At 63.2% G+C, this 52,806-nt stretch carries 60 protein-coding genes, 2 tRNA genes and 6 pseudogenes (1 of these 68 cut by a window edge); 26 read left to right on the forward strand and 42 right to left on the reverse strand.

Going from position 1 to position 52,806, the window contains the following annotated elements; all coding sequences use genetic code 11:
• Positions 1-128: 128 nt before the first annotated feature.
• Both B4I46_RS25690 and B4I46_RS25695 read left to right on the forward strand, forming a co-directional pair.
• Positions 129-1,154, forward strand: a pseudogene (locus B4I46_RS25690) (HAMP domain-containing protein); the annotation flags it as partial.
• Positions 1,155-1,184: 30 nt separating this feature from the next.
• Positions 1,185-2,012 carry a methyl-accepting chemotaxis protein gene (locus B4I46_RS25695; RefSeq protein WP_373874884.1) on the forward strand — a complete coding sequence of 276 codons (828 nt, stop codon included), beginning with the start codon at positions 1,185-1,187 and terminating at the stop codon, positions 2,010-2,012.
• Positions 2,013-2,021: 9 nt separating this feature from the next.
• Here the strand turns inward: B4I46_RS25695 and B4I46_RS17550 are convergent, their stop codons facing one another.
• Positions 2,022-3,074, reverse strand: coding sequence for an NAD(P)-dependent alcohol dehydrogenase (locus B4I46_RS17550; protein WP_043861692.1), 1,053 nt, complete (start codon positions 3,072-3,074; stop codon positions 2,022-2,024).
• A gap of 183 nt (positions 3,075-3,257) precedes the next feature.
• The gene (locus B4I46_RS17555; RefSeq protein WP_043861693.1) at positions 3,258-4,658 is read right to left on the reverse strand and encodes a PLP-dependent aminotransferase family protein; all 1,401 of its coding nucleotides are present in this window, start codon (positions 4,656-4,658) and stop codon (positions 3,258-3,260) included.
• Positions 4,659-4,829: 171 nt separating this feature from the next.
• On the opposite strand from B4I46_RS17555, the gene B4I46_RS17560 reads away from it, so the two are divergent.
• Both B4I46_RS17560 and B4I46_RS17565 read left to right on the forward strand, forming a co-directional pair.
• On the forward strand, positions 4,830-5,603 hold the full coding sequence (locus B4I46_RS17560; protein WP_043861694.1) for a class II aldolase/adducin family protein: 774 nt from the start codon (positions 4,830-4,832) through the stop codon (positions 5,601-5,603).
• Positions 5,604-5,673: 70 nt separating this feature from the next.
• Positions 5,674-6,708 carry an ABC transporter substrate-binding protein gene (locus B4I46_RS17565; protein WP_286901174.1) on the forward strand — a complete coding sequence of 345 codons (1,035 nt, stop codon included), beginning with the start codon at positions 5,674-5,676 and terminating at the stop codon, positions 6,706-6,708.
• Positions 6,709-6,804: 96 nt separating this feature from the next.
• Here B4I46_RS17565 and B4I46_RS17570 read toward each other — a convergent pair whose 3' ends face one another.
• Both B4I46_RS17570 and B4I46_RS17575 read right to left on the reverse strand, forming a co-directional pair.
• Complete coding sequence (locus B4I46_RS17570; RefSeq protein WP_043861696.1) at positions 6,805-8,124, reverse strand: aspartate aminotransferase family protein; 1,320 nt, start codon at positions 8,122-8,124, stop codon at positions 6,805-6,807.
• The gene (locus B4I46_RS17575) at positions 8,125-9,189 is read right to left on the reverse strand and encodes a phosphotransferase (protein ID WP_123753215.1); all 1,065 of its coding nucleotides are present in this window, start codon (positions 9,187-9,189) and stop codon (positions 8,125-8,127) included.
• Positions 9,190-9,350: 161 nt separating this feature from the next.
• On the opposite strand from B4I46_RS17575, the gene B4I46_RS17580 reads away from it, so the two are divergent.
• Positions 9,351-10,835: a PLP-dependent aminotransferase family protein gene (locus B4I46_RS17580; RefSeq protein WP_088514784.1), complete on the forward strand. Its 1,485-nt coding sequence runs from the start codon at positions 9,351-9,353 to the stop codon at positions 10,833-10,835.
• Between the two features lie 41 nt (positions 10,836-10,876).
• On the opposite strand, the gene B4I46_RS17585 is transcribed toward B4I46_RS17580, so the two are convergent.
• The 4 genes and pseudogenes from B4I46_RS17585 to B4I46_RS25705 all read right to left on the reverse strand — a co-directional run.
• Complete coding sequence (locus B4I46_RS17585; RefSeq protein WP_286901176.1) at positions 10,877-13,342, reverse strand: sensor domain-containing protein; 2,466 nt, start codon at positions 13,340-13,342, stop codon at positions 10,877-10,879.
• Between the two features lie 241 nt (positions 13,343-13,583).
• Positions 13,584-15,674: pseudogene (locus tag B4I46_RS17590) on the reverse strand (TonB-dependent receptor); the annotation flags it as partial.
• 208 nt (positions 15,675-15,882) lie between these two features.
• On the reverse strand, positions 15,883-16,710 hold the full coding sequence (locus B4I46_RS25700) for a methyl-accepting chemotaxis protein (RefSeq protein ID WP_370409200.1): 828 nt from the start codon (positions 16,708-16,710) through the stop codon (positions 15,883-15,885).
• 30 nt (positions 16,711-16,740) lie between these two features.
• A pseudogene (locus B4I46_RS25705) lies at positions 16,741-17,829 on the reverse strand (cache domain-containing sensor histidine kinase); the annotation flags it as partial.
• 1,817 nt (positions 17,830-19,646) lie between these two features.
• Here B4I46_RS25705 and B4I46_RS25710 point away from each other — a divergent pair.
• Positions 19,647-20,297, forward strand: a complete 651-nt coding sequence (locus B4I46_RS25710) for a methyl-accepting chemotaxis protein (protein WP_370409201.1) — start codon at positions 19,647-19,649, stop codon at positions 20,295-20,297.
• Between the two features lie 182 nt (positions 20,298-20,479).
• Positions 20,480-20,553: transfer RNA gene (locus B4I46_RS17605), tRNA-Cys, on the forward strand.
• Positions 20,554-20,652: 99 nt separating this feature from the next.
• Here B4I46_RS17605 and B4I46_RS17610 read toward each other — a convergent pair.
• The 9 genes from B4I46_RS17610 to B4I46_RS17650 form a co-directional block, all read right to left on the reverse strand.
• Positions 20,653-21,702, reverse strand: coding sequence for a tyrosine-type recombinase/integrase (locus tag B4I46_RS17610; RefSeq protein WP_286901180.1), 1,050 nt, complete (start codon positions 21,700-21,702; stop codon positions 20,653-20,655).
• A gap of 1 nt (position 21,703) precedes the next feature.
• Complete coding sequence (locus tag B4I46_RS17615; RefSeq protein WP_088514779.1) at positions 21,704-21,946, reverse strand: DUF4224 domain-containing protein; 243 nt, start codon at positions 21,944-21,946, stop codon at positions 21,704-21,706.
• Between the two features lie 82 nt (positions 21,947-22,028).
• Positions 22,029-22,226, reverse strand: coding sequence for a hypothetical protein (locus B4I46_RS17620; RefSeq protein ID WP_176515927.1), 198 nt, complete (start codon positions 22,224-22,226; stop codon positions 22,029-22,031).
• A gap of 43 nt (positions 22,227-22,269) precedes the next feature.
• Positions 22,270-22,605, reverse strand: a complete 336-nt coding sequence (locus B4I46_RS17625; protein ID WP_286901182.1) for a hypothetical protein — start codon at positions 22,603-22,605, stop codon at positions 22,270-22,272.
• Positions 22,602-22,988, reverse strand: a complete 387-nt coding sequence (locus tag B4I46_RS17630) for a phage protein NinX family protein (RefSeq protein ID WP_286901183.1) — start codon at positions 22,986-22,988, stop codon at positions 22,602-22,604. The genes B4I46_RS17625 and B4I46_RS17630 overlap by 4 nt, the downstream gene beginning before the upstream one ends.
• On the reverse strand, positions 22,985-23,233 hold the full coding sequence (locus B4I46_RS17635) for a hypothetical protein (protein WP_286901184.1): 249 nt from the start codon (positions 23,231-23,233) through the stop codon (positions 22,985-22,987). The genes B4I46_RS17630 and B4I46_RS17635 overlap by 4 nt, the downstream gene beginning before the upstream one ends.
• Positions 23,230-23,559 (reverse strand): hypothetical protein, encoded by a 330-nt coding sequence (locus B4I46_RS17640; protein ID WP_286901185.1) that lies wholly within the window; start codon positions 23,557-23,559, stop codon positions 23,230-23,232. The genes B4I46_RS17635 and B4I46_RS17640 overlap by 4 nt, the downstream gene beginning before the upstream one ends.
• Complete coding sequence (locus tag B4I46_RS17645; protein ID WP_275731657.1) at positions 23,556-23,849, reverse strand: hypothetical protein; 294 nt, start codon at positions 23,847-23,849, stop codon at positions 23,556-23,558. Before B4I46_RS17645 ends, B4I46_RS17640 begins: the two co-directional genes overlap by 4 nt.
• Positions 23,846-24,073: a hypothetical protein gene (locus tag B4I46_RS17650; protein WP_286901187.1), complete on the reverse strand. Its 228-nt coding sequence runs from the start codon at positions 24,071-24,073 to the stop codon at positions 23,846-23,848. Before B4I46_RS17650 ends, B4I46_RS17645 begins: the two co-directional genes overlap by 4 nt.
• A 263-nt stretch (positions 24,074-24,336) precedes the next feature.
• On the opposite strand from B4I46_RS17650, the gene B4I46_RS17655 reads away from it, so the two are divergent.
• A complete protein-coding gene (locus B4I46_RS17655) occupies positions 24,337-24,999 on the forward strand; it encodes a hypothetical protein (protein WP_286901189.1) in 663 nt (220 codons plus the stop codon).
• Here B4I46_RS17655 and B4I46_RS17660 read toward each other — a convergent pair.
• A complete protein-coding gene (locus B4I46_RS17660) occupies positions 24,989-26,941 on the reverse strand; it encodes a DNA cytosine methyltransferase (protein WP_286901191.1) in 1,953 nt (650 codons plus the stop codon). The two genes, B4I46_RS17655 and B4I46_RS17660, sit on opposite strands and share 11 nt — an antisense overlap.
• Before the next feature lie 82 nt (positions 26,942-27,023).
• Here B4I46_RS17660 and B4I46_RS17665 point away from each other — a divergent pair, with 82 nt between their 5' ends.
• Entirely contained in the window at positions 27,024-27,506 is a 483-nt protein-coding gene (locus B4I46_RS17665; RefSeq protein ID WP_286901193.1) for a hypothetical protein, read from the forward strand.
• Positions 27,507-27,566: 60 nt separating this feature from the next.
• Here the strand turns inward: B4I46_RS17665 and B4I46_RS17670 are convergent, their stop codons facing one another.
• Positions 27,567-28,328: a GIY-YIG nuclease family protein gene (locus tag B4I46_RS17670; RefSeq protein ID WP_286901194.1), complete on the reverse strand. Its 762-nt coding sequence runs from the start codon at positions 28,326-28,328 to the stop codon at positions 27,567-27,569.
• Positions 28,329-28,441: 113 nt separating this feature from the next.
• Here B4I46_RS17670 and B4I46_RS17675 point away from each other — a divergent pair, with 113 nt between their 5' ends.
• Entirely contained in the window at positions 28,442-28,816 is a 375-nt protein-coding gene (locus B4I46_RS17675) for a DUF6173 family protein (protein WP_286901195.1), read from the forward strand.
• Positions 28,817-28,820: 4 nt separating this feature from the next.
• Here B4I46_RS17675 and B4I46_RS17680 read toward each other — a convergent pair whose 3' ends face one another.
• The 3 genes from B4I46_RS17680 to B4I46_RS17690 all read right to left on the reverse strand — a co-directional run bounded on the left by B4I46_RS17680 (position 28,821) and on the right by B4I46_RS17690 (position 30,381).
• Positions 28,821-29,168 carry a hypothetical protein gene (locus B4I46_RS17680; RefSeq protein ID WP_286901197.1) on the reverse strand — a complete coding sequence of 116 codons (348 nt, stop codon included), beginning with the start codon at positions 29,166-29,168 and terminating at the stop codon, positions 28,821-28,823.
• An 84-nt stretch (positions 29,169-29,252) separates the two neighbouring features.
• On the reverse strand, positions 29,253-29,567 hold the full coding sequence (locus B4I46_RS17685; RefSeq protein ID WP_286901198.1) for a hypothetical protein: 315 nt from the start codon (positions 29,565-29,567) through the stop codon (positions 29,253-29,255).
• Positions 29,568-29,991: 424 nt separating this feature from the next.
• Positions 29,992-30,381: a response regulator transcription factor gene (locus tag B4I46_RS17690; protein WP_254999952.1), complete on the reverse strand. Its 390-nt coding sequence runs from the start codon at positions 30,379-30,381 to the stop codon at positions 29,992-29,994.
• A gap of 464 nt (positions 30,382-30,845) precedes the next feature.
• On the opposite strand from B4I46_RS17690, the gene trbK reads away from it, so the two are divergent.
• Positions 30,846-31,094 carry an entry exclusion lipoprotein TrbK gene (trbK, locus tag B4I46_RS17695; RefSeq protein ID WP_286901199.1) on the forward strand — a complete coding sequence of 83 codons (249 nt, stop codon included), beginning with the start codon at positions 30,846-30,848 and terminating at the stop codon, positions 31,092-31,094.
• A 272-nt stretch (positions 31,095-31,366) separates the two neighbouring features.
• Here trbK and B4I46_RS17700 read toward each other — a convergent pair.
• Positions 31,367-31,693: pseudogene (locus B4I46_RS17700) on the reverse strand (nucleoid-associated protein); the annotation flags it as partial.
• Between the two features lie 175 nt (positions 31,694-31,868).
• Here B4I46_RS17700 and B4I46_RS17705 point away from each other — a divergent pair.
• Entirely contained in the window at positions 31,869-32,069 is a 201-nt protein-coding gene (locus tag B4I46_RS17705) for a hypothetical protein (RefSeq protein ID WP_043861703.1), read from the forward strand.
• Between the two features lie 103 nt (positions 32,070-32,172).
• Complete coding sequence (locus B4I46_RS17710; RefSeq protein WP_282361328.1) at positions 32,173-32,640, forward strand: anti-virulence regulator CigR family protein; 468 nt, start codon at positions 32,173-32,175, stop codon at positions 32,638-32,640.
• A gap of 72 nt (positions 32,641-32,712) precedes the next feature.
• Here B4I46_RS17710 and B4I46_RS17715 read toward each other — a convergent pair whose 3' ends face one another.
• Positions 32,713-33,198 (reverse strand): GNAT family N-acetyltransferase, encoded by a 486-nt coding sequence (locus B4I46_RS17715; protein WP_286901201.1) that lies wholly within the window; start codon positions 33,196-33,198, stop codon positions 32,713-32,715.
• 314 nt (positions 33,199-33,512) lie between these two features.
• Here B4I46_RS17715 and B4I46_RS17720 point away from each other — a divergent pair, with 314 nt between their 5' ends.
• Entirely contained in the window at positions 33,513-33,932 is a 420-nt protein-coding gene (locus B4I46_RS17720) for a hypothetical protein (RefSeq protein ID WP_286901203.1), read from the forward strand.
• Positions 33,933-34,167: 235 nt separating this feature from the next.
• Positions 34,168-34,464 (forward strand): hypothetical protein, encoded by a 297-nt coding sequence (locus B4I46_RS17725; RefSeq protein WP_043861706.1) that lies wholly within the window; start codon positions 34,168-34,170, stop codon positions 34,462-34,464.
• A gap of 34 nt (positions 34,465-34,498) precedes the next feature.
• Here B4I46_RS17725 and B4I46_RS17730 read toward each other — a convergent pair whose 3' ends face one another.
• Positions 34,499-35,647 carry a serine hydrolase domain-containing protein gene (locus B4I46_RS17730; protein WP_286901359.1) on the reverse strand — a complete coding sequence of 383 codons (1,149 nt, stop codon included), beginning with the start codon at positions 35,645-35,647 and terminating at the stop codon, positions 34,499-34,501.
• A gap of 170 nt (positions 35,648-35,817) precedes the next feature.
• Between B4I46_RS17730 and B4I46_RS25480 the strand changes: the two are divergent.
• A pseudogene (locus tag B4I46_RS25480) lies at positions 35,818-36,009 on the forward strand (hypothetical protein); the annotation flags it as partial.
• A 129-nt stretch (positions 36,010-36,138) separates the two neighbouring features.
• Here B4I46_RS25480 and B4I46_RS17740 read toward each other — a convergent pair.
• The 4 genes from B4I46_RS17740 to B4I46_RS17755 all read right to left on the reverse strand — a co-directional run bounded on the left by B4I46_RS17740 (position 36,139) and on the right by B4I46_RS17755 (position 37,713).
• Positions 36,139-36,465, reverse strand: a complete 327-nt coding sequence (locus B4I46_RS17740) for a DUF2388 domain-containing protein (RefSeq protein ID WP_043861709.1) — start codon at positions 36,463-36,465, stop codon at positions 36,139-36,141.
• A gap of 25 nt (positions 36,466-36,490) precedes the next feature.
• On the reverse strand, positions 36,491-36,823 hold the full coding sequence (locus tag B4I46_RS17745) for a hypothetical protein (RefSeq protein WP_286901205.1): 333 nt from the start codon (positions 36,821-36,823) through the stop codon (positions 36,491-36,493).
• A 154-nt stretch (positions 36,824-36,977) separates the two neighbouring features.
• The gene (locus tag B4I46_RS17750; RefSeq protein WP_286901206.1) at positions 36,978-37,232 is read right to left on the reverse strand and encodes a helix-hairpin-helix domain-containing protein; all 255 of its coding nucleotides are present in this window, start codon (positions 37,230-37,232) and stop codon (positions 36,978-36,980) included.
• Positions 37,233-37,278: 46 nt separating this feature from the next.
• Positions 37,279-37,713, reverse strand: coding sequence for a GNAT family N-acetyltransferase (locus tag B4I46_RS17755; protein WP_286901207.1), 435 nt, complete (start codon positions 37,711-37,713; stop codon positions 37,279-37,281).
• 130 nt (positions 37,714-37,843) lie between these two features.
• Here B4I46_RS17755 and B4I46_RS17760 point away from each other — a divergent pair, with 130 nt between their 5' ends.
• Positions 37,844-38,266 (forward strand): hypothetical protein, encoded by a 423-nt coding sequence (locus B4I46_RS17760; RefSeq protein ID WP_058540370.1) that lies wholly within the window; start codon positions 37,844-37,846, stop codon positions 38,264-38,266.
• A gap of 31 nt (positions 38,267-38,297) precedes the next feature.
• Here B4I46_RS17760 and B4I46_RS17765 read toward each other — a convergent pair whose 3' ends face one another.
• Positions 38,298-38,705, reverse strand: coding sequence for a hypothetical protein (locus tag B4I46_RS17765; protein ID WP_043861714.1), 408 nt, complete (start codon positions 38,703-38,705; stop codon positions 38,298-38,300).
• A 638-nt stretch (positions 38,706-39,343) separates the two neighbouring features.
• Between B4I46_RS17765 and B4I46_RS25715 the strand changes: the two are divergent.
• The 3 genes and pseudogenes from B4I46_RS25715 to B4I46_RS17780 form a co-directional block, all read left to right on the forward strand.
• Positions 39,344-39,619 (forward strand): annotated as a pseudogene (locus B4I46_RS25715) (methyl-accepting chemotaxis protein); the annotation flags it as partial.
• A gap of 45 nt (positions 39,620-39,664) precedes the next feature.
• The gene (locus tag B4I46_RS17775; protein ID WP_256213296.1) at positions 39,665-40,015 is read left to right on the forward strand and encodes a CZB domain-containing protein; all 351 of its coding nucleotides are present in this window, start codon (positions 39,665-39,667) and stop codon (positions 40,013-40,015) included.
• 78 nt (positions 40,016-40,093) lie between these two features.
• Entirely contained in the window at positions 40,094-40,390 is a 297-nt protein-coding gene (locus tag B4I46_RS17780) for a hypothetical protein (protein WP_286901208.1), read from the forward strand.
• 71 nt (positions 40,391-40,461) lie between these two features.
• Here the strand turns inward: B4I46_RS17780 and B4I46_RS17785 are convergent, their stop codons facing one another.
• Positions 40,462-40,863 carry a glycine zipper domain-containing protein gene (locus tag B4I46_RS17785; protein ID WP_286901209.1) on the reverse strand — a complete coding sequence of 134 codons (402 nt, stop codon included), beginning with the start codon at positions 40,861-40,863 and terminating at the stop codon, positions 40,462-40,464.
• A gap of 168 nt (positions 40,864-41,031) precedes the next feature.
• Between B4I46_RS17785 and B4I46_RS17790 the strand changes: the two genes are divergently transcribed.
• The 3 genes from B4I46_RS17790 to B4I46_RS17800 all read left to right on the forward strand — a co-directional run bounded on the left by B4I46_RS17790 (position 41,032) and on the right by B4I46_RS17800 (position 42,391).
• The gene (locus B4I46_RS17790) at positions 41,032-41,223 is read left to right on the forward strand and encodes a hypothetical protein (protein ID WP_043861717.1); all 192 of its coding nucleotides are present in this window, start codon (positions 41,032-41,034) and stop codon (positions 41,221-41,223) included.
• Positions 41,224-41,336: 113 nt separating this feature from the next.
• A complete protein-coding gene (locus tag B4I46_RS17795) occupies positions 41,337-41,870 on the forward strand; it encodes a chalcone isomerase family protein (protein WP_286901210.1) in 534 nt (177 codons plus the stop codon).
• Positions 41,867-42,391, forward strand: a complete 525-nt coding sequence (locus B4I46_RS17800) for a DUF3833 domain-containing protein (protein WP_213607342.1) — start codon at positions 41,867-41,869, stop codon at positions 42,389-42,391. Before B4I46_RS17795 ends, B4I46_RS17800 begins: the two co-directional genes overlap by 4 nt.
• On the opposite strand, the gene B4I46_RS17805 is transcribed toward B4I46_RS17800, so the two are convergent.
• The 9 genes from B4I46_RS17805 to B4I46_RS17845 all read right to left on the reverse strand — a co-directional run bounded on the left by B4I46_RS17805 (position 42,360) and on the right by B4I46_RS17845 (position 48,712).
• Positions 42,360-42,860 carry a DUF2878 domain-containing protein gene (locus B4I46_RS17805; RefSeq protein ID WP_058540367.1) on the reverse strand — a complete coding sequence of 167 codons (501 nt, stop codon included), beginning with the start codon at positions 42,858-42,860 and terminating at the stop codon, positions 42,360-42,362. The two genes, B4I46_RS17800 and B4I46_RS17805, sit on opposite strands and share 32 nt — an antisense overlap.
• A 26-nt stretch (positions 42,861-42,886) precedes the next feature.
• The gene (locus tag B4I46_RS17810; RefSeq protein ID WP_104572582.1) at positions 42,887-44,158 is read right to left on the reverse strand and encodes an SAM-dependent methyltransferase; all 1,272 of its coding nucleotides are present in this window, start codon (positions 44,156-44,158) and stop codon (positions 42,887-42,889) included.
• On the reverse strand, positions 44,145-44,960 hold the full coding sequence (locus B4I46_RS17815) for a DUF1365 domain-containing protein (protein WP_210014103.1): 816 nt from the start codon (positions 44,958-44,960) through the stop codon (positions 44,145-44,147). Before B4I46_RS17815 ends, B4I46_RS17810 begins: the two co-directional genes overlap by 14 nt.
• Entirely contained in the window at positions 44,957-46,204 is a 1,248-nt protein-coding gene (locus B4I46_RS17820) for an NAD(P)/FAD-dependent oxidoreductase (protein WP_286901212.1), read from the reverse strand. The genes B4I46_RS17815 and B4I46_RS17820 overlap by 4 nt, the downstream gene beginning before the upstream one ends.
• The gene (locus B4I46_RS17825; RefSeq protein ID WP_043861724.1) at positions 46,201-46,965 is read right to left on the reverse strand and encodes an SDR family NAD(P)-dependent oxidoreductase; all 765 of its coding nucleotides are present in this window, start codon (positions 46,963-46,965) and stop codon (positions 46,201-46,203) included. Before B4I46_RS17825 ends, B4I46_RS17820 begins: the two co-directional genes overlap by 4 nt.
• A complete protein-coding gene (locus tag B4I46_RS17830; RefSeq protein WP_286901214.1) occupies positions 46,962-47,384 on the reverse strand; it encodes a nuclear transport factor 2 family protein in 423 nt (140 codons plus the stop codon). The genes B4I46_RS17825 and B4I46_RS17830 overlap by 4 nt, the downstream gene beginning before the upstream one ends.
• Before the next feature lie 220 nt (positions 47,385-47,604).
• Positions 47,605-47,689 (reverse strand) — tRNA-Leu (locus B4I46_RS17835).
• Between the two features lie 109 nt (positions 47,690-47,798).
• Positions 47,799-48,503 carry a YoaK family protein gene (locus B4I46_RS17840; RefSeq protein WP_043861726.1) on the reverse strand — a complete coding sequence of 235 codons (705 nt, stop codon included), beginning with the start codon at positions 48,501-48,503 and terminating at the stop codon, positions 47,799-47,801.
• Positions 48,504-48,517: 14 nt separating this feature from the next.
• Positions 48,518-48,712 carry a hypothetical protein gene (locus B4I46_RS17845; protein WP_043861727.1) on the reverse strand — a complete coding sequence of 65 codons (195 nt, stop codon included), beginning with the start codon at positions 48,710-48,712 and terminating at the stop codon, positions 48,518-48,520.
• A 269-nt stretch (positions 48,713-48,981) separates the two neighbouring features.
• Here B4I46_RS17845 and B4I46_RS17850 point away from each other — a divergent pair, with 269 nt between their 5' ends.
• The 3 genes from B4I46_RS17850 to B4I46_RS17860 are packed head-to-tail and all read left to right on the forward strand — an operon-like array spanning position 48,982 to position 52,007.
• Entirely contained in the window at positions 48,982-50,145 is a 1,164-nt protein-coding gene (locus tag B4I46_RS17850) for a two-component system sensor histidine kinase NtrB (RefSeq protein WP_286901217.1), read from the forward strand.
• 4 nt (positions 50,146-50,149) lie between these two features.
• Positions 50,150-51,595 carry an ATPase domain-containing protein gene (locus B4I46_RS17855; protein WP_043861729.1) on the forward strand — a complete coding sequence of 482 codons (1,446 nt, stop codon included), beginning with the start codon at positions 50,150-50,152 and terminating at the stop codon, positions 51,593-51,595.
• Between the two features lie 19 nt (positions 51,596-51,614).
• The gene (locus B4I46_RS17860) at positions 51,615-52,007 is read left to right on the forward strand and encodes a response regulator (RefSeq protein ID WP_054914301.1); all 393 of its coding nucleotides are present in this window, start codon (positions 51,615-51,617) and stop codon (positions 52,005-52,007) included.
• A gap of 48 nt (positions 52,008-52,055) precedes the next feature.
• On the opposite strand, the gene csrA is transcribed toward B4I46_RS17860, so the two are convergent.
• Complete coding sequence (gene csrA / locus B4I46_RS17865) at positions 52,056-52,253, reverse strand: carbon storage regulator CsrA (RefSeq protein ID WP_043861731.1); 198 nt, start codon at positions 52,251-52,253, stop codon at positions 52,056-52,058.
• Between the two features lie 315 nt (positions 52,254-52,568).
• Positions 52,569-52,806: the 3' end of a DNA topoisomerase IB gene (locus B4I46_RS17870; protein WP_286901219.1), read on the reverse strand. The gene runs 800 nt beyond the window's last position; 238 of the gene's 1,038 nt are visible here — the last part of the coding sequence; the start codon falls outside the window, past its right edge — the gene reads right to left on this strand; its stop codon occupies positions 52,569-52,571.

Here is a 52,806-nt window from a genome sequence, read left to right on the forward strand (position 1 = left end):
AAGCAGTGGCCGTGATGCCGGTAAACAATCCCCATTACGGCACCGGGCAATCATCGCAACGTTGATTGCAGTGTGCCAGTACGCCTGCCTAGCATGCCCGTTTGCTCGATTCGGCACGGAGTGCAGGCATGAAGATCGTTCACAAGGCTGGCCTGGCGGCCGCCACATTGCTGTTCATTACCACCGGATTGCTGTCGGTCGCGCAGGTCAGCCAGGTGCGCGACGCCCTGCACAAGCAAGTGTCTGCCGGCATCGCCGAGTCCAGCGGTGCCCTGGCCCGGCAGATCGAGAACTGGCTGAACGCCAAGCTCAAGCTCATGGGCCTGGTGGCGCAGGCCATCGACAGCCGCTACAGCCCTGAAAACACCCAGCGCATCATCGACAGCCCGATGCTCAAGGACGAGTTCATCCTGATATTCGGCGCCTTGCAACGTGACGGCAAACCCCTCACCAACACGCCCAGCTGGCGCCCCGATGCGAGCTGGGACGGGCGCACACGGCCCTGGTATGCCGTCGCCAAGGGCGCCGACAAGGCGGTGCTCACCGAGCCCTACATCGACTCGGCCACTGGCGAAACGCTGATTTCGGCGGTCACGCGCCTCTACGATGGCGCTACCTTCGCCGGCGTGCTGGGCGGCGATATCCGCCTCAAGAGCGTGGCCGATGCCATCAATACCCTGGACTTCAACGGCGCCGGCCATGCCTTTCTGCTCAGCCGCAACGGCACGATCATTTCCCACCCCGACAGCCAGTACAACGGCAAGCCCTACAGCAGCCTGTTCGATGGCCAGCACCCGGCGCTGGACAGCCAGCTGCAGACGGTTAGAACCGGCGATCACGATTCACTGGTGTCCTTCACCCCGCTGACCTACCTGGAGGGCATGGACTGGCTGATCGGCGTGGTGCTCGACCAGCGCATCGTGATGGCCGAGGCCGACAGCCTGACCTGGCGTGCAGTGCTGGCCACGCTGCTCGGCGTGCTGGTGAGCCTCGTGGTGCTGGGCCTGCTGCTCGGGCGCCTGCTCAAGCCGCTGGACCTGCTGCACCGCTCGTTCCATGAGGTCAACCAGGGCGACGGCGACTTGACGCGGCGCCTGCCCGACGGCGGCAATGACGAGGTGGCGCTGGTGTCGCGCGAGTTCAACGGCTTTCTGGGCAACCTGCAGAACCTGATCCATCAGGTGATGAGCACCTCCAACCAGGTGCGCGAGAGCACCCACCTGACGTCGGCCGAAGCCACCCGGACCGATGAACGCCTGCAGCGCCAGTTGCAGGAGCTGGACCAACTGGCCACGGCCATGCAGGAGATGGCCTCCACCGCCGAAGACGTCGCGCGCAACGCCCAGGCAGCGGCGCAGGCCGCAGTGATTGCCGACGAGGAAGCACACGGCGGCGAGGACGTGGTGCGACGCTCGACCGCGGCGATCCGGCAACTGGCCAGCGAAATGGACGACACCGGCCATGCAATCAATGACCTGTCGCGCCTCAGCGACAACATCGAGTCGATCCTGGCGGTGATTACCAGCATTGCCGAGCAGACCAACCTGCTGGCGCTCAATGCCGCCATCGAGGCTGCACGTGCCGGCGAGACGGGGCGAGGTTTCGCGGTGGTGGCCGACGAGGTGCGCACGCTGGCCTCGCGCACCCAGCAGTCGACCCAGGAGATCCGCCAGATGATCGACCAGCTGCAGGCCGGGGTGCGCCACGCCGAGTCGCGCATGCAGCACAACCGCGACAGCGCCGGCAAGACCGCCGAGGAGGCGGGCGCGGCCAACGACATGCTCGTGCGCATTCGCCAGGCGATCACCCGCATCAACGACATGAACACCCAGATCGCCACCGCGGCCGAGCAGCAGAGCGCCACCAGCGAAGAGATCAACCGCAACACCACGACCATTCGCGACATCAGTCATGAAGTGGCCGCAGGCACCCAGGTGCAGGTGCGCCAGTGTGCGGTGATGGTGGAGCAGGTGGGGCAACAGCACCACCTGCTGGGGCGTTTCAACCTGTGAGGCGGGGGCTCAGGCCTTGAGCGAGGCCATGTCGATCACGAAGCGGTACTTCACGTCGCCGGCGATCATGCGGCTGTAGGCCTCGTTGATGTGCTGGATGTCGAGCATCTCGATGTCGCAGCAAATGCCGTGCTCGGCGCAGAAGTCCAGCACCTCCTGGGTTTCGGCGATGCCGCCGATCAGCGAGCCGGCCAGTACGCGGCGCTTGAGCACCAGGTTGGCGGCGTGCAGGGGCGGCTCCACCGGTTCGATCAGGCCCACCAGGATGTGCACGCCGTCGAACTTCAGGGTTTCCAGGTAGGGGTTGAGGTCGTGCTGCACCGGGATGGTGTCGAGCAGAAAGTCGAAGTGCCCGGCCACGGCGGCCATCTGCGCGGCATCGGTGGACACCACCACATGGTCGGCGCCCTGGCGGCGGGCTTCCTCGGCCTTGCTGGCCGAACGGGTGAACAGGGTGACTTCGGCGCCCATGGCCTTGGCCAGCTTGATGCCCATGTGACCCAGGCCGCCCATGCCGAGGATGCCGACCTTGTGCCCGGCCTTGACCCCGTGGTGCTTGAGCGGCGAATAGGTGGTGATGCCGGCGCAGAGGATCGGCGCGGCGCTGGCCAGGTCCATGCCGGCCGGGATGCGCACCACGAAATGCTGGTCGACCACGATACTGCTGGAATAGCCGCCCATGGTGTTGCTGCCGTCGACCCGGTCGGGGGTGGCGTAGGTCATGGTCGGGCCTTCGAGGCAGTACTGTTCCAGGTTGGCGGCGCAGGCCTGGCAGTGGCGGCAGGAGTCGACCATGCAGCCCACACCCACCAGGTCACCCACCTGATAGCGGCTGACGCTGGCGCCCACGGCAGTGACCTTGCCCACGATTTCGTGGCCGGGCATCAGCGGGTAAACGGCGATGCCCCATTCGTTGCGGGCCTGGTGGATATCGGAGTGGCACACGCCGCAGTAGAGAATCTCGATGGCCACGTCGTCGGGGCGTGGGCTGCGGCGCTGGAAGGTCATGGGGGCGAGGGGCGTGGTGGCCGACTGGGCGGCGTAGCCGATGGCGGTGTACATGGGGGAACCTCGCAAAAGCAATGACGGTAGAGGCGGCGCATTGTCCGCGCGGGCACCGGGCGTGCCCACCGGCATTCCTCTGCGTGTCATGCCTGATTCTCCGGACCTGCGGGGGTGTCGCCCGGGCGGGCCGCTTCGCCGGCAAGGCCGGCGCCTACTGGCGAAGAGGCGAGTCGAATCCGGTCAGTGCGCGGCCTGCTCCAACAGCCGGTAGATCCGCTCATCCTGCGCGTGCGCCACATTGAAGCGCAGCCACGGCACCACCCGTGCATCGGGCATGAACAGTTGCCCGGGCGCGAGCAGAATCTTGTGTTCGCGCGCGTCCATGGCCAGTGCCGTGGCGTCTTCGACCTGGGGGTGACGGGCCCACAGGAACAACCCCGCATGGGGCTTGACGAAGATCTCCATGCCCACCGCCTCGAGCTTGCGCGCCACCTGTTCATGGGCCAGGGCCAGGTTGGCCTGCAACTGCTTGACGTGCTTGCGGTGGCGCCCCTGCAGCAGCACCTCCAGTGCCAGTTCCTCGGCAATTGCCGAGGTGGTCAGGCCGCTGGCCATCTTCAGTGGCACCAGTTCGTCGATCAGGTCGCGGTGCGCGGCAACGAACCCCACCCGCAGCGACGGCGCGATGCTCTTGGAGAAGCTGGCCACGTAGATCACCCGCGCCAGCTGGTCCATGCCTGCCAGCGCCTGCTGGTCGGACGGGTCGAGGTCGGCGTAGATGTCGTTTTCCACGATCAGGAAGTCGTACTTTTCCGCCAGTTGCAGCAGACGGTGGGCCACCGCCAGTGTCAGGCTGGTGCCGGTGGGGCATTGCAGGCGCGTGTTGGTGAAGAACACCTTGGGCCGGTGTTCGCGGATCTGCGCCTCGAGCACGTCCAGGTCGATGCCGTCGCGGGTGCGTGGCACCCCCAGCAGGCGGGCCCCCTGCAGGCGCAGGTTGAGGAACAGGTTGTGGTAGCCCGGTTCGTCCACCAGCACGCTGTCGCCGCGGTGCACCAGGTAGCGCACCAGCAGGTCCAGCGCATGGCTGGCGCCGCTGGTCAGCAGAATCTGCTCGGGGTGGGCGTTGACCCGGGTATCGAGCAGTTTCTCCACCAGCCGGGCGCGCAGGTTGGCGCACCCCTTGGCATGGCCGTAGCCGGTGAACTCGCTCGGGTCGCGACGGCTCAGGGCGCGCAGGCTGCGTTGCACCCCGTCATCGTCGCTCCAGGGCTCGGGCAGCAGGCCGATGCCCGGGCGCAGGTCCATGCCCAGTGGCTGGAACACCTTCTGCAGCAGCAGGTAGGCGTCGAAGTCGAAGGCATCGTCGCTGGCACTGGGCATCGGCGGCGGGGCGGGGGTGTCGGGGGCGCTGCGTACATAGAAGCCGGCATTGCGCACCGCCGTCAGGTAACCCAGGGCCACCAGCCGGTCATAGGCCTCGACGGCGGTGAAATGGCTGACCTTGTGGGTTTGCGCGAACTTGCGGATGGAGGGCAGCTTGGTGCCCGGGCGCAAGCGCTGTTCGTTGATCGCGAGGGTGATGCCCGCAACGATCTGGTTGACCAGCGACTGCGACGAGCTGGCATCCAACAACATCATAGAAAACATCCGTCAGGCGAGGGTGTGGCGGTGGGTGTACTGGTGAAAACACCATAACAGGGCCGGCACAACCAGCGCGTTCTGTGCATGGTGGGCCGCCGGGGGCTGCTGCAACATCCCTGCATGCCGGCGGGCCAAGTGCCCGAAACATACCATGAACAAGGAGGCGCGATGCACCCCAACACCCCGCGGATCGACGCGCAGCAGGTTTCGCCCGAAGAGTGGCAGACCCGTTGCGACCTGGCAGCGCTGTACCGGCTGCTGGCCCACTTTCGCATGACCGACCTGATCGACACGCACATCTCGGCCCGTGTCCCCGGCGAGCCGGGGCATTTCCTGATCAACCGCTACGGCGTGCTGTTTCACGAAATGCGCGCCTCGGACCTGATCAAGATCGACCACCACGGCAACACCATCGACCCTGGCTATGACGCCGGCAGCGTCAACCGTGCCGGCTTCAACATCCATTCGGCGATCCACGCCGCACGTCCGGACCTGGCCTGTGTGGTGCACACCCATACCGCTGCCGGCATGGCCGTGTCGGCCCAGGAGCAGGGGCTGTTGCCGATCACCCAGCATGCGCTGAAGTTCTATCGCCGCCTGGGTTACCACGACTACGAGGGCATTGCGCTGAACCCGGCCGAAGGCGAGCGCCTGGTCAGGGACCTGGGCCCGCACATGGCGATGATCCTGCGCAACCATGGCCTGCTGGCCGCCGGGCGCTGCATTGCCGAAGCCTTCAACCAGATCTACTTCCTGGAGCGCGCCTGCCAGGCGCAGGTACAGGCACTGGCGGGCAACCCGCCGCTGCGCCTACCGGACGAAGCGGTCTGCGAACTGACCGCGCAGCAGTCCGACGCCGAATTCGATCAGCAACTTCACCTGTTGGCCTGGACCGCCGCCTTGCGCCTGATCAGTGGTGATCAGGTGGATTACCGAAGCTGAAGTGCGACCACCCGAAAGGACGCCCAGCGTGTATCAACTCTGCCAAAACCAATAAATTACAGAGGTAGACATGAAAAAAACCACCATTGCCGCCGTGTTGCTCAGTGCTTTTGCCGCCAACGCCCTTGCTGCCGAAATCACCGTGATTTCGTTTGGCGGTGCCAGCAAGGATGTACAGACCGAGGCCTTCTACGCCCCCTTTGCCGCCGCCAGCCACAGCAAGGTGGTAGCGGGTGAATACAACGGCGAAATGGGACGGATCAAGGTCATGGTCGACACCAACAGCGTCAACTGGGACGTGGTGCAGGTCGAGAGCGCCGAACTGATCCGTGGCTGCGAGGAGGGCCTGTTCGAACACCTGGACCTCAACCGTATCGGCAAGGAAGCGGATTTCGTGCCCGGCACCCTGTCGGACTGCGGCGGCGGCCTGCTGGTATGGTCGATGGCGCTGGCCTACAACGGCGACAAGCTCAAGCAGACGCCTACCGGCTGGAGCGATTTCTGGGACACCAAGAAGTTTCCGGGCAAGCGCAGCCTGCGCAAGGGCGCCAAGTACACCCTGGAAGCGGCACTGATGGCCGATGGCGTGCCGTATGCCGACGTGTACAAGGTGTTGTCGACGCCGGAAGGGGTGGAGCGTGCATTCCGCAAGCTGGACCAGATCAAGCCCGACATCCAGTGGTGGGAGGCCGGTGCGCAGCCGATGCAGTTCCTGGCCAGCGGCGACGTGGTGATGAGCACCGCGTTCAACGGCCGGGTGTTCGCCGCACAGGCGGCCGGCGCCAATGTGCACACGGTATGGAATGGCAGCATCTACGCCATCGACTCGTGGGCGATCCCCAAGGGCAGCAAGAACAAGGCCCTGGCCGAGGACTTCATCGCGTTTTCGCTGCGCCCGGAAAACCAGAAGATCCACACCACCAAGCTGGGCTATGGGTCGACCAACCTGCATACCGCCGGGCTGCTTGACCCTGCACTGGCGGCGCAGTTGAACACCGCGCCGGACAACCTGGCACAGGCCATCCCGATGGACAGCGAGTTCTGGGTCAACAACGGCGAAGACCTCGAGCAGCGCTTCAATGCCTGGGTTGCCAAGACCAAGTGAGTGAACCCCTTCGCCAGCAAGGCTGGCTCCTGCACCAATCGTTGTAGGAGCCAGCCTTGCTGGCGAAAGGGCCACAACCGTCAATGCCTCTTGCTGTCAGTTCAGCGACTTCAGCACCGCCTCCAGCGTCTGTACGAACAGATCGGCATGCTCGCGCTGGAAGATCAACTGCGGCCTGATCTTGAGGATGTTGGCCGCCGGCCCCGCCGAACTGATCAGTACGCCACGTTCACGCATGCCGTTCACCACCCGTGCCGTTGCCTCGGTGGCCGGCGCCTTGCTGGCACGATCGGTTACCAGCTCGACCCCCACGAACAGCCCGGCCCCGCGCACGTCGCCAATCAGCGGGTAGCGCTCGGCAAGCCCTTGCAGACCCGCCTTGAAATATTCGCCCACCGCCGCGCAGTTGGCCATCAGGCCTTCGCCCTGGATCACGTCGAGCACCGCGTTGGCTGCTGCACATGACACCGGGTTGCCGCCGAAGGTGTTGAAGTAGCGGGCGGTGCGACCGAACGCATCGAGCACCTCGCCGCGGAACACCGCACCGGCAATCGGCTGGCCGTTGCCCATGGGTTTGCCCATGGTGACGATGTCGGGCTGCACGCCATGGCGCTGGTAGCCCCACATGTGCGAGCCGGTACGGCCAAAGCCCGATTGCACCTCGTCGGCGATGTACAGCAGGCCCTCTTCGCGGGCCACGGCCACCGCCTGCTGCAGGAAGCCGGCCGGGTCGGACAGCACGCCATCGCTGGCGAAGATGCCGTCGAGCAGCAGTGCTGCCGGCTTGATCCCGCAGCGGCGCAGGTCGGCGATGGCGGCGCGCACGTCGTCAGCGAAGATCTGTGCCACGTTCTCGGCGCCCAGGCGGTAGGCGTCGGGAGCCCGCACGGTACGCACGAAGTCACCCACCGGCACGCCCGCACCCAGCGAAGGCGAGGCGGCGGCGATCTGGTCGGTCACGCCGTGGTAGGCCAGCTGGGTCACGATCAGGCCGGTACCGCCGGTGTACTGACGGGCGATGCGCAGGGCCAGGTCGTTGGCCTCGCTGCCGGTGCAGGTGAACATCACCTGGTCCAGCTCGGGCGGGAAGGTGGCCAGCAGTTTCTCGGCATAGTCGAGGATGCCTTCATGCAGGTAGCGGGTGTGGGTGTTGAGCACCTTGGCCTGCTCGTACAGCGCCTCGACCACCTTGGGGTGGCAGTGGCCGATGGAGGCCACGTTGTTGTAGGCATCCAGGTAACGCTTGCCGTCGGCGTCGTACAGCCACACGCCTTCACCCTTGACCAGGTGCAGCGGGTGTTCGTAGAACAGGCGGTAGGCCGGGCCCAGCACGCGCGCACGGCGCTCGATCAGGGCACGTTCGGTTTCGCTAAGGCGTGCGGCATCTTCGGCGGTGAAGCCATTGATCATGGTCATTTACAGCGTCTCCTCGGAGCAGATACGACGAATCTGTTGCTGCGCGACCTCGCGCGGCACGTCAGCCAGGGCCTTCAGGCCACGCCAGGCAGACGGCGCGTTGCGCAGGATGTAGGTGCGGTTTTCCGGGTACAGCGCAGCGCGCCAGTTGGTGATGGTCACGGTCAGCACCAGGCGGGTGGCGATCAGGTCCACCAGCAGTTCCTGTTCCAGCGGCTCCAGCGGCGCGATGCGGTGGTAGGCGCGGATGAACGGTGCAGCGTGTTCCAGCGGGTCGCCCTGGCTGCCCAGTTGATAGGCGGCGCCCACGGCCAGGTCGTTGACCAGCGGGGCATGCACCATGTCGCCGAAATCGAGGATGTTGCGCACCGGGTGCGGCTGGCTGGCATCGACGATCACGTTGTGCGGGTTCAGGTCGTTGTGGATCACCTGGGCGCGCAGGCCCTTGAGGTGCGGTTGTGCGTGGCGCTCGAAGTTGTCCAGAAAGTGCTGGGCCAGTTGGCGCTCTTCACGGTCCTGGATCAGGCCGATCTTGTCGTTCAGCCGCGAGGCGTGCTTGAGGTCCCACAGCAGCTCGTGCCCGGCGCCGGGGTGGAAGAAGCCGCGCAGGGCGAGTCCCAGGCGGGCCAGGTGCTCGCCCAGGCTGCTGCGCAGAGCCACGTCGGGGTGTTCGACGCGGTGCAGGCAGATCCCGTCGACGAACGAGAACAGCCGCACCAGCAGCGGCTGGCCATCGAACATCAGCGGGATCTGGTAGCTGCCGCTGGTGTTGGGGTAGATGCGCTGCACCGCCAGGGTCGGGTCGCAGTGCTGGATGTGCAGCAGCGCCTGGTTCTGGAAGTCGGCCACCTGCGGGTCTTCGGCCGCGTTGGAGACCTTGAGCAGGTACTGGGCGCCGTCGGCGCAGGTGATCTGGAAGTTGAGGTCACGCTCGCCGGTGAGCAGGCGGCATGCGCCGTGCAGGCCGAAGTACTGCGCTGCCACGGCCTGCGCCTGTTCGGCCGAAACCTTGGGCGGAGCTGCGACCAGCAATGCGTCGAAGGCAGGGGGTGTGTGAAGGGTCACTGAACATCACTCTGTCGATTGCCGGGAAAGCTGGGGTGTCAGGCCAGCACTGGTTCGAACATAGGCCTGTTTGGCTATATCGGTTATATCCAGAGTTGATCAGTTGTTAAGGCCACTTGTATGCTTGCGGTTCCGATCCCGCCCCTGCAGTGAGGCACCCGATGGCATCGCTTCTCCACGACCTGCTGGTCGGCACGCTGGACCGCGACGGCGGCGTGACCCTGCAGCGCCAGTTGTACCAGGCGATCCAGGCGGCGATCCTGCAGCGGCGCCTGCCGGTCAACCACAAGTTGCCCTCCACCCGGGCGCTGGCCGAGCAGTTGCTGGTCTCGCGCCTGACCGTGTCGCTGGCCTACGACCGTCTGCTCGATGAGGGCTACCTGTACGCCCGGCCCGGCAGCGGCACCTTCGTGGCCGACACCTTGCCCCAGGTGAAAACCGGCGTGCCGGCCCCCGATACGCCCGATCAGGCGCCGCTGTCGGCCCGGGGCAAGGCGATCAACGCGCGCTTCGGCGCGGTGGCGCGGGCCGAGGGCGCCTTCGTGGGCGGCGTATCGGACGCCGACCTGTTTCCGTTTCATATCTGGAAGCGCCTGCACAACCGCTACCTGAGCAAGCGCCAGGCGCACCTGGCCGGCTACGTGGATCAGGGCGGCTACCGCCCGCTGTGCGAGGCGCTCAGTGCCTACCTGTATGCGGCCCGCGCAGTCCGTTGCAGCCCGGCGCAGGTGATCGTGACCCAGGGCACCCACCAGTCGCTGGACCTGGTGGCCAAGCTGCTGGGCGACCCGGGGGACACCGTGTGGGTCGAGAGCCCCTGCCATTGGGGTGCGCCGGTGGTGTTTTCGGCGGCGGGGCTGCACTGCGCGCCGCTGGCGATCGATGCGCAGGGCGCCTGCCTGCCTTCTGCAGTGCCGGCTGCTGCGCCGCGGCTGGCGTTCGTCACGCCGTCGCACCAGTACCCCACCGGCAACATCATGTCGCTGCAGCGCCGGCGTGACTGGCTGGCGTATGCCCAGGCCAACAACCTGTGGGTGGTGGAGGATGACTACGACAGCGAGTTCCGGTACGACATCGAGCCGATGCCGTCGCTGCAGGGGCTCGGTGGCGAAGACCGGGTGATCTACCTGGGCACCTTCAGCAAGGTGATGTTCCCGGGGCTGCGCCTGAGTTACCTGGTGGTGCCCGAGGGGCTGGCCGAGGCCTTCGGCAAGGGCCTGATCCAGCTGTACCGGCCAGGGTACCTGTCGATTCAGGCGGCGATGGCCGACTTCATCCAGGAAGGGCATTTTGCCCGGCACATCCGCAAGATGCGCGCCGAGTACGCCCAGCGCCGCAGTTGCCTGCAGCAGTGCCTGGACGAGGCGTTCGGGGATCTGATCGGGTACTCGGCGGGGCAGGCGGGGTTGCACCTGGCGGTACGCATCGGTGCACCGGGCACGGCGCGCAAGATGCTGGCGCAGGCCCCGGCACATGGGCTGGTGCTGCGCGGCGGCTACAGCGTGGAGCCCGACGCCGATGACGACAACCTGCTGGTGCTGGGGTACGGCGGGGTCAAGGTGGGCGAGATCGAGGCGGCGGTGCAGCGGCTGCGGCGGCTGTACGATCAGGTGGCGGCAGGGCCGGCTCCCGCACCTGTCGTGTAGGAGCCGGCCTTGCCGGCGAAACGGCCTGCGCGCTCGCTGATCTACCGGCCTCCCTTCTGGCGCTTGTCAGCCGGCTGCGGATGCCCGAACAGATACCCCTGAAAATGCGAGCAACCCTCGGCCTGCAACTGCTTGAACTGCGCCTCGGTCTCCACCCCCTCGGCGGTGGTGTTGATCAGCAGGCTGCTGCTCATGCCGGTAATGGCGCGGATGATCGACATCGCCTCGCGGCTTTCGCCCATGTCGTGCACGAACGACTTGTCGATCTTGATCCGGTCGAACGGGAACGAACGCAGGTAGCCCAGCGAGGAGTAGCCGGTACCGAAGTCGTCCAGGGCAATACGCACGCCCATGTCCTTGAGCGCCTGCAGGGTACGCAGGTTGCCGTCGCTGTTCTCCAGCAGCACCGATTCGGTGATCTCCAGTTCCAGGCGCGACGGGTCGAGCCTGGCGTCGGTCAGCGCAAGCTGCACCACTTCCACCAGGTCGCTGTTCTTGAACTGTACCGGCGACAGGTTGACCGCCACCGATTGCTCGGTGGCCCAGCTGGCGGCCTCCTGGCAGGCCAGGTTCAGCGCCCGCGTACCCACCTCGTGGATCAGCCCGGTCTCTTCGGCAATCGGGATGAAGTCCATCGGCATGACCTGCCCCTTGACCGGGTGCTGCCAGCGCATCAGCGCCTCGTAGCCGGTGATCTGCCCGTCGTTGCCGATGATCGGCTGGTAGTGCATGTGCAGCTGGCCCAGGTGCAGCGCGGTGCGCAGGTCGGTTTCCATGATGCGACGGCGCCGCGCGGCTTCGTCGAGCTCGGGGTGGAACAGCTCGTAGCGGTTGCGCCCGTTGCGCTTGGCCTCGTACAGCGCCATGTCGGCGTAGCGCAGCAACTGGTCGGCCTTGTGGTGGTCGACCGGCGCGATGGCGATACCCACGCTCAGGCCCACCGAGAAACTGTGGCCGTCGATCAGGAACGCCGGCGCCACTGCCTCGATCAGGCGCGTGGCGGTGCGCTGGGCATCCTCGAGGCGCGCCAGGTGTGGCAGCACCACGGCGAACTCGTCACCGCCCAGGCGCGCTAGGGTGTCCTGGTCGCGCAGCACGCTGCGCAGGCGCTGGCCCAGGGCGCGCAGCAGGCGGTCGCCGAAGGCATGCCCCAGGGCATCGTTGATGTTCTTGAAGTTGTCCAGGTCCAGACACAGCGCCGCAGTCATGTGCTGGCGCGCCTGCCCGTCGGCCAGGGCCTCTTCCAGGCAGTTGTGGAACAGCGTGCGGTTGGGCAGGCCGGTGAGTTCGTCGTGGTGCGCCATGTGGTGAATCTGCGCGTGTGCGGCGATCTCGTCGGTGACGTCGTCGGCGATCTGCAGCACATAGTGGCCCGCACCCACCTGCGGGTTGCGGCTGAGCAGGGTGCGTGAGCGCAGGGTGCGTCGGCCCAGCGGGGTGTCGAGGTGGTCTTCGGTCAGGTGCAGGCCGTTGTGGTTCAGGCAATGTTCGGTGAGGTGTTCGAGGTAGCCGGCCATCACTGGCACCAGGCTCTGCTGCGGGGTACTGCCGACCAGGGCGCACTGCTGGCTGGAGAACAGCTTCTCGGCCTGCGGGTTGGCCAGCAGGATCTGGCGTGAGGCCACGTCCAGCACCATCACGCTGGACGGGATGTTGCTGATCACCGAGTCGAGAAACTGCGACAGCGCGGCCATTTTCTCGCTCTGCGCCTCGGCCAGCTCCTTGGCTGCCAGCAGGTCGAGTTCGTATTGGCGGCGCTCGGTGATGTCGCGGGTGATCTTGGCAAACCCCAGCAGTTGGCCATCGTCGTCGTGGATGGCTTCGATCACCACGTTGGTCCAGAAGTGCGAGCCGTCCTTGCGCTGGCGCAGGCCCTGGGCCTCGAAGCGGCCGGTCTGGCGTGCGGCGTCCAGGCACTGGGCGGGCAGGCCGGCGGCGCGGTCCGCCGGGGTGTAGAACACCGAGAAATGCTGGCCGACGATCTCGTCGTGGGTGTAGCCCTTGGCCCGCTCGGCGCCGGCGTTCCAGTTGATCACATGGCCCAGCGGGTCGAGCATGTAGATGGCGTAGTCGTTCACGCCTTGTACCAGCAGGCGGAAGTGACGCTCCTGTTCACGTTGTTCGAGCAGGGCGCGGCGCTGTTCGGTGCAGTCGCGGGTAACCTTGGCAAAGCCGACCAGGTGGCCGTCGTCGTCATGCACCGCGTCGATCACCACGTGCGCCCAGAACGCACTGCCGTCCTTGCGCAGGCGCCAGCCCTCGGCCTCGAAGCGGCCCTGGTCGCGGGCGGTCTGCAGGTTTTTCTGCGGCAACTGCGTGGCGCGCTCCTCGGCGCTGTAGAACACTGAGAAATGCTCGCCGATGATCTCTTCGTCGGTATACCCCTTGGCCCGCTGCGCCCCGGCGTTCCAGTTGCTGACCACACCCTCCGGGGTCAGCATGTAGATCGCGTAATCGATCACGCTCTGTACCAGCAGGCGATACATTACATCGGAGTTTTCAATCATGTCGGCATCTCGGATCGCGTGGGGATGAAGCCAGCGGGGTGGGCAAGAGGAAACGAAAGGCGCGGGTGCGCAAAGCGGCACACTCAATATCAGGGCTGGATGCGAACGGCAATGGTTCTTTGGTACTGATTTTGGCGGCGCTCAGGGATTTGCGCGGCGCGAGGTGGGCATTTGGCCAGCAACGCCGGCTCCTGCAGGCTGCGTGCGCCCGTGCAGGAGCCGGCAATGCCGGCGAAGGGGCTCAGAACTCCAGCTGTGCCGAGAACGTCAGGGTGCGCGGCGCGCCCAGGAAGTGGTCGCTCAGCCAGTACGCCTTGTTGGTCAGGTTGCTGACGTTGGCGCGCAGGGTCAGGGCGTTGTCCGCCAGCGGCAGGCGATAACGCGCACCGGCATCGAAGGTGGTGAACGACGGCAGGCTGTAGTGGTTGGCCTCATCCACGTACTGCTTGCCGGTGTAATAGGCGCCGCCGGTCACGGCGAATCCGGGCACGCCGTTCAGGTCGTATTCGGCGTACACCTTGGCCAGCTGGCTGGCCACGCCCACCGGCTTGTTGCCCTCGATGCTGGCATTGGCCGCCTTCTTCACCTGGGGGTCGAGCAGGGTCAGGCCGCTGACCAGGGTCAGCTGCGGGGTGACCTTGCCGGTGATGCCGAACTCCAGGCCGTTGTTCTCCTGGCGTCCGTCCTGCACGTAGATCTGCTGCTGGTTGGTGTAGCCATTGGGCTTGTCGATGTTGAACAGTGCCAGGGTCAGCAGGGCTTCGCCCACTTCGGCCTTGACCCCCACCTCATACTGCTCGCTGATGGCCGGGGCCATGGCCTGGCCGGCGTTGAGTGCGGTGTTGGGCGCGATGCCGCCGGCCTGCAGGCCTTCGATGTAGGTAGCGTAGGTGGTCAGCCAGGGCAGCGGCTTGTAGATCAGCGAGATGTTGGGCGAGGTCTTGCTCTGGTTGTAGTTGTCGATCTGGCTCGGGGTGCCGAACGATTCGGCCCACACGAAGTTGTCGCTGAAGGTCTTGATGCGGGTGCGGGTGACCCCGAGGATGGTCGACCATTGTTCGTTGAAGGTGATCACATCGCCCAGCAGCAGGTTGTCGGCCTGGGTGCGCGAGGACAGGCGCTGGTCGCCGTGGCCGATGGAGTAGTCGGGCTTGGCGTACTGCGGGGTTTCATCCAGCGGGATCGAGCCGTTGCCGCCCACCGGCTGGTACTGCGGCCCCGGGAAGGGAATGTAGTCGGTGTAGTCGCGTACCCGCGCCACGTTGCCCTGGTAGCCGAAGGTGACCTTGTGGCCGATGCTGGCGGTGTCGAAGGCCGCGTCGGCGAACAGGTAGGCCGAGGTTTCCTCGCGCTCGACCGGGGCGAAGGCGTACAGCGGTTGGCTGTAGACCCCGGGCGAGGTCACGGTGGGGCCGGTGTAGGCGTACTGGGTGCGGTTGCGGTCGTGGGCCACCGCGCCGCGCAGGCTGAACACCTCGTTCAGGCGCCAGTTGAAGCGGCTGCCGACGCGCTCGTGCTCGCTGTCGGAGAACGCCCAGCGCTGGCTGTAGAGCTTGTCGTTGTCCAACTGATCGGCGTCGGGGCGCAGGCGCTGGTCGGCGAAGTACCAGTAGCTGGTCAGGCCGTGGGTCTGGTTTTTCTTGTACGAGGCGTCGAACTGCACCAGCAGGTCGTCGCTGACGTTCCAGTCCAGCGCCAGGCTGACCATCTTGCGACGGCGGTTCTGCAGGTCGATGGCGGTCTCGCCGTCCTGGGCCAGCACGTTGACGCGGTAGGCCAGCACGCCCTGATCGTCGATCGGGCCGCCGAAGTCGCCGTGCACATAGGCGTTCTCGCCGCCGGCGTTGCCCAGGGTCACGCTGTTGTAGCGCTCGTAGGTGGGGCGCTTGAGCACGTAGTTGACCAGCCCGCCCGGGCTGCCGGGGCCATACAGGAAGCCGCTGAGGCCGGTGACAATCTCCAGGCGCTCCATCTCCTCGACGAAGTTGCCGCTGTCGGAGCCATTGCTGAAACGCAGGCCGTCGTTGGCGATGTTGAGATTGCCCAGGTCGTTGAAACCGCGGATCGCCACCGAACTGGCATAGCCGGCGCCCGAGGGCGAGGTGAACTGGGTGAAGGGGCTGAGCTTGAAGATGTCGTCGGTGGAGGTGGCCTGGGTGTTGCGGATCAGCTCGCTGGACACCACGCTGATCGAATAGGGCGTGTCCTTGAGGGCCATGCCGCCCAGGGCGCCGACGTTCTTCAGCGAGTCGGTGAGGTAGCCGGCTTCGGCGCTGCCGTCGGCGATGCGGGTGGCGTTGACGTCGGTTTGCGGCAGGTTCAGCCGGGCTTGGGGCACAGCCTGTTCATCGGCGGCCAGCAGCGGCGTGGCGATACCGGCGCAGGCAATCGCAAGCGCCAGCAGGTGAGGGCGGGGCGTAGGGGCGGCAACGGACATGGGGTCAGGTTCCTGATGTGAATGGTTCTCAGTAACCCTGTTGCCGCACGAGAAACAAAAAGTGACAGAGGCGCTGCAAAATAAATCGTGCAGCGCCTTTTTTTCAGGTTTTGAAGCGCCGTACCAGCGTGTTCATTTCGTTGGACAGCTGGGTCAGGTTGAACGCATCGCTCTTGGCTTCACTGGCCAGTTGCGCCACCCGCTGCGCATCGCCGTGGATCTGGCTGATGTGCTGGTTGATGCTTTCGGCCACCTGGTGCTGCTCTTCGGCGGCGGTGGCGATCTGGGTGTTCATGTCGCGGATCATGTCCACCGACTCGCGGATCTGGCCGAAGCGGGTGCGTGCCTCGCCGATGCGGCTGACCGAGTCCTGCGACAGGCTCAGGCTGGTGTTCATCTGTGCGGCGACCTGGCTGGTGCCGCGGGCCAGGTTGGCGAGCATGCCGTCGATCTCGGCGGTGGAGTCGGCCGTGCGCTTGGCCAGCGCACGCACTTCGTCGGCCACCACGGCAAAGCCGCGACCCTGCTCGCCGGCCCGCGCCGCCTCGATGGCCGCGTTCAGGGCCAGCAGGTTGGTCTGCTCGGCAATCGAGCGGATGGTGCTGAGGATCGACTGGATGGCGTTGCTGTCGCGCTCCAGCTGCTGCATGGATTGCGCCGACTGGGCGATTTCCTGGCTGAGCTGATCGACGCTGCCCACGGCGGCGTCGATCTGCTGCTGGCCCTCGGAAGCCTGGCGCTGGCCGTTGTCGGCCGACTCGGCGGCCTGGCTGCACGAACGCGCGACCTCGTTGGCGGTGGCGACCATTTCATGGAAGGCGGTCGACACCATGTCCACGGCCTCGCGCTGGCGACTGGCGGCGTCGGCCATTTCGTTGGACACGCTGGTGGCGCTGTGGGAGTTGGTCAGGATGCCATCGGCGGCGTGCATGATGTGCTGGATCAGGCTGCGGATCGCGCCCAGGAACTGGTTGAACCAGCCCGAGAGCTGGGCCGTTTCGTCGTTGCCGCGCACATGCAGGTTGCGGGTCAGGTCGCCTTCGCCCTGGGCGATGCCTTCCAGGCCGTGGGACACGTCGTTGATCGGGCGCACGATGACCTTGGCAAAGCTGGCACCGACGAAGGCGAACAGCAGCCCAAGCGCGGCGGCAATGCCGACGATCAGCCAGGTGAGGCGGGTGGCCGAGGCCATCACTTCACTCTGCTTGACCAGGCCGATGAAGCGCCAGCCCAGTTGCTCGGAAGGCCACACGTTGGCCATGTAGCGCTCACCGTCAAGCTCGATCTCCACCAGCCCCTGGGTAGTCTTGGCCAGTTGCGCATAGCCCTGGCCGAGGCTGTCGAGCTGCTTGAAGTTGTGCGCCGGCTGCTTGGGGTCGACCAGGATGTTGCCGCTCTGCTCCAGCAGCATCACGTAGCCGGTTTCACCCAGCTTGAGCTGCTTGATGATCTCGGTCAGTTGCTTGAGCGACACGTCCACGCTCACCACGCCGCCGTTGGCGCCCAGCGCGTTGGGCAGGCTGCGCACGGTGCTGACCAGCACCGCGTCGTCGTTGGCCCAGTAGTAGGCGGCGGTACGCAGGGTCTTGCCCGGGTTGGCCTGGGCCATCTTGAACCAGGGGCGCTGGCGCGGATCGTAGTTGGCCAGGCTGGGGTCTTCGGGCCATGAGATGTAGCCGCCCTCGGTGGTGCCGATGGAGATGTAGCCATAGGCCGGGTGGCTGGCGCCGAGGCGGGCAAAATAGTCGAATACCGGTTTGTCCTGCGGCCCCATCGGCAGCGTGGGGGCGTCGGGCGAAATGTACTTCTTCAGGCTGGCGTCGGTGTTCTGCAGCATGGGCAGCTTGCTGAGAAATTCGATGTTCTGGCTGATGCCGTCGAAGAACAACTGCATGGCATTGGCCACCTGTCGAATCTCGCGGTCGCTGCCGTCGACGAAGTTGTCCCGCGCCTCCAGGCGGATGTTCAGTATCACCAGCGTAGCGACGACCAGTATCGGTACGCAGGCGATGGTCGCGAAGCCCCACGTGAGTTTCTGTTTGATGTTCATATCCGCTCCGCTGACGCCGTTTAATTGTTGTTTCGTCTGGTCGGGTTATCGGCGTGGCGAGCGGCCGCTTGAGCAGCAAAGGCAAGGATTGTAGGACATTTCACCTGCGCACTCCTGCGGTGCACACAAGCGCGTTCATGCGCCGTTTCGGGGCGCAGAAAAGGTGGGTTCGCAGGGGGCATGGAAGGGGCTGGCAGAGTGCTATCTGGCTGGCTTGCGCGTCGGTTTTCAAGGTGGTTTTTTGCGTTGGCCTGGTAGTTGCCTGCCGAATGGACAAAGGAATGTCGTATCGGGAGATGTAAATGTCGCTATCGAACAATTGCATGCAACTGTCCGCCGCAGAAAAGCGCTGGCTGCCATGGTTTGGCAAGACCGGCAAACTGGCCATGGGCTGGGCCTGCCGCCTCAACCGATCGGCGTACCCGGTGATCGGGCAGACCTTCGAAGCCATTGCGCAAACCCGCGTCAAGTTGCTGCAGGGCTGGGCCCAGGAGCAGTGGGAGCACCTGGCGGAGCTGGCCGCCAGTGCCGGCAGCGACATCCGCAGCCTCGATGGGCAGGTATTGCAGCAGAAGCTGGCCCAGGCCGAAGACTTTTCCGAGTTGTTCGTGGTGGATGCGGCGGGCGAGGTGCTTGCCTCGACCTGGCGCGGCCAGGGCACGCGCCCGCGCATCGACCCACGGCCGCTGGCCGAGGGGCTGAAGGCGCCGTTTCTGCATGGGCCCTACAGCGACCCGCTGACCCTGGCGATCGGCCCGTCGACCTCCAGCTTTCATGATGAAGTGACGCTGATGTTCTACCAGCCGATCAAGGTCGACCGCCAGGTGGTGGGCTGCCTGTGCGCACGGGTGCCCAACGACGTACTGGGCGACCTGATCCAGCGCGAGGCCGGGCATATCTTTGCCGAGTCCGGGGACAACTACCTGTTCATGGTGCAGTCGCGTTTCGACCCCGGCCTGCAGCCGGGGGTGGCCTTGTCGCGCTCGCGCTTCGAGGACGGCACCTTCAGCCACGGCGAGAACCTCAAGAGCGGCGTGCACACTCCGTGGAAGACCGTGCAGGTGCAGCGCCACACCGAGCTTGAGCTGCGCTTCACCGACCCGGCCACCGGGCAATTGCACCCCGGCGTGCGCGAAACCATCCGCACCGGCGCCAACCTGTTCGTGAGCTACCCCGGCTATTCGGACTACCGCCACATTCCCGTGGTGGGCAAGGGTGTGACCTTTCAGTTGCCCGGTTCGCCGGACCGCTGGGGCATGATGTGCGAAGCCGACCTGGAGGAGGTGTACCGGCGGCGCTCGCTGAGCTACGGCCTGATGAAGCCGTACCTGGCGACCATGCTCGGCCTGTTCGTCAGCAACTACCTGGTGCAGCACTACAGCGGCCTCGACCAGGGCCTGATCGATGCGTGCGAGGGCGTGAGCCTACTGCTGGCCGCGCTGGTGTTCAGCGTGCTGGGGCCGCGGCGCCTCGCCGCGCGCCTGAGCGAGATGACCGGCGTGATCAGGGCCATCGCCGAAGGCGAGGGCAACCTGCGCCAGCGCCTGGACACCACGCGCATGGCCAATGACGAGACCGGCGACATGGGGCGCTGGATCAACAGCTTCATCGACCATCTGGACGCGGTGGTGGGGCAGGTGATCAAGGCCAGCCACAGCGTGGGCACCACCAACCAGATGATGCTGGGGCGCAGCCAGGCCGCCAGCCTCACCTCCGAGGAGGTGGCCGATGCCGTGCACCGCATGATGGTGATCGTGGAGGAGCAACTGGGCGAGATCCAGCAGGCCTCGGCCGGCGCCGAGCAGATGAAGCAGGCCATGGACGAGGTGGTCAGCCGGGCGCGGGAGCAGTTCCTGACCGTGCAGGCGGGCACCCAGTCGATACGCGATGTGGTGCAGCGTTCATCGTCCAGTGTCAGGTTGCTGGACAGCCGCATGGCCGAGATCGGCAACATCACCGGGCTGATCAGCGACATCACCAGCCAGACCAACCTGCTGGCGCTCAATGCCGCCATCGAGGCGGCGCGTGCCGGCGAGCATGGTCGCGGCTTTGCGGTGGTGGCCGACGAGGTGCGCAGCCTGGCGGCGCGCACGGCACGGGCGGCCGACGATATCCGTACGATGGTCGACGGTTTGCACAGCGAGACGCAGCAGGCCGTGGGCTTCATGCAGAGCGGCGTGCAGGACGTGGATGACAGCCTGCGCCTGGCCGAGCAGGCCTCGTCCGAGAACGTGCAATTGCACCGGGCCGTGGAGAACATGTTCGGCATCATCCAGCAGCTCAACCAGCGCAGCCTCGAGTACGGGCGCACCATCAAGGAGGTCGATCAGGCGTCACTGGAAATGCGCCAGACCGTGACGGTGTTGCACACCAGTGCCGAGACCGTGCGCTTGAATGCGAACAAGCTGCAGAAGCTGGTGGGCGTGTTCGAAGTCAGCCGCGGGGCAGGAGAGCCTGCCGCCGCATGACCCCGTTGGCGAAAACCCACCCCAAATCTTTTTTAAATCAGGGGGTTGCAAGCCCTCCCGAATGCGGACATAATGGCGTCCATCGAAAGCGACGAGAAATAAAAATCTCAACGTTTTCAATGAGATGCAAATCTCTACAGTTTGTACGTGATTGAGCTGCTTCAGAGGGTTCAGTCATTTGAGGCCGAGTAGCAAAGTGGTTATGCTCCGGATTGCAAATCCGTCTACGCCGGTTCGATTCCGACCTCGGCCTCCATTATTGAAAGCCCCGCAGATTAACGTCTGCGGGGTTTTTCTTTGGGCGAAAGAAAAGGCCTGAGTTCCGAAACTTTGAGGGTGGAGTTCCGAAACTTTTCTATTTAGAAGGCTTCGCGATGGCGCCGATCCTGCGGTAAACGCGCTCGGTAATGCCTTCTTTCGAGTGGCCAAGCAGCAAGCTGGCATCCCCCAGATCTGTGATCTCCGAAGCCGCCTTGGGGCGGATGTCGCGGAACTGAAACTGCGCGATTCGGTTGGCGAGCTCAGGCTGCTTCTCGCTGATGGCTTTCAGTCGGGCAGACTCCCGTGCCTCCTGCCACCGGTTGCGCAGCATCCCCCAAGACAACCGTTTGCCGCTGGCGCTCAGGATGAAGAATGGCGACAGATGATCTCGATTCCTAAGCTTGATGCGATCCAGAAGCGTGCCCAGGCTGTTGTTCACCCCATTAACTTCCAAGATGATCCTCAGTCGCTTACCGGTTTTGCCCTGGCTGACCAGTAGGTAGGCCCCTTCCAAGTCGTCCTTTCGCATGGACAGCACGTCCGCTGGCCGCTGGCCGGTCAGGTATGCCAGGTCCATCGCGTCCTTCAGCTCTACCGGGGCCTCTTCATACACCGCTCGCCATACTGCCTCGTTAGCGTAGTAGTCGCGGGGCTTCTCCTTGTTTTTTCTCACCCCCAGGCATGGATTCTGCTGCGTCGTCAGCCCCCACTCGCGAGCCGTGTTGAATACGTGCGACAGAAGCGCGATCTCACGATTGGCCCTGGTCTTCGCGGATCGGCTATCCCTGTACTGCGCGATCATGGCTGGTGTGATGGCATCGATAGGCGCCGAATCGAACACCATCCTCAGTTGCTTCAGTTCGTAGATGTTGTCTTTCTGGGTGCGGGGCGCTTTCTTAGGCAAGATGTGTCGTTCGTACTGATCGAAGATCCCTTTCATGGTCGTGAGTTCGGCCGGTATGGTTTTCGCCTCCAGCTCGGCCCATTTGAGTTTGGCCTGGGTCAGATCCGTGCCGAGGGGAATCTCCTTGCCGACGGGGTCACGGTAGTAATACCCGACCCATTCCTTGCCGCTCTTCCTAGTGCGCTTGCGCCGGTAAACACCAGGCGGCAGGTCGCGATTCTCGGTACTTCTGGGGCGCATTTCATTTCACTCGGGAAAAGTCAGGTGTCCACGCCGCGGTCGGCAGGGGTGGGGGTGTAACAGGCAGAACGCCGAGCGTGATGCCAAGCTTCATGCGCGCGTACTGGCGGCCCACCAGGGGGCGACCGCCGCGGCTCTCGACGAAGTGCCAGTTGCGATCAGTGAGCCAGCGACGCTGCCAGCCCCTGGCCTTGTAGCCAGTCAGGTCAGCCAGCTCTTCGTCCGAAAGGATCTCGGTTTCCATGGGTAGGCTCCAAGCCGCAGATTGGCGGCAATAGCTCTCCATGCCCGCGCATGTCGGCGGGCTTGAGTAGTAGGGGGAGGGGTTAGGCGAGTTCGGCTGCGAAGGCGTCGACCAGGGCCTGGCTGGTGAAGTTGATCGGGAGAGCGTCGGTGCTCTTTCCGTCGCTGATGAGTACCCAGCCGTTTTTGTACAAGGTGCAGGTGTTGCGGCCATGCTGGATCTTGGCGATCGGCAGGCCACCGAATGGGAGCCAGCGATTGATACGGTAGAGCAGCTTCATCGCGGCCCCCTGTAGATCAGGTAGGCCATATAGGCGAGGGCGATCATGGCTTCCACCTCTTGCCCACGCGGTAAACCATCATCATGTTGTGATGGAGCGGAACTTTGAGGACGTGGTCGAAGAACTCGCCCTTTCCAGAGATGAATCCGGTAGGCACCTTGGTTCCCCCGGCGCCGAATTCACGCCAGCATTCTTTGCCGCCGTTCTTTTCCCAGTAGGCGCGCTCGCGCTTTGGGATCTCATCGTAGGTTTTTTCGAACACAGAGATATCAGGGATATCGCAGATCCTGCGCCATGCGGGATTGCGCTTGCACCATTCAGCAGCATGCTGAGAGGCTTGATCGGCAGAGTAGAATTCCTTGGGACGTTGTTCGGTCATGACATCAGCTCCTTCGGCACCTGGACTGTCCAGCCGGTGATTTTGGTTATGACGGCTCTGCAGATCGCTACAAGCGGGCTCGGGCCCATCAGCCAGTTGGTGGGCTCATTCGGCCGGCTGGGGTAGGCCGTCCAGCCACCCCGCACTGGGCCATCGCCGATCTGATGCTTTGTCTTCAGCGGCCCTCCAAGCACCCAGTTCTCTTGCGGGTTGTACCGCTCGCAGCGTTCGGTTGCTTCGCCGCGGTACTGGACGAACACCCTGGCCGGCGCGCCGTAGTGCGGCTTGGCCACATGCACATCCAGCCCCTCGGCCTTGGCGACCGCCCAGGCCAACTGCTCGCCTACCAGGTCTGCCGTCTTCACTTCGATCAGGTCGCTCATGGCTTCACAGCCTGCATTTTGCTCCTGGCTACGTCCGTAACAGCATCGCGGATTGCGTCGTTGATGATACGAGCGTTGACCGCGCCCAACTGTGCATACATGGCACCATTCGCCGCCGCCATAAACCCGGCCCAGAGCCGACCTTTTTCGATTGGTCCGTCGAATCCGTTAGCCGCTGCAACATCGTCGAAGGTTGGCCGGAGCATGATCCACATGTCGCGACCCAGTGCTGATGCGTCTTTCACAGCTGATACCTCTCATCAATCCAGCGCCCAGGCGCCAGTGCGGGTGTAGGTTCGGGGTCTGTTTCGTGCGGGGACAGCTGGCGCTGGTTGCTGGCGTTTTCCCGGAAAAGCTTCTTGCAGGCCTCGGACTTGCCCAGGTCATTGATCAGGCATTTCTCCGGCTCGGGCGGGGCCAGCATCCAGTTGGGCAGGCAGGCCATACCGCTATCCGACTGCCAGCAGGTGACCGCGCGGGCTTTGTCTTCCTTCACTTCGAGGTGGCCGGGTTGCTCGATGCAGCCGGCCAGGGTGGCCACCAGCAGGAGGCTGAGGGTGAGGCGGGTCATGGCTGCACCTCGCCGCTGTAGCGCTCGTAGCCTTCGCCGTACTCATGGCAGTAGGTCGCAGGCCAGGCACCCCGGGTACCCTCTGGCACCATGTTGTACATGCAGGCGTAGGTGCCGCGACCCGGGGTTGTCTTGATCCAGACGTGGACAGGGCCGCCAAGCGCCCAGCCCGGATACCGCTTGATGGCTGCGGCCATGAACTGCTCAAGGTCGTGATGCCCCTTGCTCATGACGATGTAGGTGTCTTCGCCAACGCTCTGCACGTCGAGCGGATGCTGTTTCAGTCTCATGGCTGCACCTTGTGGCGAACCCACACGCAGATCGGGCCGTCCTCGGTGTCATGGATGGAAAAGATGAACCAGCCGTCACCCGCCGGTTGCGTAGGGTTCCAACTGGTGCAATCTGCCGTTCCGTCGTGGTACCAGGCTGCCTGCAGGGTTTCGGGTGCGTCGTACTCGAACTCAACCTGCTTTACGTCCAGGCTGCGATCATAGAACCAGGCATAGGGAATCAACTCCTCTTCCGTGGATGGCCACGCAGGGTGAGTCCAGAAACCGTGCTCATCACGCTCAATGGCTACCGGCTGAATCAGTTGCTTTCTTCAGGCATGACTTCGTCCTTGGCCGCCATATCGCGGCAGTGAATAGAGGGGAGAGGGGTTACAGCGGGGTGGAGTACAAATGTGCTCAGCCGTCTACGGCTAAGGCGTTAGCCGCAAGGTGATCCGCTTGATATGATCCGCGGCTTCATTTCCGATGTGGGTCACAAGGAGTTCAAGTGGGGACTGTCGCAGATGTATTCATCGTAGAAAGCCTTCGTCTAGCTGACGAGAGAGAGCGGCGGTTTGAAGGGCGGAGGCTCGCCGAAATTCTCCGCATGGCGGGGAAAAAGCCTAAATATTTCTACTTCGAGGAAAAGAGCGAGCTTCCGCACCTGTTGAAAATCTTCAAGCAATCGAAGTATCGCTTTTTCCACATGTCCTCCCATGCCTCGCTTGACAGGATCTACACAAATAAGGATACCTTCACCTACGCAGAGTTTGCTCAGACGTGCAAGGGGTATCTGAAGGAGCGGCGAGCTTTTTTTTCGGCTTGTGAACTAGGCAACGAAATGTTCACTCTGTCCCTCTCCGGAACCAACAAAGGCATGCATTCAATTGTTGCTCCGGCCGAGAAGATCCAGTTTGACCATGCCGCTGCTATTTGGGGTGCGTTTTACGTATCTGTATTTTCCTCAAACTCGCAGAGCATGAGGCATGCGGACATCCTTTCAAGATTGAAAATTCTCGGATCCTTGTTCCCCGTCGACTTCCACTTCTCCGGTTATGCTCCTAAGTCTGACCGGTGGAATCATCAGCTCATTCAAAAGTCATCCGTCAGTGCTTCGCTCGGTCAGGTGAAAGGAAACGAGCTCCTTGAGGGCTCTCCCATCACCGTTTGACCAGGATCAGGCAGCTCTCTGGTTGTATTGCTGGGGGTTTCCATGGATCGTTAGCCTTCGCAATAGCCGCCATAGGTGGAGGGCTGACGCTGTTGCCGCACATGTGCACCTGTTCGGTCTTGGTGAATGGCTTGCCGTCGGCACCCTTGTCGATGATGTAGCTGGCTGGGAAGCCTTGGGCGCGGTAGAGCTCGTGCGGCTGCAACATGCGAAGGCAGATGTCGACGATGACGTATGGGGTGCCCTTCACGAAGACGGTGACCAGGCCCAGGCGGTCCTTGGTGGTGATCGTTGGCGCTGGCGCGTCTGCTGCGCTGGTATTTTCAGTGCCGTAGTAGCTGATCAGGAATGCCGCGACGCGCAGGGCGCCTTCCTCATGTTCTGGTGACAGCTTGTACTCGACCAGGGCGTGATGCTCGGCACCGGCGGTCATTGTCGGTACCGGCTCATCCACGGCCCGGCCGACGCAGTTGCGGCGTAGAGTCGCCAGGCTGGCGGTCACGAGTCGCTGCTTGCTGCCGGTGTTGGTGACCGTGGTTAGCGGCTCGTCCGCGCCCTTTGCTGGCGTGGTGTTGAATCCGCCATTCGCTTGCTCAATGAAGGCAGTGACCAGGGCGCGATGGTTCTGCGTCATCAGCGTGCCCATGGGTTGATCGGCTGGCGCAGGCTTGCCAGCGTACACCGGGCCGCCTGCTCCGATCATCACAGGGCTGGCCATCATCAGCTCCCCGCGGTTGGCGGCTGTAACCGTGGGCAGCGGTTCACCCGGATCGTTCACCCGGACAGTGCCCTGATGGGTTGCTGGCAGAATCACGGCGCTCGACAGCGCATGCTTCACGCCGCCGGCGACGACTGTGCCCAACGGCTGATCCAGGCCTGGAACCCTCGGCTTTTGGCCGACACGTTCGCCGTATCCGGTCTGCACCAGGGTCGGGCTGGCCACGGCGAATGAACCGCCACGTGGCCACGAGGTAACCGTGCGCAGAGGCTCCTGCGCCGACTGGGTTAGCTCACCTGACCAGTTTGCGATTGGCACGATGAAAGGCTGCGGGTTGTCCAACACGAACTTCTTTATGCCCTTTGCCACGCGGCGCAGCGTTGCGGCTGCCAACTCCTTCTTGCGGCCGAAGATGCTCTTGCTCGGCACGCTCCAGTCGATGCAGTCGGCAGCCGTGCGCCACTTCTGTTGGCCCTTGGCGGGGTTCTTTGCGTGGGTTGGCTCTGGCCACACGATTGGCTGTCCATCGCACCGGGCGATCATGAACAGGCGCTCGCGGCTGGTGGGCGCGCCGAAGTCGCAGGCCTTGATGATCCGCCACCCCACCTGGTAGCCCATGTCTTCGAGCAAGTGCACGAACCGGCGCCAGGTGATGCCGCGACGTTTTGGGGCGGGCACCAGGAATTGCTGCTGCACCCGTACGCGCTCGCCAACGGCGGCCACGGTGCCATCAAGCTTCATCACCCGGCCGGTGGCCTTGTCTCGTTTGGCGATCAGCGGGCCCCACTGCAAAATCTGCTTCACGTTCTCCAGGCTGATCACCCGGGGCTTCTTCATGCCGGCCCACTTGAGGCCGATCCACGAGAGGTTCCGGATCTCGCGCTTGCGCGGTTGGCCGCCGGCAGCCTGGCTGTGGTGGGTGCAGTCCGGGCTCATGTGGAACCAACCCACCGGCCGCCCCTGGCATTCCTCGTCCGGGTCACCCTCGAATACGTCAGTGGTGAAGTGGCGCGCCGCCGGGTGGTTGGCGGTGTGCATGCTGATCGCGGCCGGGCTGTGGTTCTTGGCAACAGTGACCGCGCGGCCCAAGCCCATCTCAAGGCCGGTACCGGCTCCACCACCGCCACAGAAGAAATCCACCACGATCTCATCGTCTTGCGGGTCGAAGCCAAGGCCGTACTGGGTTTTGAAGTCGAGCGGGTTCTTTTTCTGAAATGCAGACATAGGCGGTCCTCGCCGGGGGTGGCGTGATGGATAGATTTGGGGTTAGATCAGGCGCTGGATATGGGGAACAGCGGGAGCAGAGATGGGCTGGGAATGCGTTCTAAGCTGGGTCGAAAACCACCCAGGCGTGGCGTCATGGGTGCAGGCCGTAGGATCAGTTGGGGCAATTGGAATCGCGATTTGGATTGCTTCCTCGCAACGGCGATCCCAGGTTCGTTCCGAAAAAGAAAAAGCAAAATTGGTGTTGAATCTGATCAAAACTGTTGCGGCCAGGGCTGATAGGGCAGTTTCAAATGAGTCGGTCAGCTCAATGACCCTCAATGGGCAGATGAACCTCATCACGGGACTATGCGCCACTTTGGAAAAGATCGACCTTTTGAACTTGCCCGCCGAAAATATGCTGGAGCCAACCTGCAATTTGAGAGACGCGATGCGAGCTTTGGAGGCCGGTATGCGAGAGGCCCAGCGGCAGCAATACCTCCCCACCTGGCTAGGTATGGGAGAAGCGATACTGTGGACGGCCATGGTGAAGACGGCAGCAAAGCAGATCGCTGACCTAAATTGATGTCGTTGGTCCTGGCATTATCGTTGAATAGGGGAAGGCGCTGGGGGCAGCGACGGAGGGTCAGGCCGGATCGGCGAGAGGCAGCAGCACCTGGGCCTGATCGACGGCACCGGCAGGGCGAACGGTATTGAACCCTGTCTCAACCGCCGCCAGGTTTTCGATCCAGTGACGTTCCCGCTGGGTGATATAGGCCGCTCGATTGGTGCAATATGCCGGGTAGGCGATCACCTCGAGCACGGAAAACTCCCAGTCGGTGATATCGGAGCCGCCCAGGGCCGCGTGGAATTTGCAGCTGGTTGGGTTGCTCAGGTGTTGCCACCACCGTAGCGTGAACGGCTGCGTGGTCTGGCCGACGTAGACGCGGCCGCTGGACTTCTGGCGCACCTGGTAGATCACCGGCGGCGAACGACCCTCGCTTGCCAGTTTGAATTCCGAAAGGTCGCGAAACTTGGCCGCCGCCTGGCACTTCTCGGTGCAGTAGTCGTGGCTTTTCGTTTCGGTGTGCGGATCGTTGTATTTGTCGATCAATTTGAAGATGGTGCCGCACTCTTTGCACGACCTGTTTTCGAAGCGACTCAGCAGGTAGGTGTCGTGTTCGTCGATCGGCTGGATGTGTAGCAGATACTCGTGCGCGTCCATGTCCTTGCGAAGTACCCGCGACGGGAACTGGCGTTCGTATTGCTCCTCGACCACGGCTTTCGCTGCCTTGCGGTCGGGCCCCTCAACCATGCCGCTGAACACTGGCGGCCAGGCCCATTCATCCTCGCCGTATGCGTTTTTGGCCGGGCGGCGCCCCTTGATCTGGTAGTAGAACTTGGCCATGGCTTTCTCCATGCATGCGCCGCCCTCCGTGGCCGGATGCGGCATGGTGGCAATTTGGTTTGGGATGGGGTATTACGACAGGTCGGCAATGAGGCCGGATCAAGGAGGTCAGCTTGGATCACATAATTGACAATGGCGGCGCCCGGAGAATGTCCGACCTAATACGCGCGCAGGCTGTGCAGCAGCAGAAAATTACAGACCCGGTAATCCCCGCGTTCAAGGGGCTGACGGAGTACATACAGGCATTCGAGTCCGAGCTCGACGATGAGCATGAGGTCGGCGCGAGGCTGGTTAGTTTCGGCAGTGCAATTCAATTTCACGTCGAGAGCGTTGGGTATAAAGCGCCAAGCCTCGTGACCTTTATTGGTGTGACCGATGCTGGGGACCGGGTGCAACTCGTCCAGCATGTCTCTCAGCTCAGCTTCTTGTTGGTTGCCGTTAGAAAGCGGGAAGAGAAGCCGTATCGTGTTGGTTTCCACGCAGACTGATTTGTCAGGGCGTGGCAATTTCATCGCCCGGATCGCGCCTCAACTCAGCCCGAGTGGCTGCCGCAAACTTGCGCGCTAGTTTTGGCGATATCTTAAAAGCTGGCGCGTCAGGCTTTTTCAGGCGGCGCGCCTGCTCTCGATGGTCAACGGCGATGAACGCCCGGTGCAGGTCCTGTAGTAGCTCCTGCAGCTGGGTGTAGCCGTGAGCCTTCATCGCCTTGGTCAGCTCCGCGCGCGTCCCGGCCGCCGACTCCACAGGCAGCGTCTCGATACCCAAGCGCTCGGCCTCGGCCTTCTTCCTGTCGCGGTAATCCGCCGAGTGCTTCGCTGCTCCCGTCTTCTTTTCGGCCATGGCCGGTACCTCCCAGGCCGCTGGGCGGCAAAGTGATCTGCTGCTGGCGCCGGCCATGCCGTGCGCGGTTGAGTACTCGCTGGATCATTCCGACCCGCCGAGGGTGATGCTGTTCTCTTGGGCGATCAGCCTGATGCGCGTGTGGCTGGTCTGCATTGCCTTGCCAATCTCCTGGGCGTTCATGTCCTGAGCTGCCAGCTCTCGCACCATCGGCGCTGCTGCGTCACGTGCGGCGCGCTGCTTGCGCTGGTGCGGGTTCTTCATGCCGCAGCATTCGCCGCTCACGCCGGCCTCGATCAGCATGGGCCGCTTGCCAGCCGCAAAGAACTGATCGATCTGCGCGCTGAGGTCGGCCATCACTTGCAGTCGTGGGTCGGGGATAGGGCTGCCGATGTTCATTGGCGGCCCGCCTTGCGATCAGCCGCGGCTTCCAGCGCCTGGGCGGTGTTGACCGCAACCTTGTAGTGAAGCAGAACACCCGGGTCTTGCCCGTGGCGCGCTCGATGATGTGGTAGGCCTTGCCCTTGGCGACGACCTGGTAGCGCACCGACTGGGCCGGCGCGGTCAGGCCGAGGATGACGTGGAGGTTTGCCGGCGGCAGGGTGGTTCGTGCATGCATCGCGGCCAGGCCGTCGACGCGCTGCTGCATGGATGGGTGCATGGGGATCTCCAAGGGACGGGCAAGAAAAAGCCCGGCGTACCGGGCTGGCTCAGTAAGTACCACCTCACGTGAGCTACCGAGGCCGCATGTGGCGGTCCGGCAAGAGCTGGCGGTTACATGGCGGCATCCTCCGTTGTTCGCCACTGGGAAGGCAGTGGCCACCTATGAGTGCAGTTCCACGCTCTCGGCGCGGCGCAGCACGCGAACCTGGGCGATGCGTCGTTCAGGTGCCCGGCGGTCGCGCCGCATCGGGTCGCCGCCACCGGCGGCAAGTGAGTGCATCGCGATCAGCGCGACGAGCACGAAGCACATCGGGCTGATGATCTGGCGCTTCATGGCCTCGGCTACCATCGCGGCGCGGCGCTGCACGCCGAGCTTGAACATCGCCGCCGACAGCCGCTTCGCAACCGTGCCCGGTGCAATGTCGATTGAGCGGGCGATCTCTTTTGCGGTCATGCCCTGGGCAACTGCGAGCAGGCATTGAAGCTCGCGCGGGGCCAGGCCGCGCCCGAGGTGACCTTTCCACTGGCCGCTGACGATTGTCGATTCCATGATTTGCCTCGGTGTGTGGCTGCATTGGTCGTAACGCTCGCCGCCGCAAAACTCCCGGACCAGGGGAGGGCGAGCGTCACGACCAATGCAGCCTGGTGCTGGGGAGTACCAGGTGATTGGGCCGGTTATGTTTCCGGCGTCGTTGCCATCGACCGCGACTGGTTCAGGACCGTCCGAAGACCTTCTGGCTATCGGGGCTGGTGGCTCCAGCGCGCTCCGGGCAGGCTATTCTCTCGGCCTGCCAGCGCCTGGCTCTGTAGCGGCCAGGAGCTGCCAATTCCCATGGCTGGGCGAGGCACTTCGCTTCCTACTTCATGATGGCGACCCTCCTGTTGATTTCCCGTCTGGCCCTGTGGCCAAGGCCAGTCGGTGAAACCATCCCGGCCTCGCTACTGGCGACAGGCCGGGTGCACATCGTTGTTTGTTCCTCCGGCCGCGGCCTTCTGCCCGCCGGATAACTGTTCTTGGCGCTTTACGCTGCACGCCTGGTCAGTTGCCAATCCGTCTTCTTTCTTTCCCTCGTAGCAGCCTCTGCAGCCATTTCGGCTGGCTGCAAAGAAGACGCCGTAGATACTGCCGCTTACGAGCCGACTACCGAACACTGCCAGCCCAACTACCTGAAGTCGCTTCCAGACAACAAGGCTCGCGAAGACCTGGTCGAGAAGTGCATGACTGGTGGCTCGTACAAAAAGTCAGAGCCAAAGACCTGGTAACGTCCGTTACAGTCAGCGCCGCCTCATCAGGCGGCGTTTTCGTATGGGGGGAAGGCGCTGGCGGGCAGCGCTGCTGGTGTTATGCTTCGCCGCTTACCAAACAGGGAGAGTGGTAGTGAAACTGCGGGAAAAGCATAAGGCATTTCAGGAATGGTTCACGCCGCGGCGGCGTCGGCGAGCGGGCGGTACGTTGCTCGTCATCTGGACTGTCGGCATCTGCGTTTACCCTGGCAAGCACTGGATCTACGTGATGATTCCCGGAATGATGTGGTTCATGAGCGCTTGGCCTCCCGAGCTCCATGACAAGCGCTGAGGCACTGGCGGGCGGCGCCGAAGGGGCAGGCCGCGCGGCGCTTCAGTTGATCAGTAAGCTGCGTTGGCAGGTTGCGGATAGTCAGGCTGCTGCTGTCCTGGTCGAACTCAATCTTGGAGCCGAGCAAGTGAGGCTCGAAGCTGATCGACAAACCCTCTGCTCGACCGGGGTAGCGCCTGAACTGGTTCAGGGTGCGCTTGTGCGCAGTGAAGCTTTCCATCAGGCCGTAGTCCCCGGCCTTGATAAATTCGGCGAAGGTCGCGGGTCGATCTTCATCGAGCACCTGCACCGTGTAGTGAGGCCCAAATATCAACATCAACCGGTCGGAACAGGGTCAATGCGGGAGCGCATTCAGGTGGGGCAAGACGTAATGCTTCGCGGCGGCATGCGCCGCCCTTTGTGACCTGAGCGCCTACGCAAGTTATCGTGCGGTTATGGATGGATTACTGAAGGAGGCGTGAATGCTGTGGTTCGGAACCGACAAAGCCAGGTTCAAGGTTCAGCGGCGCATCGCGGGCGTCGTCTTGTTCATCGCGGTCTTCTTTCTGGCCGCACAGCTCGAAGCATGGCGCTCAGATAACGCCGCATTTGGCGATGTACTGGACGGCATCATCTTGACTGTGTTTGCAGGAGGCATGTTCTACCTGGCAGGCAGATGGTGACTCTGGTGACCCTCCGTGGCCGGATGCGGCATGGGGGTGAATGAATCTTTTCATCCAGCGTCGTCTACATTGGAGGGGCTATCCCCTTTCTGAGAGTACGGCCATGCTCAAATCGAAAATGTTGATCTCAGTGCTTACAAGCCTTGTTTTAATTACAGGCTCGGTCGGCGCATGCGCTGACCCCGGTAATGGAAAAGGGCAAGGCAACGGAAAGGGTAACGCCCACAATGCTCAAGGCCACGGCAACCAGGGGAGCGGGGCGAAGGGAACGCGTTCAGGGCAAAATGACTGGGACCACGGCCCGAACATTGATCGTGGCAGCGTCCTGAATGTACTGAACAGTTACCGCAATTATTGGGCCCCAAGTCCAGCACTACCGCCTGGCATCCAGAAGAACTTGGCACGAGGAAAACCGCTCCCTCCTGGCATCGCGAAAAAGCTCGACGCAAGACTTATCGGCCATCTACCGCGCTACGATGGCTATGAGTGGCAACAAGCTGGAACAGACTTGATTCTCGTTGCTATTGCCACTGGCATCATCTACGAAGTGATAAATGGAGTGCTGGATTAAGCTCGATCTATTAGAAGCTCGCATCAGGCTTTTCAGGCGGCGCGCCTGCTCCTCTGGATGCGAGTTGAAGGGTTACGGGTGCTGTGCGCTTGGACCGACAAGGAGCCGATAGCGCCTGAAGTACGTACCGTCGATATCAACTTCTCCGTCAGGGCGAAACCCTAGGCGCAGTACACCTTTGATTCGAACTCTGGTTGGTGGAAGCAGTAGGGTAATCGACTCCAGCCTCAACTCCTGAACAGCGCGCCGTACGATTTCATTGAAAATTACCTTTCCCAATCCCCAGTAGTGTGGATGGAGCACCAAGGCAAGATCGGCCTCGTCGCCCTCTTTCTGTAGCCCACCCCAACCGGCAAATTCATTCTCGACGAAGAAGGCCCAGGGCCCATATCCGTTAAGGACCCATTGGGCCTCTTTTTGGGCGACCCATGCCTTGCATTTTTTTTCGTCAAAGTCGGGGCGGCCCAAGGGCATCTGGCGTAAGACATCTGGATTGTTGTTAAGCGCCATGATGTCATCGGTTGAAACATCGCTGAGATGTCGGAACGTTAGCTGCATGATTTGCCTTGCGGATGACTTGATGTTCACCAATACCGGCAACCCACCATTATTTCAATGTCCAGGGGCGTGATGAGCAGACCGATGCCGCCACCATCGCCGACCGGATCAACCAGCAAAAGCTGAACCTGGCCAATAACTACAGTGATAGCGCCTGCGGCATGAGCCTCGACGAGTGCAACCAGAAGCTGGCGGCCCTTAAATTATGCTCATGCAGAAAAATGGCTCAAAAAAAGCCCGCGCTAGACGGGCTCAAGTATGCGTCGGGACAGTGACCTCACACGTTATGAGGGCTCAAATCGGGTGCCGCAAGCATGACACAGCCAACTACGGCGCCAGACTTCCAACTTGTCGTATTGCGCGACGTTGAACCGCCAATGACGAACAAAACCGATCACGCCGATTGCAATGAACGCAACGCCAATGAAGAACCTGGTCCAATCGACTCCCCACCAGGTGTTCATGAGTTTAAGGCCGTCATACAGGATGATGGAGCCCACGATCGTAAGTATGACGGGCCCCAGCAAGCGTTTGCCTGGTGGGGGAGAGACGCTGGCGGCCAGGTCAGTCTGATGTTTACCCGTCGTCTCGACCGTAACACTTGGCCCTACTCCGGATTGCACTTGATGCGTGGTTTTGATGCGGGAGGTGCCTGCGGCATGGATAACGGACAGCAGTTGAACATTTTGCCCGTGACAGTGTGGGCACGCGACGGCATTGTGACTTACCACTAGTTCATTCCTTTGAAATGACAAAGTGCGCATTTTAAAACAGCTCCGAACATTCTTGCACTTGGTGGCATTTTGCTTGCAGCCACTTTGCTGGTTGACCGAGAGGGGCTCTTTTCATCTTGAATCCATCGCTGTGGTAGCGCATTCGATTCATCCGCCCCTGCACCAGGGTGGCGTGCACCGTTGAAGTGAGCTATTGCTGATGTTTCGGCACCTGGCCGACTCAGGAGACCATTCGATGAAACAGCTACTGTTGGGCGCCTTGCTGGTGAGCGCTGCCGGCATTGCCCATGCGGACATCCCGCTGCTTAACGCCACCTGCCCAGGCAACATCGAGGTTCACGCCGATGAAGGCGGGCCGATCTATATCAATGGCAAAGAGGCCACGTTGAAGAAATTCAACGACAACTATTTCGAAGCCAAGGGCAGCGGGATAACCGTGTCGCTCACCATCAGGCCCGACGGCTCGCCGGATGTGTCGTACACCGGCAAGAATCGTGCGAATGGCGTCTGCGAACTGGCCGATCAGGACTGAAACGCCAGCGCCCGGTAAGCGCTGGCACGATGCGTCACTCAACCGCTGCGAAGGCAAGTGCCGCAAGCGTTCTGGCGCGAGGGTCCATCAGCACATGGCTGCCCATGGTGGTGGTCACGAAACCAAAGCTCATCTCCCGGTCTGGGTCTGCGAACGCCACCGGCCCGCCCAGCCCAACATGACCGAATGCCTGCGGCCCCATGCAATAGGACGCGTCAGGGTCGGCGGCATGTTCCATCATGCAACCCAGGCCATAGCGCATGGGGCGCCGCAGGGTCTGGTCGAACCCTGCACTTTGCTCTGTGCCGAACGCCTTCAACAGTTGTGGCCCCAACAACTTGCCTTGCAGCAGGGCACTGTAGAATCCCACCAGGCCATGGGCGTTGCCATGGCTGCAGACGCCCGGCTGGTGGTAGCCCCACCAGCGCGGATTACCCGTACGGGTGGGTGAAAGGCTGGGGTTGGTGAATGCCAGGGTCGCCACATGCGCAGGCTCATTGAGGATGAGGGTGCGCAGGTCCTGTGCGAACCGGTCACCTACTCGACCGGGCGCATGCTCGAAGTGAGCGATACGCTTGAACTGATCGGCAGGCACGCCCAGGAACACATCCAGCGCATGGGGTTCGAGGATCTCCTGGTGTATGAAAACCCCGGCGTCGCGACCGTCCACGCGGCGGATCAGCTCACCGATGATCCACCCATAGGTGGTCGCGCCGTACCCCACCTGTGTGCCTGGCGACCACCACGGCTGTTCGTCTGCTGTCACCTGGGCCATGTGGTTCCAGTCGTACATGTGGGGCGTGCGATCCGGCAGGCGCAGCGCAGGCAAGCCGCTGGTATGGCTCAACACCTGGCGAAGGGTGATTCGTTCTTTGCCGTGTCGAGCGAATTCAGGCCAGTGTTTGGCCACGGGATCATCCAGACCCAGTCGGCCCCGTTCCACCAGCATGAGTACCGCCACAGCGGTGATCGGCTTGATGGTGCAATAGGCGTTGACCAGGGTATCGCGCTGCCAGGGTGCATGGCCGTGCGCATCCTTCACGCCGCCCCAGATGTCTACGACGGTCTTGCCGCCGACCTGTATGCAGACACCGCCACCGCGCTCGTGGGGCTCTTCCAGGATGGCGGCGAAGGCCTGGCGGACCGGTTCAAAAGCAGCGTCACATCGTCCTTGTACCTGCATCTCATTGACTCCATTCGATCGAGCGCTGAACTCTAGCCCGTACTGCGCGGTGGGGGTGCCGGTGCCCTGCGCTTGTGCGCACCGTTCGTCCAGTGCCCGGCACTCCCACACCCTGCGAGGCTTCTCACGCTTATGCGCGGGCATCCCGTGCAGCAGCCTGGAGAAGCACCATGGACATCGACGAGAACGCACCTGGCAACAGGTCACAGCAGGGCGTTACGCGCACCACCGACAACGAAACCGGTCACGATCCAAGGCGCGAGGCGCCAGAGGTGCCACTGCCGCCTGACGACGAAGCGGCGGTCGAAGAAGACATGACCGATGTGGAGGCCGGCAACTCGGTACTGAGCGAGCATCCCGAGGCAGGAAACCACAGTCGCGACGACCACCCGCATGCGGGCTCGCCATTGCGCGAGCAGGGCGATGAGAGAAAGGAGACGCGCGACGTGCCTGCGAGCGATCCTGAGTCCGGTGCCTGAACCCTCGCCTGGTCAGTAGGTGGCGGTGATCGCCTGAGCCAGCTGCCGATCTGTCATCAAAGGTGGCCGGGCGGTCGCACGATAATGCCGAGACGCCTGCTCGAACTGTGCGCCGCGTATCTGGCCATCCGAGCCAACGAAGGCCAGCGCATCGCTTCTGGCCGACTTGAACAGATCGGGCGCATTGAAGGTCAGCGCGGTGGTGCCCGCCACCAGAATGCTCGGCACGAACGTGGTGTACATCAGCGCCTTATCGAACGGATTGGCGTTTTCGGCAGCCGCAGCGTGGCTGCTGGCCAGGACAAGCAGGGCGGCGCCCAGGGCGTTCCATACGGTCATTTGCGGTTCCATTGCACCGGGTGGCTTAGCGTGATCTCAGGCTTCGATGCAGGCTCAGCACGCCCTTGTCGTCGAACAGAAAGATGATCTGGTTGCCCACGTTGTCCTGGCAGATGACGCCTTCATTCTGGCTGTCGACGATGCCCTGGCATGCCATGTTCGACACGTAGGGGCGCAGTTGGCACTTGAGCGTCTTGCCATCTTCGATCACCAGTTGGTGGTTGGGCGAGATGCTCTGCGGGTCTGGGGCCGGGCAATTGCCCTGGCCCCAGTCGATGCCTTGATGATTGGGCTGATGATTGGGCTGGGTGGTGCAGCCGGCCAGCAGCACCAGGGGCAACAGGTACTTGCACTTCATGGTCACGGGTCCTGGTAGTTGCATCATTGTTGCGTTAGCGCTGCAGACTACAGGGTGAGGGTTTTCATTACCCTGCACTGAGTCTCGTTTTGAAAGATTCGCCCGGGCGATGCCAGTGCTGCGCCGGGCGGTTCCGCCATCGATGGGGAGTTCGCTAGCGCGCGGGCTCACCGTCGGCCAGCCCTCTGGCCAGGTCCACGGCTGCGGTAATGGCGGCCCTGGCCTGGGGGCTGTTCTTCCAGCAGGTCGAGCCCAATGCGGCAGATGCCTGGGAAAGGATGTCAGTGACATCCGATCTGCCCAGCTCGGCCAGGGAATCGATGCCCATCTGCTCGAGCCGGGTGATAACGGTGGGGCCTACGCCCTTGAGCGCCAGCAGGGCAGTACGTTCTGTCGGGGAAAATGCCATCGATGAAATCCTTTTCTGTTCTGTAGAAGCCTGGCGACAAGCCCGCTCAACCCATGAACTTCACGAACACCAGTTCCGGGTCGCCCGGGTCGAGGTTTTCGATTGTCCCGCTGTGTTGATAGCCCAGCTGTGCCAGGAGTTGGCGCATCGGCAGGTTGGAGGTGTTGGTGGATGTGAACACCTTCTGCGCCGAGGCGACTCGCTCCAGGTGTGTCATCAGCTGGCGGCCGACACCGGTGCGCCTGGATGCATCTGAAACGACCACCAGGGGAATGAAGTACTCACCGAAAAAGCTTCGGTCAAGGCAACCATAACCCAAGGGGGTGGCGGCGTCGTTCGCTTTGCAGGCAATCCAGCACTCACGTGCGCGGATGGCCTGCGCAAGCTGCTCGCGGCGGCGTTCATCGTTGCGTGCAACAGCGTCAATGCCTGTCAGGTGGTGGATGTCCTCTGCCAGGGCCTGCCTGATGGATAAGCTCATGGTCTCGCCTTGTCGGTTTGATGCCGCGAAGTGTACTTAAGGGACACTGAATCCATAAAAGTCGCGATATACGCAACTTGGCGCTACAGTGCCGAATAGTCCCGTCATGGTCTGAACAAGGAAGTTTGCGATGATAGCGAAGTTGATGGTCACCGTTGGTATCGTGTTTTACGCCGTCGTGGTACCGATCCTCGAAATCAATGATACCCACGTCTTCAATCAGGCCTGGGAGCCACACGCGCGCCTGCATGAAACCTGGCAGCTCTTCACCAATACCGCCATTGGTGCGTACAGCGTCTGGCTGGTGTGGGGGCGCGATAACCTGAGGCTGGCGAGCCTGCTGACCCTGTTCGTCACCGGCGGGTTCCTGATGGCGTACTGGCTGCGCGATGGCTACGGCGGCTCGATGGTACTCACAGACGGTTCGGAGAAGATGATCCTGGGCGTCAACCTTGGTCTTTTTGCCTACGCGCTGGCCATTCTGCTGGCGGGGCTTGCGGTCGCCCTCGAGCGGCGCAGGCCCGATAGGTCGCTGGAGGCTGACCAGCGCTAAGCCGATGACCAAGGGGGGGTGAAGGGGCGCGTCACCCCGCCTGCCGTTCCCGCCGCAGTGTATGCCACAACAGGGCGGCCGACAGCAGGCCGGGCATCATGAAGATGTACACGAGCTGCGGGAACTTGTGAGTGAAGCCGGCCAGCACGCCGCCCCATATCAGCGTGACTGCCACGCCGCAGATCAGCAGGCGGCGGTTGGGTACCACCGGTATTTCAGCCATCGACAGCAGGTAGATCTTCCAGCACGACCAGAGGCCGAACAACGAAATCGACATCAGGCCCATGGCTATGGGTATCGCGAACAGCGGTTGCTCACTGATGACCAACATCGGGAAGAAAAAACCGATGCACCCGGCAATGAACAGCAGCGTCAGGGGCATCAGGCCCAGTACGGCAGCCAGGGTGAGGCCCATTCGAAAGGTGGTGAGTTTGTCCATACAGCTACCTGCGACAACGAAGAGAAAACACTGCAGCCCACGCACTGTGCCATGGCCATGGGCATTTTCAAGGACGCGAAAAACGCGATGTAGACGCTCTGGGCAGTGCGCAAGGGGCCAATTCATGCATGATGGCTGATTGATGTCAATATTGCCTCCCTGCTGCGCCTTTAAAATCGAGGCACATATCGATAGGCGTTGCGTGCCGGGGAGTTGTGGCAATGTTTGGTGGAAAGTGGCGAGAACAGGTCAACGCACAGGCGCGTGAGTTGCAGGAGCTGAAGCAGCAGAATCTGGCGCTCCAGCAGGAAAACCGGCAACTGACCGATTTGCTGGCGCAAACCCAGGGTGAGCAGGCCGAGCTCAATGCCTACAGCCGTTACCAATGTGATCTGCACAGCAAGATGGGCATGTTCGACGAGTCGATGAAGCAGACCCGTGATGGGGTGGTCAGCCAGGCCGAAACCCTGCGCGGGGAGGTCGACCACCTCAAGGCCAACAGCGGCGTGTTCAGCGAGACGTCCGAACTGCTTTCGTCGTTCTCCACCTCGCTCACGCACATGGCCGGTCAAGGCGTGAGCAGTGTCGAGAGCGTGACCCACCTGCAGGCGCGGGTCAGCGAAATCAGCAGCATCGTGGGCTTGATCAAGGCCATTTCAGACCAGACCAACCTGCTGGCACTCAATGCCGCCATCGAGGCGGCGCGGGCCGGTGAGCAGGGGCGCGGGTTTGCGGTGGTGGCCGACGAGGTACGGGCCCTGGCCCAGCGCACCCACCAGGCCACCCAGGACATCAGCGTGCTGGTGGACGCCATCAATGTCGATACCACGGCGGCGAGCAACTCGATCGGCAACCTCTCCAATGAAGCCACGCGCCTGGCTGGCGACGTGTCGACCTCGGCGCAGACCCTGGACGAAATGGTGGTGATGGGGGACCACATGACCACCCTGATCGAGAACATGGCACTCAGTTCGTTCTGCGAGGCGGTCAAGCTCGACCACCTGTTGTTCAAGCTGATGGTGTACCTGCGCCTGTTCAATCAGGACCCGAACCTTGAGCTGTCGGACCACAAGCATTGCCGCCTGGGCAAGTGGTACCTGATGCCGGAAACCCAGCAGATCTACCAGCACGACCGGGCATTCGCCCAGCTCGACGACCCCCACCGTATCTGCCACGAATCGGCCAGCCATGCGCTGCACCAGGCGCAGCACAAGGACTGGAGCGCGGTGGTGGCCTCGCTGGACAGCATGGAAACCGCCAGCCTCAAGGTGAACCAGGTGCTGCAGGCGCTCGCCCATCGCGGCGACTGATCGACAGTTGCAGGCACCGGCGCGAGGGAGCAAAAGTGGTAGGATCCGTGCGATCGGATCGGGTAAAGGGAGTGCTGCATGGTTGGGGAGCTGGATGAGCGCGACGTCGCGCGTCGTTTCTGCGTTGTCTGTGCAGTCATCATTGCGGCGGTTGGTCTCTATGCTTCCCTGTACTGCCTGTTGAGCCCGGCCAGCATGTTCCCCTCGCTGGGCCCGGTGCTGGCGATCTTCGCGCTGGCACTGACCAACCTGCTGTGCCTGCCACTGGTGTTTGCCTATTGGCTGTTGGCGTTCCGGCCTGATGGTGCTCGGGTGTTGCTGATCGTGCAGGGCATCGCAATGGCGGCATTTGTGCTGTGGTACAGCGTGGTTTGACCGCGACTGTGCTGCAATGCAAAACGCAAACGTCCGGCACATGGCCGGACGTTTGCGTAGTGGCAGGCGACTTAACGGTGGCGGTGCTTGCGCTTGTGCTTGCTGGCACTGTGCCTGTTGTCATCTGCCAGATGATTGCCCACCGCGCCCCCGGCCGCGCCGCCCAGGCCGGCGCCGACGGTCGAACCGGTGGAGCCGCCCAGCGCATTGCCGATCAGTGAGCCGCCAGCCGACCCCAGGCCACCGCCCACGGCGGCCTGGGTGCGGTTGCCCTTGCGCGCACCAGCCGCGCTACCTGCAGCGCCACCCAGCCCGGCACCGATGGCGGCGCCGGTGCTGCCGCCGATCTGCTGGCCAACGACATTGCCCAGTGCGCCGCCCAGCCCGCCACCGATGGCGGTGGTGCCGTCGCCGGCAGCGGCAGTCAGGGGCAGCAGGATACCCAGGGCGAGGATAGGCAGGGTGAAACGCATGATGTGAACCTCAGGTACTTGATCTGCAAGATGATTTTTTGGTGCTGTTCAGACCGCGCGCCGAAGGTTTGGTTTCCGGTCGCGCCATTTAAAAACGTGGTGCGCCCTTGCGAGGCTTCGCGGGCCTCGGCGAAGATGGCCGATTGGCTTTTGCACAGTGAGGTTGATATGGCGCAGTACAAGACCGTTGGCGAGCTGGTGGCAGCCTTGTCGCGGCTTCCGCAGGATGCACGGGTGGTGGTTCAGGGTGGCCTGGGCCTGAAGGACATCAGCCTGTTCGGGGCAGGGCAGGTCCAGATCGAGTTCAAGGAGCAGATCATCGACTCCTCGCCGTCGTGGGTAGTGTTCGTCAAGCAGTGACTTCTGCAGGCTGTGCTAGCGTGTACAGATACGGCAATTAACTTGTACATAAAATTTTCCATGTGCAAGTATCGCCGCAACCCCCCGCCCAAGGGCCTGCCAGGGAGTACCGCATGCGACCGCCACCCATCGCGCTGTGCAGGCTGCTGTTGCTGATCGGTGTGCTGGCCTGCGGTTACGCCCAGGCGGGGTGGCGGGCCGACCTGCCGGATGCGCTTCTGGTAGGCAGTGCTGAATTCAGGACCTGGGGCCTGGATATCTATACGGCGCGATTGTGGGCCCCCGGTGCACGCTTGAACGAGGGCGATGGCTTCGCCCTCGAGATCACCTACCGGCGCGCGGTCAGTCGCGAGCGGTTGGTCGAGGTCAGCCTCGAGGAGATCCAGCGTCTGTCTGCCACCCCGCTGACGGCAGCGCAACGGGACCAGTGGCAGGCGCAGATGCAGCAGGCGTTCGTGGATGTCGAGGTGGGTATGCGCATCACGGGCGTGTACGTTCCCGGGCTTGGCTGTCGCTTCTATGTGGGGGAGCGCCTGCAGCACGAAGTGCGTGACCAGGCATTCGCCCGTGCGTTCTTCGCCATCTGGCTGGACCCTCGCAGCCGCTACCCCGACTTGCGTCGGCAACTCCTTGGAGCCTCCCCATGAAAGCCTGGTACCTGTTGGTGTTCCTGCTGTTGGCCGGCTGCGGCAATGTCGATGTCGAGGCTTACCGCAACCAGTCACCGGCGTTCGACCTGCGTCAGTACTTCAACGGCCGCGTCGACGGCTGGGGCATCGTGCAGAAGCGTTCCGGCGAGGTCATCAAGCGTTTTCACGTGCTGATCGAAGGGCGCAGCGAAGGCGATAACGTGGTGCTGAACGAGCACTTCACCTACAGCGACGGCACCCGGCAGCAACGCACCTGGACCATTCGCCCGGACGGCCCGGGACGTTGGCGCGGCACGGCCGGGGATGTGGTGGAAGAGGCGCGCGGGCAGAACGCCGGTTTCGCCTTGCGCTGGCAGTACGTGCTCGACGTACCGGTGGACGGCAAGACCTGGGCCATCCGCTTCGACGACTGGATGTACCTGCTGGACGATAACACCCTGGCCAACCGCTCCTCCATGACCAAGTTCGGCATCGAAGTCGGGCAGGTCACCTTGTTCTTTCGCAAGCAGGTGCAGTAGGCCGGCCGAGACGGTGCAGTACCGGCAGCAGCAAGGCCCACACGGCGGCAAGCACCAGCAGGCTCGGCCAGGTGCCCAATGGCAGCCCGGCACCGGCAAGCTGCACACCGCCCCAGTAGGACAACGGGCCGCCCACCGCGCCCAGCAGGCTGGCCCGCCACCAGGGGTTGGCGGTCCAGTGCAGGCTGTGGCGCAAGGTGCAGGCGAACACCGGCCACAGCAACAGCAGCCAGAACGGCGGCAGCCAACGATGACCGCCAAACTCGAACACCCCGAGCGCCAGCAGCAGGCTGTCGGTCAGCCAGCCGCACAGGCTGACGGCGACGATCAGGCGTACCTCGCCGGGCCTGGCCAGGCAGCTCAGGTGCGTCACCAGGCAGGCCACTGCCACTGCCAGCAAGGCGGGGTGGCGAGCACCCAGCACGCAGGCGAACCAGCCAAGCTGAAACAGCAGCGCATTGCCCAGCACCGGTGCCCAATGCGCTGTCCGCCGGTTCAGCCTGGTTGCCCCAGCAGCGGTGCGGGCCGTGCGCCGGCCTTGGCCAGCAACAGCTGGGCGGTGCCGATGGCACGCTCCAGAAAGCCCCCCTCGCAGTAGCACAGGTAGAACTCCCACAAGCGGTAGAACGTGTCGTCATAACCCAACGCCTGCAACGGCTGGCGCGCCTGCTGCAGGTTCTGGTGCCAGCAGCGCAGGGTGCGCGCATAGTGCAGGCCGAATTCTTCCATGTGGTGCAGGTTCAGATCGGTGTCGCGGCCCATCACCTGCAGCATCACCCCTACCGAAGGCAGGGCGCCGCCCGGAAAGATGTAGCGCTGGATGAAGTCGACCGAGCGGCACGCCTGTGCGTAGCGCTGTTCGCGGATGGTGATGCTCTGCAGCAGCATCAGGCCATCGGGCTTGAGCAGCCGCGCGCATTGCCTGAAGTAGCTGCTGAGGTAGCGATGGCCGACAGCTTCGATCATCTCGATGGATACCAGCTTGTCGTACTGGCCCTGCAGGTCGCGGTAATCCTCCAGCAGCAGGGTGATGCGGTCCTGCAGGCCGGCTTCGTCGATGCGCCGACGGGCATAGGCGAACTGTTCGGCCGACACCGTGGTGGTGGTTACCCGGCAGCCGTGGTGGCGTGCCGCGTAAATGGCCAGGCCGCCCCAGCCGGTGCCGATCTCCAGCAGGTGATCGTCGCGGGTGAGGGCGAGCTTCTGGCAGATGCGCTGCAACTTGTAGTGCTGGGCCTGTTCCAGGGTATCGTCGGCACCCTGAAACATGGCCGCCGAGTACATCATGCTCGGGTCCAGCAGGCGCTCGAACAGTTCGTTGCCCAGGTCGTAATGGGCGGCGATGTTGCGTCTGGCGCCGCGCCGGGTATTGCGGTTGAGCCAGTGCAGGCCATGCAGTAGCGGGCGCCCCAGGCGTGCCAGCCCGCCTTCCAGGCCGTCGAGTACCTCCAGGTTCGCCACCAGCACGCGGACCACGGCGGTGAGGTCCGGGCTGGTCCAGTAGCCGTGCACGTAGGCTTCGCCTGCGCCAATCGAGCCGTTGCTGGCCACCAGGCCCCATAGCGCGTCGTCCACTACCTGGACATGCCCTTGCAGGTTCGCGCCGGCGTCGCCGAAGTGGTGCACCACATTGGCTTCGATGACAACCAGTGCGCCGTGGCGCAGGCGTTCGAGCTGGCGCAGCACAGCGCGCCGCAGCAGCATCACGCCGATGCCGTTGCCGGCGGACGCGAAGCGTTTTGCCGGGATTGCCTCAGGGCTCTTCATGGGGGGTGTCCTTTGCGCTGTCGGGTGCATTGATCGGTTTGGCTCGCCGCCAGGTGCCCCGGGCGGCGAAGTGGTCGAACAGGCGATGACGCTTGAGAAGCAGGCGCAACGCCTGCCAATGGATGGCCAGCAGGGTCTTGGCGGTCATCCACGGGAAGCTCAGCAGGTGCCGGTGCAGGCTGCGTCGGTCAAGCTCGATGCGCGCCAGGTTCAGCACGGCGCTGAACACCCGGGTGTGTGCCTGCCAGTCCTCCATGCGCACACGGATACGCGCTGCAGGTGTGCAGAAGTGCATGCGGTATTCCAGGTCGGCGGGCAGGAACGGCGACACATGAAACGCCTTGGCCACGCTGAAGTTCCACGGCCCCGGGCCGTCGGCGGGCAACACGTAGTGAAAGCGTTCGCGCCAGGGCGTGTTGGTGACCTCGCAGAGAATCGCAGCCAGACGCCCGTCACCTTCAAAGCAGTAGAAAAAGCTCACCGGGTTGAAGGCCAGGCCCCAGCTGCGGGGTTGGGTCAGTACGCACACCGGCCCTTGGGGGCGGTGGTGCAGCACCTGTTCGAGCAGGTCCAGCACGGCGCTCTTGAGGGGCGTGCCCTGGTGAGTGGCGGCTGGCAGATAGTCCCGCTCGTCGAAGGCAAAGGCGCTCCACCGGCCCCCGCCGGCCAGCCTCGACAGCGCTGGCAGCTGCGCCTGCTCGTCCAGGTCCAGGTACAGCAGGCCGATGCGGTAGGCAAAGCCGAAATCCCCCCTGGCGGGGCGGCGGTGGCTGACCCAGCCCTGGTAGAGCGCGCTGTTCACAACTGCTCACCAAATTCGGCGGCCACGCGCAGCGCGCTGACCACGCCGTCTTCATGAAAGCCGTTGCCCCAGTACGCGCCGCAGTAGTAGCTGTGTCGGGCACCGCACAGTTCGGCGTGACGCACCTGGGCCCGTACCCCGGCCAGGCTGAACTGCGGGTGGGCATAGGTGTAGCGGCCAAGGACCTTGCCGGGGTCGATGGCGCCGGTCTGGTTGAGGCTCACGCAGAAGGTCTGCGGGGCATCGATGCCCTGCAGAATGTTCATGTTGTAGGTGACGGCGGCCGGCTGGGACTGCGAGCCGCCGAGGCGGTAGTTCCAGCTGGCCCAGGCCAGGGGGCGACGCGGCAGCAGGCGGGTGTCGGTGTGCAGGACCACGTCGTTGTCGGCATAGCGCAACGCGCCAAGAATCTCGCGCTCGGCCTGGCTGGGATCATGCAGCATCAGCAGCGCCTGGTCGCTGTGGCAGGCGAACACCACCTTGTCGTAACGCTCCATGCCTGCTCGGCTGAACAGGCTGACACCGTCGGCATCGCGGGTCACGCCCAGTACAGGGCAGTTGAGGCGAATGCGTTCGGCAAACGGTGCGCACAGCGGGGCCAGGTAACTGCGCGAGCCACCTTCCACTACCCGCCATTGCGGGCGATCGTTGACCGACAGCAGCCCGTGGTGCTTGAAGAAGCGCACGAAAAACTGCAGCGGGAAGCCCAGCATCTGCGCCAGCGGCATCGACCAGATGGCGGCTCCCATCGGCACGATGTAGTGGTCGATGAAACGCTCGCCGTAGCCGTTCATGTACAGGTAGTCGCCCAGCGAAAGGGTGTCGTTGACTCGCTGCTGCTCCAGGTCGTTCAGGGCCTGGCGATTGAAGCGCAGGATGTCGTAGAGCATGCCCCAGAAGGGCGGCGACAACAGGTTGCGGCGCTGCGCGAAGAGGCTGTTGAGGGTGTTGCCGTTGTACTCGTGGGCGGTCTGCGGGTCGTGGACCGAAAAGCTCATTTCGGTAGGGCGCGAGGCGATGCCCAGCTGATCGAGCAGGCGGATGAAGTTGGGGTAGGTCCAGTCGTTGAACACGATGAACCCGGTATCCACCGCGTAGTGTCGCTCGCCAAGCTGCACGTCGACGGTATGGGTGTGCCCGCCAATCCGGTCACTGGACTCGTACAGCGTGATGGCGTGCTGGCGCTGCAGCAGGTGGGCGCAGGTAAGCCCGGCGATACCGCTGCCGATGATGGCTATCTTCATGGGTGGGGTTCCTGACGCAGTGGCCGTGACAGGTGCTTGCCCAGTGCCAGTTGCAGGCTCACCGGCAGCAGCGCGACCAGGCGCAGGCCGGCGATGAACAGGAGCGGAAAGGCAATGGTGTACGGGCGCTTGTGCAGGCGCCGGGCAATATGGCGTGCGGCCTTTTCGGCGGGCCAACACAGCGGCATGGGGAAGTCGTTGCGCCGGGTCAGCGGGGTGTCGACGAAGCCCGGGCTGACCAGCGTCACGGCAATGCCTTCGCGGGCCAGGTCGATGCGCAGCGATTCGAACAGGTAGCGCACCGCGGCCTTGGAGGCGCCATAGGCACCGGCGCGTGGCAGCGCCAGAAAGGTCACGGCGCTGGCCACGGCCACCAGGTGCGGCTGTCGGCCCTGGCGCAGCAGGGGCAGGGCAGCCTCCACGCAGTGGCTGGCACTGAACAGGTTGGAAGCCACCACGCGCTCGACCATGGCGGCTTCGAAGGCTTCGCTGTCCAGGTACTCGCAGGTGCCGGCGTTGAGTATCACCTGGTCCAGGCCACCCCAGGCCTGGGCGATCTGCTGGGCGATCGCGCGCACCTGGTCACCTTCGCGAAGGTCGCCCGGTACCACCAGTACCTGGTCGGGGTAGCGCTGCGCCAATGCCTGCAAGGGCTGGACATTGCGCGCGCTGACCGCCAGGCGATGCCCCTGGGCCAGCAGCAGGGGGGCCAGTGCCGCACCAATGCCGCTGCTGGCGCCGGTTAGCCAGATGCGTCTCATGCCAGTCTCCGCTTGAGCCAGCCGATCACGCTGCCCATCACCGGCAGGTGCTCGTACAGCAGCGCCCCGGCGTCGAAGTAGTCATGGTGCAGGTAGACCTTGTCGCGCCACATCAGGTGCGAGCAACCCTGTACCTGAACCGGGCGCCCACCGTTCAGGCGCGCATGCCGGTAGTGCAGGGTCCAGCGCAGGTAGCCCTTCCCGTCGTCGACCTGGTCATAACCGTGGAACTCGAAGCGCACCTGATCGACGTTGGCGTACAGCTGAGCGAAAAAATCCTGCAGCGCGGCCATGCCGTGGATCTGATGCAGCGGGTCACGGAACTGGACATCGTCGCTGTACAACTCGCGCAGCACACTCAGGTTGTGCGCGTCGATCGCGCAGAATCGCTCTGCAAAGCGTTTGAGATACTCGGACATTGCCTGCACCCATGACCATTGTGGTCATTTAGTTGTACACGTATTGTTATTTGTACAAGATATTTGCAGGTTAGAGGGAAATTTGTACAAGTCAATTCATCCCTGCAGATTTTGCTGCAGGGAGATGGACGCAGGGGCAGGGGCAGGGGCAGGTGCAAGGCGAGGGAGAACGCAGGACGCAGAAAGCAGAAAAGCGCCCCAAGGGGCGCTTTTCAGAAGATGGTGCGAGTGGCGGGACTCGAACCCGCAAGGCTCACGCCGGCAGATTTTAAGTCTGCTGTGTATACCAATTCCACCACACTCGCACGGATCATCCGGCTGCAAGGTCAGGCACAGGGTGTGTGCGACACTTTACCTTCCGGATCAAGGCGGCTTTATAACTCATCGTTATATTCGAGTCAACTCGCGCACCCGCTACTTTGCCATGTAACGCCGCAGCCAGCGGCGCGGAATCAGCAGTGACACGATGGCCAGCGCCAGGGCGAAGCCACCGCAGGCCATCAGCGCCGCCAGGCCGTAGCGGTGCTCCAGCAGCCCGCCCAGCACTGCGCCGCCGAACATGCCGGACCACGGCACCAGTTGCACGCGCCAGCCCGGACGCCGCTCCCCCATCAGCCAGCGGCCCAGGCCGCGGCCAAAGCGCGACAGGGCGCCGGTTACATAGGTCAGCCCGATGGGCAGCCCGTTCACCTCTTCGACCGCCGCATTGAGCATGCCCATGGCGATGATCGCGCCCAGCAGCGCCGGCAACTGCGCCTGCGCGCCCCACAGGCCTGCCCCCAGCAGCAGTGCCGCCGACAGGGCGAGCAGCGGCCATGCACGCTTGGCGCTCAGGCGGGCGATGATCACCCCCAGCGCGTTGCCGGCAATGAAGGCGCCGATCAGCAGGGCCAGGCGGGCCACCAGTGCCCAGTGCGCATCGCCCAGGGCGACGGCCATGCGCGTGGTGTTGCCGCTCATGAATGAAACGAAATCGCCGGTGGCGAGAAAGCCGATGGCGTCGGTCATGCCCGCCAGCACCGACAGGGCAGCGACGAAAAACAACCCGACGCGGCCCCGGCGCTTGTAGACGAGGGTAGTCAGCGGCCCGCGTTGGCCCTGTGGGCGCTCTGGCAGCATGGGCGTCTCCGGGGCTAGGGTTCGATGCGGTCGGCCACGCTGCGCAACTGGTCGATCGATGCCTGCAGCCCATTGATGCTGCGCTGCACTTCCAGGGCATCCTGCGGGTGGGCCGAGTGCTGCAGGTAGCGCGCATGCCCGGCCATTTCGCGCGCGATCTGCTCCAGATCGGCGGCGGTGTGCTCCAGGTCATCGTGAATGCCTTTCATCCTTGCATCTGTGGTCAACGTCCTTCCCCCGGTTGCGCTTGCACCTGTGGACTATAACAAGTTGCCCCCCGGCCCGGAACGATTTCCCCGGGCACTGCCCGGATAGCTGAGCACCCGTTGACACCGGGCAATCACTGCGCCACTGTTCCGCCAGTGATTTATCGTTCACGTCCTGCAGGTCGATACGACTGTTTCGAAATTACGGAATTGCAGAGGCACCCGGTTGTCTACCTTCTCATTGTCCTCACTGCGGTGCCTGCGGGTTTGCCATGGATTCTTCCCAGCGCTCTGACCTTCAAACCATGCACGCCAGCCGCTATGAGCAGTTGGTGCAGACCGTTGCGGACTACGCCATCTATATGCTCGACCTCGAGGGCCATGTGGTTTCGTGGAACCTGGGGGCCCAGCGCATCAAGGGCTACAACGCCGACGAGGTCATCGGTCGGCACTTCTCGATGTTCTTCACACCGCAGGATTGCGCCGAAGGCCGGCCTGGCTGGTTGCTCAATCGTGCGCTGAGCACCGGTGGGGCACAGGACGAAGGCTGGCGCATGCGCAAGGACGGCACGCAGTTCTGGGCCCTGGCGGCACTGGATGTGATTCGGGACGAGCAGGGCGAGGTGGTCGGGCTGGCGAAAATCACCCGCGACATCACCGATCGTCGGGAAGCCGCATTACAGTTGGACGCCATGCGTGCGCAGCTGTTCCAGTCGCAGAAGCTGGAAGCCCTCGGCCAGCTTACCGGGGGCATGGCCCACGATTTCAACAATCTGCTCACGATCATCATCGGCTCGGCCAAGCTGGCCATGACCTCTCGCGACCCGCAGCGTACCGAGCGCCTGTTGCAGCATATCGTCGATGCCGGCGAACGCGGCAGCCAGGTGACCCAGCAGTTGCTCGGGTTTGCCCGGCGCAAGGTGCAAAGCACAAGCCGGGTCGATGTGGCGCAGTTGGTCCGGGCGAGCCAGGCGTTGCTGTCCCAGGCGCTGCCCAAGGGCATCGAATTGCAGGTAGATATCCAGGGCGAGGTATCGGATATCGAGGTGGACAGCGGCCAGTTGCAGATGGTGCTGCTCAACCTGATCTTCAACGCCCGTGACGCCATGGATGTCGAGGGGCGCATCGAACTGGTTGCACGCAACCAAGTGCTGCAGGGGGAGTGGGACGGGCTGGTTGGCGATCATGTGCTCATCAGCGTGCGCGACCCCGGACGTGGTATCGATGCTGCGGTGTTGCCACGCATTTTCGAGCCGTTTTTCACCACCAAGAGTTTTGGCAAGGGAACCGGCCTGGGGTTGAGCCAGGCCTACGGTTTTGCCAAGCAGAGCAACGGTTGCATCAGGGTCGAGAGCGAAAGCGGTCGCGGCACCTGCATGACCCTGTGCCTGCCGGCATGGCAGCCACCCCAGCCCGACAACCTTCAAAGCGAGTGAACCTATCGTGGAGCAGCTCAAGCGTCTTGCTACAGGCATCGAAGGTCTGGACGACCTGCTCAAGGGCGGCCTTGTGGCCGGCTCGTCCTATATCGTCCAGGGTCGCCCGGGCTCGGGCAAGACCATCCTGGCCAACCAGTTGGCGTTCAACCATGTGGCCACGGGCGGGCGGGTGCTGGTGGCGACGCTGCTGAGCGAGTCCCATGAGCGTCTGTTCCAGTACCTGTCCACCCTGAGCTTTTTCGACCCTGCGCTGGTGGGCAACCAGCTGCAGTTCGTCAGTGCCTTCGATACCCTCGAAAGCGAGGGGCTGGAGGCGGTGGTCAAGCTGCTGCGCGGTGAAATCGGCCGCCAGGGCGCCTCCCTGCTGATTGTCGACGGCCTGCTCAATGCACGTTCACGCGCCGAAAACGTGCTCGATACCAAGAAGTTCATTTCAGAGCTGCAAGGCCATGCCGCATTTGCCGGCTGCACCTTGCTGCTGCTTACCAGTTCGCGCCTGGATGACGGCAGCCCGGAACACACCATGGTCGATGGCGTCATCGAGCTGGGCGAGGACCTGTACGGCGCACGTTCGGTGCGACGCATCCAGTTGCGCAAGACCCGCGGCAGCGGGGCGCTGTCCGGGGTGCACGAATGCGAGATCACCGAGCAGGGGCTGAAGGTGTATCCGCGCCTTGAAGCACTCTACAGCCACCCCTCCAGTCCGGGCAGCGAGGTGTTGACCCGCGTCGGCACGGGCCTGGCCAGTCTCGATGGCTTGCTGGGCGGGGGCTTTCCCAGCGCTTCGGTCTCGCTGGCGATGGGGCCGTCGGGTATTGGCAAGACCTCCCTGGGCCTGAGTTTTCTGGCTGGTGCCACAGTGGCCGAGCCGGGCCTGCATTTCGGCTTCTACGAGACCCCGCAGCGCTTGCGCATCAAGGCCAGGGCCATCGGTATCGATCTGCCGGCACTGGAGAAAAGCGGGGCGGTGCACCTGGCCTGGCAGCCCACTACCGAAGGGTTGCTCGATGGCGTGGGCGCCCGTTTGCTCAGCCATGTACGCAAGCACCGCATCAAACGGGTGCTGATCGACAGCCTGGGCGCGTTTGCCCGGCTCGCCACCAACCAGGGGCGGCTCAACGAGTTCTTCCGTGCGCTGATGGGCGAGCTGCGTGCCGAGGATGTGACGGTGTTGGCGACCTGGGAGATGCGCGACCTGTTCGGCTCTGAAATCAACGCACCCGCGTCGGAGCTGTCGTCGATCGTCGACAACCTGTTCCTGATGCGTTTCGTCGAGCTGGACGCCGAGCTCAAGCGCTTGCTGTCGATCCTCAAGGTGCGCGACAGTGAATACGATCCGGCCCTGCTGGAGCTGGTCATCCGTTCGACAGGCATCGAGCTCGACAAGGCGTTCGTTCAGGCGAGCGCGGTGATGTCGGGCACCGCTTCATCGGCGCAAGGGGCATGAAAGCCCTGGGCTGGCAGCCATGAGCACGATTCTGGTCGTGGACGACGAGTATGTGATCGCCGATATCCTGGGGTATGCCCTGGAGGACGCCGGCTACAAGGTCGAGAAGGCGCCCAATGGCAAGACGGCCCTGGACGTGCTGGAGAAGGTGCGAATCGACCTGGTCATCACCGACTACATGATGCCGATAATGAATGGCGAGGAGTTGGCCAAAGCGATTCGCAGCAATGCGCAGTTTGCGGACCTACCGGTCATTCTCATGAGCGGGGCCCAGGCAAGTATCGGCAAAGCCATACCTGACCTGTTTTCTGCAGTGTTCGACAAGCCGTTCGATACTGCCAGCATGGTGGCCAGGGTCAGGGCATTCATCGGTGTGGCGGAGGCCGGGCGGGATACGCCAGAGCTTCAGTGAACCGTGTTGCCGGGACCAAGCGCATCCGTGCGACTCGATTAGCCCTGGTTACTGGTGATCATCCCCCTTCTCCGGCGCCGGGCTGCCGGCTTGAATGCGCTTGTAAATCTCTTCACGGTGCACCTGGACATCTTTGGGTGCATCGATGCCGATCCTCACTTGCATCCCCTTGACCCCTAGAATGGTGACCTTGATGTCATCATTGATGACGATGCTTTCGCCAACTTTGCGGGTGAGTATCAGCATGTACTTCTCCTTGGTAACTTTGAATGCCTTGCAGGCGGTAGCTGCACAGGCCGGGTGTGCGCGGTGGCACAGCCGTCTTTCCCTTCATTAAAGACGCATTCGATGGAAATTAATTCCCCGAGCACAAGATTCTGTTGAGGTCTTTAGTCACAGGTTCCGATTGGGCAGATGGGCAATTACGCACAACCGGTATCGCCCATGGACGCAAGCATAGGGGGCTTCAACGCATATGGGAAATTTCTCTGCCTGATGGGGGATATGTCTTTTTTCTATGGAACGGCGGCGTTTAAAAAGTAGGGTTATTTAATGTGCTAGTTAATGATTTTCATTCGTATCGCATGCATTCAATGTCATGAGAAAACGTGCCAGGGCCACCTCGGCCAGCTCCATGCGCTGGCGCGCCCGTGGCCGTGGCAGCGCGTGGAGCTCGCCCAGCACGAAGCGCTCCAGCAGCGCCGGGTGCACATAGCTGCGCCGGCATACGGCGGGGGTATTGCCCAGTCGCGACGCCACCTGCTTGAGCATGGCCACGATCTGTCGGCGCGCTTCGGTT

The organism is Pseudomonas sp. UBA7500, from assembly GCF_002478435.1.
GTDB classification, from domain to species: domain Bacteria; phylum Pseudomonadota; class Gammaproteobacteria; order Pseudomonadales; family Pseudomonadaceae; genus Aquipseudomonas; species Aquipseudomonas palmensis.

Excerpts from the sequence above, each read along its gene's own strand:
- B4I46_RS17610 (WP_286901180.1), bottom strand. The coding sequence starts at position 21,702 with ATGCGCCCCAGAAGTACCGAGAATCGCGACCTGCCGCCTGGTGTTTAC.
- B4I46_RS17775 (WP_256213296.1), top strand. The coding sequence starts at position 39,665 with ATGGCACTCAGTTCGTTCTGCGAGGCGGTCAAGCTCGACCACCTGTTG.
- B4I46_RS17715 (WP_286901201.1), bottom strand. The coding sequence starts at position 33,198 with ATGCAGCTAACGTTCCGACATCTCAGCGATGTTTCAACCGATGACATC.
- B4I46_RS17845 (WP_043861727.1), bottom strand. The coding sequence starts at position 48,712 with ATGAAAGGCATTCACGATGACCTGGAGCACACCGCCGCCGATCTGGAG.
- B4I46_RS17680 (WP_286901197.1), bottom strand. The coding sequence starts at position 29,168 with ATGGCCGAAAAGAAGACGGGAGCAGCGAAGCACTCGGCGGATTACCGC.
- B4I46_RS17810 (WP_104572582.1), bottom strand. The coding sequence starts at position 44,158 with ATGAAGAGCCCTGAGGCAATCCCGGCAAAACGCTTCGCGTCCGCCGGC.
- B4I46_RS17645 (WP_275731657.1), bottom strand. The coding sequence starts at position 23,849 with ATGAGACTGAAACAGCATCCGCTCGACGTGCAGAGCGTTGGCGAAGAC.
- B4I46_RS17705 (WP_043861703.1), top strand. The coding sequence starts at position 31,869 with ATGCTGTGGTTCGGAACCGACAAAGCCAGGTTCAAGGTTCAGCGGCGC.
- B4I46_RS17740 (WP_043861709.1), bottom strand. The coding sequence starts at position 36,465 with ATGACCGTATGGAACGCCCTGGGCGCCGCCCTGCTTGTCCTGGCCAGC.
- B4I46_RS17825 (WP_043861724.1), bottom strand. The coding sequence starts at position 46,965 with ATGAGACGCATCTGGCTAACCGGCGCCAGCAGCGGCATTGGTGCGGCA.
- B4I46_RS17660 (WP_286901191.1), bottom strand. The coding sequence starts at position 26,941 with ATGTCTGCATTTCAGAAAAAGAACCCGCTCGACTTCAAAACCCAGTAC.
- B4I46_RS17690 (WP_254999952.1), bottom strand. The coding sequence starts at position 30,381 with ATGGAATCGACAATCGTCAGCGGCCAGTGGAAAGGTCACCTCGGGCGC.
- B4I46_RS25695 (WP_373874884.1), top strand. The coding sequence starts at position 1,185 with ATGAGCACCTCCAACCAGGTGCGCGAGAGCACCCACCTGACGTCGGCC.
- B4I46_RS17860 (WP_054914301.1), top strand. The coding sequence starts at position 51,615 with ATGAGCACGATTCTGGTCGTGGACGACGAGTATGTGATCGCCGATATC.
- B4I46_RS17800 (WP_213607342.1), top strand. The coding sequence starts at position 41,867 with ATGAAAGCCTGGTACCTGTTGGTGTTCCTGCTGTTGGCCGGCTGCGGC.
- B4I46_RS17745 (WP_286901205.1), bottom strand. The coding sequence starts at position 36,823 with ATGAAGTGCAAGTACCTGTTGCCCCTGGTGCTGCTGGCCGGCTGCACC.
- B4I46_RS17685 (WP_286901198.1), bottom strand. The coding sequence starts at position 29,567 with ATGAACATCGGCAGCCCTATCCCCGACCCACGACTGCAAGTGATGGCC.
- B4I46_RS17585 (WP_286901176.1), bottom strand. The coding sequence starts at position 13,342 with ATGATTGAAAACTCCGATGTAATGTATCGCCTGCTGGTACAGAGCGTG.
- B4I46_RS17750 (WP_286901206.1), bottom strand. The coding sequence starts at position 37,232 with ATGGCATTTTCCCCGACAGAACGTACTGCCCTGCTGGCGCTCAAGGGC.
- B4I46_RS17755 (WP_286901207.1), bottom strand. The coding sequence starts at position 37,713 with ATGAGCTTATCCATCAGGCAGGCCCTGGCAGAGGACATCCACCACCTG.
- B4I46_RS17560 (WP_043861694.1), top strand. The coding sequence starts at position 4,830 with ATGCACCCCAACACCCCGCGGATCGACGCGCAGCAGGTTTCGCCCGAA.
- B4I46_RS17760 (WP_058540370.1), top strand. The coding sequence starts at position 37,844 with ATGATAGCGAAGTTGATGGTCACCGTTGGTATCGTGTTTTACGCCGTC.
- B4I46_RS17665 (WP_286901193.1), top strand. The coding sequence starts at position 27,024 with ATGGGCTGGGAATGCGTTCTAAGCTGGGTCGAAAACCACCCAGGCGTG.
- B4I46_RS17710 (WP_282361328.1), top strand. The coding sequence starts at position 32,173 with ATGCTCAAATCGAAAATGTTGATCTCAGTGCTTACAAGCCTTGTTTTA.
- B4I46_RS17565 (WP_286901174.1), top strand. The coding sequence starts at position 5,674 with ATGAAAAAAACCACCATTGCCGCCGTGTTGCTCAGTGCTTTTGCCGCC.
- B4I46_RS17830 (WP_286901214.1), bottom strand. The coding sequence starts at position 47,384 with ATGTCCGAGTATCTCAAACGCTTTGCAGAGCGATTCTGCGCGATCGAC.
- B4I46_RS17720 (WP_286901203.1), top strand. The coding sequence starts at position 33,513 with ATGACACAGCCAACTACGGCGCCAGACTTCCAACTTGTCGTATTGCGC.
- B4I46_RS17840 (WP_043861726.1), bottom strand. The coding sequence starts at position 48,503 with ATGCTGCCAGAGCGCCCACAGGGCCAACGCGGGCCGCTGACTACCCTC.
- B4I46_RS25700 (WP_370409200.1), bottom strand. The coding sequence starts at position 16,710 with ATGCACGCCGCCGATGGCATCCTGACCAACTCCCACAGCGCCACCAGC.
- csrA (WP_043861731.1), bottom strand. The coding sequence starts at position 52,253 with ATGCTGATACTCACCCGCAAAGTTGGCGAAAGCATCGTCATCAATGAT.
- B4I46_RS17630 (WP_286901183.1), bottom strand. The coding sequence starts at position 22,988 with ATGAGCGACCTGATCGAAGTGAAGACGGCAGACCTGGTAGGCGAGCAG.
- B4I46_RS17570 (WP_043861696.1), bottom strand. The coding sequence starts at position 8,124 with ATGACCATGATCAATGGCTTCACCGCCGAAGATGCCGCACGCCTTAGC.
- B4I46_RS17795 (WP_286901210.1), top strand. The coding sequence starts at position 41,337 with ATGCGACCGCCACCCATCGCGCTGTGCAGGCTGCTGTTGCTGATCGGT.
- B4I46_RS25710 (WP_370409201.1), top strand. The coding sequence starts at position 19,647 with ATGGACGAGGTGGTCAGCCGGGCGCGGGAGCAGTTCCTGACCGTGCAG.
- B4I46_RS17765 (WP_043861714.1), bottom strand. The coding sequence starts at position 38,705 with ATGGACAAACTCACCACCTTTCGAATGGGCCTCACCCTGGCTGCCGTA.
- B4I46_RS17785 (WP_286901209.1), bottom strand. The coding sequence starts at position 40,863 with ATGCGTTTCACCCTGCCTATCCTCGCCCTGGGTATCCTGCTGCCCCTG.
- B4I46_RS17620 (WP_176515927.1), bottom strand. The coding sequence starts at position 22,226 with ATGAAGCTGCTCTACCGTATCAATCGCTGGCTCCCATTCGGTGGCCTG.
- B4I46_RS17850 (WP_286901217.1), top strand. The coding sequence starts at position 48,982 with ATGGATTCTTCCCAGCGCTCTGACCTTCAAACCATGCACGCCAGCCGC.
- B4I46_RS17730 (WP_286901359.1), bottom strand. The coding sequence starts at position 35,647 with ATGCAGGTACAAGGACGATGTGACGCTGCTTTTGAACCGGTCCGCCAG.
- B4I46_RS17580 (WP_088514784.1), top strand. The coding sequence starts at position 9,351 with ATGGCATCGCTTCTCCACGACCTGCTGGTCGGCACGCTGGACCGCGAC.
- B4I46_RS17625 (WP_286901182.1), bottom strand. The coding sequence starts at position 22,605 with ATGACCGAACAACGTCCCAAGGAATTCTACTCTGCCGATCAAGCCTCT.
- B4I46_RS17550 (WP_043861692.1), bottom strand. The coding sequence starts at position 3,074 with ATGTACACCGCCATCGGCTACGCCGCCCAGTCGGCCACCACGCCCCTC.
- B4I46_RS17790 (WP_043861717.1), top strand. The coding sequence starts at position 41,032 with ATGGCGCAGTACAAGACCGTTGGCGAGCTGGTGGCAGCCTTGTCGCGG.
- B4I46_RS17670 (WP_286901194.1), bottom strand. The coding sequence starts at position 28,328 with ATGGCCAAGTTCTACTACCAGATCAAGGGGCGCCGCCCGGCCAAAAAC.
- B4I46_RS17725 (WP_043861706.1), top strand. The coding sequence starts at position 34,168 with ATGAAACAGCTACTGTTGGGCGCCTTGCTGGTGAGCGCTGCCGGCATT.
- B4I46_RS17640 (WP_286901185.1), bottom strand. The coding sequence starts at position 23,559 with ATGACCCGCCTCACCCTCAGCCTCCTGCTGGTGGCCACCCTGGCCGGC.
- B4I46_RS17820 (WP_286901212.1), bottom strand. The coding sequence starts at position 46,204 with ATGAAGATAGCCATCATCGGCAGCGGTATCGCCGGGCTTACCTGCGCC.
- B4I46_RS17615 (WP_088514779.1), bottom strand. The coding sequence starts at position 21,946 with ATGGAAACCGAGATCCTTTCGGACGAAGAGCTGGCTGACCTGACTGGC.
- B4I46_RS17555 (WP_043861693.1), bottom strand. The coding sequence starts at position 4,658 with ATGATGTTGTTGGATGCCAGCTCGTCGCAGTCGCTGGTCAACCAGATC.
- B4I46_RS17780 (WP_286901208.1), top strand. The coding sequence starts at position 40,094 with ATGGTTGGGGAGCTGGATGAGCGCGACGTCGCGCGTCGTTTCTGCGTT.